General features: G+C 55.3%; 49 protein-coding genes, 2 tRNA genes and 1 pseudogene. 34 read left to right on the plus strand and 18 right to left on the minus strand.

The window, feature by feature from the left end; all coding sequences use genetic code 11:
- Positions 1-773: 773 nt before the first annotated feature.
- Positions 774-1496, minus strand: coding sequence for a YagK/YfjJ domain-containing protein (locus tag ACOTXI_RS22080; RefSeq protein ID WP_058673545.1), 723 nt, complete (start codon positions 1494-1496; stop codon positions 774-776).
- Between the two features lie 418 nt (positions 1497-1914).
- Between ACOTXI_RS22080 and ACOTXI_RS22085 the strand changes: the two are divergent.
- The 3 genes and pseudogenes from ACOTXI_RS22085 to add all read left to right on the plus strand — a co-directional run.
- Positions 1915-2382, plus strand: a pseudogene (locus tag ACOTXI_RS22085) (glucose PTS transporter subunit EIIB); the annotation flags it as partial.
- A 48-nt stretch (positions 2383-2430) separates the two neighbouring features.
- The gene (locus tag ACOTXI_RS22090) at positions 2431-3603 is read left to right on the plus strand and encodes a MalY/PatB family protein (protein WP_421633967.1); all 1173 of its coding nucleotides are present in this window, start codon (positions 2431-2433) and stop codon (positions 3601-3603) included.
- 96 nt (positions 3604-3699) lie between these two features.
- A complete protein-coding gene (add, locus tag ACOTXI_RS22095; protein WP_008500561.1) occupies positions 3700-4701 on the plus strand; it encodes an adenosine deaminase in 1002 nt (333 codons plus the stop codon).
- Between the two features lie 55 nt (positions 4702-4756).
- Here add and ACOTXI_RS22100 read toward each other — a convergent pair whose 3' ends face one another.
- The gene (locus ACOTXI_RS22100; protein WP_058653690.1) at positions 4757-5797 is read right to left on the minus strand and encodes an oxidoreductase; all 1041 of its coding nucleotides are present in this window, start codon (positions 5795-5797) and stop codon (positions 4757-4759) included.
- Between the two features lie 243 nt (positions 5798-6040).
- On the opposite strand from ACOTXI_RS22100, the gene blr reads away from it, so the two are divergent.
- The 12 genes from blr (at position 6041) to gstA (ending at position 16207) form a co-directional block, all read left to right on the plus strand.
- Entirely contained in the window at positions 6041-6166 is a 126-nt protein-coding gene (blr, locus tag ACOTXI_RS22105) for a division septum protein Blr (protein ID WP_168112406.1), read from the plus strand.
- A 231-nt stretch (positions 6167-6397) separates the two neighbouring features.
- The gene (ydgT, locus tag ACOTXI_RS22110) at positions 6398-6613 is read left to right on the plus strand and encodes a transcription modulator YdgT (RefSeq protein ID WP_006174966.1); all 216 of its coding nucleotides are present in this window, start codon (positions 6398-6400) and stop codon (positions 6611-6613) included.
- A gap of 86 nt (positions 6614-6699) precedes the next feature.
- Positions 6700-7140 carry a DUF2569 domain-containing protein gene (locus tag ACOTXI_RS22115; protein WP_021241142.1) on the plus strand — a complete coding sequence of 147 codons (441 nt, stop codon included), beginning with the start codon at positions 6700-6702 and terminating at the stop codon, positions 7138-7140.
- 76 nt (positions 7141-7216) lie between these two features.
- Positions 7217-7798, plus strand: coding sequence for an electron transport complex subunit RsxA (rsxA, locus tag ACOTXI_RS22120; protein WP_008500564.1), 582 nt, complete (start codon positions 7217-7219; stop codon positions 7796-7798).
- Entirely contained in the window at positions 7798-8376 is a 579-nt protein-coding gene (gene rsxB, locus ACOTXI_RS22125) for an electron transport complex subunit RsxB (protein ID WP_032651615.1), read from the plus strand. Before rsxA ends, rsxB begins: the two co-directional genes overlap by 1 nt.
- Positions 8369-10390: an electron transport complex subunit RsxC gene (gene rsxC, locus ACOTXI_RS22130; protein WP_058653691.1), complete on the plus strand. Its 2022-nt coding sequence runs from the start codon at positions 8369-8371 to the stop codon at positions 10388-10390. Before rsxB ends, rsxC begins: the two co-directional genes overlap by 8 nt.
- Positions 10391-11443, plus strand: a complete 1053-nt coding sequence (gene rsxD, locus ACOTXI_RS22135) for an electron transport complex subunit RsxD (protein WP_058653692.1) — start codon at positions 10391-10393, stop codon at positions 11441-11443.
- A gap of 10 nt (positions 11444-11453) precedes the next feature.
- Positions 11454-12074: an electron transport complex subunit RsxG gene (gene rsxG / locus ACOTXI_RS22140; RefSeq protein WP_023292623.1), complete on the plus strand. Its 621-nt coding sequence runs from the start codon at positions 11454-11456 to the stop codon at positions 12072-12074.
- Between the two features lie 2 nt (positions 12075-12076).
- Positions 12077-12763, plus strand: a complete 687-nt coding sequence (locus tag ACOTXI_RS22145; RefSeq protein ID WP_008500569.1) for an electron transport complex subunit E — start codon at positions 12077-12079, stop codon at positions 12761-12763.
- Positions 12760-13395 carry an endonuclease III gene (gene nth / locus ACOTXI_RS22150; protein WP_008500570.1) on the plus strand — a complete coding sequence of 212 codons (636 nt, stop codon included), beginning with the start codon at positions 12760-12762 and terminating at the stop codon, positions 13393-13395. The genes ACOTXI_RS22145 and nth overlap by 4 nt, the downstream gene beginning before the upstream one ends.
- Positions 13396-13987: 592 nt before the next feature.
- Positions 13988-15496 (plus strand): dipeptide/tripeptide permease DtpA, encoded by a 1509-nt coding sequence (gene dtpA, locus ACOTXI_RS22155; protein ID WP_008500571.1) that lies wholly within the window; start codon positions 13988-13990, stop codon positions 15494-15496.
- Between the two features lie 105 nt (positions 15497-15601).
- Entirely contained in the window at positions 15602-16207 is a 606-nt protein-coding gene (gene gstA / locus ACOTXI_RS22160; RefSeq protein WP_008500572.1) for a glutathione transferase GstA, read from the plus strand.
- 90 nt (positions 16208-16297) lie between these two features.
- Here the strand turns inward: gstA and pdxY are convergent, their stop codons facing one another.
- The 5 genes from pdxY to anmK all read right to left on the minus strand — a co-directional run bounded on the left by pdxY (position 16298) and on the right by anmK (position 20880).
- Positions 16298-17158 (minus strand): pyridoxal kinase PdxY, encoded by an 861-nt coding sequence (gene pdxY, locus ACOTXI_RS22165; protein ID WP_058653693.1) that lies wholly within the window; start codon positions 17156-17158, stop codon positions 16298-16300.
- 66 nt (positions 17159-17224) lie between these two features.
- Positions 17225-18499: a tyrosine--tRNA ligase gene (gene tyrS / locus ACOTXI_RS22170; RefSeq protein WP_008500574.1), complete on the minus strand. Its 1275-nt coding sequence runs from the start codon at positions 18497-18499 to the stop codon at positions 17225-17227.
- Between the two features lie 125 nt (positions 18500-18624).
- Entirely contained in the window at positions 18625-19281 is a 657-nt protein-coding gene (gene pdxH / locus ACOTXI_RS22175) for a pyridoxamine 5'-phosphate oxidase (protein WP_008500575.1), read from the minus strand.
- 57 nt (positions 19282-19338) lie between these two features.
- Positions 19339-19668 (minus strand): C-type lysozyme inhibitor, encoded by a 330-nt coding sequence (gene mliC, locus ACOTXI_RS22180; RefSeq protein WP_085930290.1) that lies wholly within the window; start codon positions 19666-19668, stop codon positions 19339-19341.
- A gap of 87 nt (positions 19669-19755) precedes the next feature.
- The gene (anmK, locus tag ACOTXI_RS22185) at positions 19756-20880 is read right to left on the minus strand and encodes an anhydro-N-acetylmuramic acid kinase (protein WP_023343975.1); all 1125 of its coding nucleotides are present in this window, start codon (positions 20878-20880) and stop codon (positions 19756-19758) included.
- 255 nt (positions 20881-21135) lie between these two features.
- Here anmK and slyB point away from each other — a divergent pair, with 255 nt between their 5' ends.
- Both slyB and ACOTXI_RS22195 read left to right on the plus strand, forming a co-directional pair.
- Positions 21136-21603 (plus strand): outer membrane lipoprotein SlyB, encoded by a 468-nt coding sequence (gene slyB, locus ACOTXI_RS22190; RefSeq protein WP_008500578.1) that lies wholly within the window; start codon positions 21136-21138, stop codon positions 21601-21603.
- Between the two features lie 199 nt (positions 21604-21802).
- The gene (locus ACOTXI_RS22195) at positions 21803-23164 is read left to right on the plus strand and encodes a sensor domain-containing diguanylate cyclase (protein ID WP_039266200.1); all 1362 of its coding nucleotides are present in this window, start codon (positions 21803-21805) and stop codon (positions 23162-23164) included.
- A gap of 35 nt (positions 23165-23199) precedes the next feature.
- Here ACOTXI_RS22195 and slyA read toward each other — a convergent pair whose 3' ends face one another.
- Positions 23200-23640 (minus strand): transcriptional regulator SlyA, encoded by a 441-nt coding sequence (slyA, locus tag ACOTXI_RS22200; protein ID WP_021241135.1) that lies wholly within the window; start codon positions 23638-23640, stop codon positions 23200-23202.
- A gap of 186 nt (positions 23641-23826) precedes the next feature.
- On the opposite strand from slyA, the gene ACOTXI_RS22205 reads away from it, so the two are divergent.
- From ACOTXI_RS22205 to ACOTXI_RS22215, 3 genes are read left to right on the plus strand one after another with little or no spacing between them, the layout of a single operon-like run.
- Positions 23827-24063 (plus strand): DUF1656 domain-containing protein, encoded by a 237-nt coding sequence (locus ACOTXI_RS22205; protein WP_039266199.1) that lies wholly within the window; start codon positions 23827-23829, stop codon positions 24061-24063.
- 2 nt (positions 24064-24065) lie between these two features.
- Positions 24066-24926 (plus strand): HlyD family secretion protein, encoded by an 861-nt coding sequence (locus ACOTXI_RS22210; protein ID WP_058653694.1) that lies wholly within the window; start codon positions 24066-24068, stop codon positions 24924-24926.
- Positions 24926-26959 (plus strand): FUSC family protein, encoded by a 2034-nt coding sequence (locus ACOTXI_RS22215; RefSeq protein ID WP_023292628.1) that lies wholly within the window; start codon positions 24926-24928, stop codon positions 26957-26959. Before ACOTXI_RS22210 ends, ACOTXI_RS22215 begins: the two co-directional genes overlap by 1 nt.
- On the opposite strand, the gene sodC is transcribed toward ACOTXI_RS22215, so the two are convergent.
- From sodC to ACOTXI_RS22230, 3 genes are all read right to left on the minus strand, one after another.
- Positions 26938-27456 carry a superoxide dismutase [Cu-Zn] SodC gene (gene sodC, locus ACOTXI_RS22220; RefSeq protein WP_008500584.1) on the minus strand — a complete coding sequence of 173 codons (519 nt, stop codon included), beginning with the start codon at positions 27454-27456 and terminating at the stop codon, positions 26938-26940. The two genes, ACOTXI_RS22215 and sodC, sit on opposite strands and share 22 nt — an antisense overlap.
- 80 nt (positions 27457-27536) lie before the next feature.
- Positions 27537-28433 carry an aldo/keto reductase gene (locus tag ACOTXI_RS22225; protein ID WP_008500585.1) on the minus strand — a complete coding sequence of 299 codons (897 nt, stop codon included), beginning with the start codon at positions 28431-28433 and terminating at the stop codon, positions 27537-27539.
- A 48-nt stretch (positions 28434-28481) separates the two neighbouring features.
- Positions 28482-28721: a DUF1289 domain-containing protein gene (locus tag ACOTXI_RS22230; protein WP_008500587.1), complete on the minus strand. Its 240-nt coding sequence runs from the start codon at positions 28719-28721 to the stop codon at positions 28482-28484.
- 149 nt (positions 28722-28870) lie between these two features.
- Here ACOTXI_RS22230 and eptA point away from each other — a divergent pair, with 149 nt between their 5' ends.
- The 5 genes from eptA to rnt all read left to right on the plus strand — a co-directional run bounded on the left by eptA (position 28871) and on the right by rnt (position 33552).
- A complete protein-coding gene (gene eptA / locus ACOTXI_RS22235; protein ID WP_058653696.1) occupies positions 28871-30496 on the plus strand; it encodes a phosphoethanolamine transferase EptA in 1626 nt (541 codons plus the stop codon).
- Positions 30497-30537: 41 nt separating this feature from the next.
- The gene (locus ACOTXI_RS22240; RefSeq protein WP_058653697.1) at positions 30538-31137 is read left to right on the plus strand and encodes a TetR/AcrR family transcriptional regulator; all 600 of its coding nucleotides are present in this window, start codon (positions 30538-30540) and stop codon (positions 31135-31137) included.
- Between the two features lie 54 nt (positions 31138-31191).
- Complete coding sequence (locus tag ACOTXI_RS22245) at positions 31192-32289, plus strand: alkene reductase (protein WP_058653698.1); 1098 nt, start codon at positions 31192-31194, stop codon at positions 32287-32289.
- Between the two features lie 100 nt (positions 32290-32389).
- Positions 32390-32797, plus strand: coding sequence for a lactoylglutathione lyase (gloA, locus tag ACOTXI_RS22250; protein WP_008500591.1), 408 nt, complete (start codon positions 32390-32392; stop codon positions 32795-32797).
- Positions 32798-32892: 95 nt separating this feature from the next.
- Positions 32893-33552 carry a ribonuclease T gene (gene rnt, locus ACOTXI_RS22255; protein WP_008500592.1) on the plus strand — a complete coding sequence of 220 codons (660 nt, stop codon included), beginning with the start codon at positions 32893-32895 and terminating at the stop codon, positions 33550-33552.
- Positions 33553-33626: 74 nt separating this feature from the next.
- On the opposite strand, the gene grxD is transcribed toward rnt, so the two are convergent.
- Positions 33627-33974 carry a monothiol glutaredoxin 4 gene (gene grxD / locus ACOTXI_RS22260; protein WP_003832760.1) on the minus strand — a complete coding sequence of 116 codons (348 nt, stop codon included), beginning with the start codon at positions 33972-33974 and terminating at the stop codon, positions 33627-33629.
- Between the two features lie 338 nt (positions 33975-34312).
- On the opposite strand from grxD, the gene ACOTXI_RS22265 reads away from it, so the two are divergent.
- Positions 34313-35086: a C40 family peptidase gene (locus ACOTXI_RS22265; RefSeq protein WP_058653699.1), complete on the plus strand. Its 774-nt coding sequence runs from the start codon at positions 34313-34315 to the stop codon at positions 35084-35086.
- A gap of 122 nt (positions 35087-35208) precedes the next feature.
- Positions 35209-35790 (plus strand): superoxide dismutase [Fe], encoded by a 582-nt coding sequence (gene sodB, locus ACOTXI_RS22270; RefSeq protein WP_021241127.1) that lies wholly within the window; start codon positions 35209-35211, stop codon positions 35788-35790.
- 38 nt (positions 35791-35828) lie between these two features.
- Here the strand turns inward: sodB and ACOTXI_RS22275 are convergent, their stop codons facing one another.
- Together ACOTXI_RS22275 and ACOTXI_RS22280 are read right to left on the minus strand one after the other, a co-directional pair.
- Positions 35829-36995: an MFS transporter gene (locus ACOTXI_RS22275; RefSeq protein WP_023327203.1), complete on the minus strand. Its 1167-nt coding sequence runs from the start codon at positions 36993-36995 to the stop codon at positions 35829-35831.
- A gap of 163 nt (positions 36996-37158) precedes the next feature.
- Complete coding sequence (locus tag ACOTXI_RS22280; RefSeq protein ID WP_008500596.1) at positions 37159-37248, minus strand: YnhF family membrane protein; 90 nt, start codon at positions 37246-37248, stop codon at positions 37159-37161.
- A gap of 297 nt (positions 37249-37545) precedes the next feature.
- Here ACOTXI_RS22280 and purR point away from each other — a divergent pair, with 297 nt between their 5' ends.
- A complete protein-coding gene (gene purR / locus ACOTXI_RS22285; RefSeq protein WP_008500597.1) occupies positions 37546-38571 on the plus strand; it encodes an HTH-type transcriptional repressor PurR in 1026 nt (341 codons plus the stop codon).
- 17 nt (positions 38572-38588) lie between these two features.
- On the opposite strand, the gene punR is transcribed toward purR, so the two are convergent.
- Positions 38589-39500: a DNA-binding transcriptional activator PunR gene (gene punR, locus ACOTXI_RS22290; RefSeq protein ID WP_103786907.1), complete on the minus strand. Its 912-nt coding sequence runs from the start codon at positions 39498-39500 to the stop codon at positions 38589-38591.
- A 114-nt stretch (positions 39501-39614) separates the two neighbouring features.
- Here punR and punC point away from each other — a divergent pair, with 114 nt between their 5' ends.
- Both punC and cfa read left to right on the plus strand, forming a co-directional pair.
- Complete coding sequence (punC, locus tag ACOTXI_RS22295; RefSeq protein WP_058653701.1) at positions 39615-40814, plus strand: purine nucleoside transporter PunC; 1200 nt, start codon at positions 39615-39617, stop codon at positions 40812-40814.
- Between the two features lie 298 nt (positions 40815-41112).
- Positions 41113-42261: a cyclopropane fatty acyl phospholipid synthase gene (cfa, locus tag ACOTXI_RS22300; protein WP_008500601.1), complete on the plus strand. Its 1149-nt coding sequence runs from the start codon at positions 41113-41115 to the stop codon at positions 42259-42261.
- Between the two features lie 31 nt (positions 42262-42292).
- Here the strand turns inward: cfa and ACOTXI_RS22305 are convergent, their stop codons facing one another.
- On the minus strand, positions 42293-42934 hold the full coding sequence (locus ACOTXI_RS22305) for a riboflavin synthase (protein ID WP_008500602.1): 642 nt from the start codon (positions 42932-42934) through the stop codon (positions 42293-42295).
- Between the two features lie 225 nt (positions 42935-43159).
- On the opposite strand from ACOTXI_RS22305, the gene mdtK reads away from it, so the two are divergent.
- From mdtK to ACOTXI_RS22325, 4 genes are all read left to right on the plus strand, one after another.
- Positions 43160-44533: an MdtK family multidrug efflux MATE transporter gene (gene mdtK / locus ACOTXI_RS22310; protein ID WP_058653702.1), complete on the plus strand. Its 1374-nt coding sequence runs from the start codon at positions 43160-43162 to the stop codon at positions 44531-44533.
- Positions 44534-44686: 153 nt separating this feature from the next.
- Positions 44687-44763: transfer RNA gene (locus tag ACOTXI_RS22315), tRNA-Val, on the plus strand.
- 4 nt (positions 44764-44767) lie between these two features.
- Positions 44768-44844: transfer RNA gene (locus ACOTXI_RS22320), tRNA-Val, on the plus strand.
- Between the two features lie 119 nt (positions 44845-44963).
- Entirely contained in the window at positions 44964-46559 is a 1596-nt protein-coding gene (locus tag ACOTXI_RS22325) for an FAD-NAD(P)-binding protein (protein WP_058653703.1), read from the plus strand.
- Between the two features lie 28 nt (positions 46560-46587).
- On the opposite strand, the gene ACOTXI_RS22330 is transcribed toward ACOTXI_RS22325, so the two are convergent.
- The gene (locus tag ACOTXI_RS22330) at positions 46588-47223 is read right to left on the minus strand and encodes a carbonic anhydrase (RefSeq protein ID WP_023292639.1); all 636 of its coding nucleotides are present in this window, start codon (positions 47221-47223) and stop codon (positions 46588-46590) included.
- Between the two features lie 72 nt (positions 47224-47295).
- On the minus strand, positions 47296-48078 hold the full coding sequence (locus ACOTXI_RS22335; protein ID WP_008500606.1) for an MBL fold metallo-hydrolase: 783 nt from the start codon (positions 48076-48078) through the stop codon (positions 47296-47298).
- Positions 48079-48257: the final 179 nt, after the last annotated feature.

Below are 48257 nucleotides of genomic sequence, written 5' to 3' on the forward strand. Positions count from 1 at the left end.
TGATGATCTGTTCGTCGGAAAAACGCTTCTTCATGGGGATGTCCTCATGTGGCTTATGAAGACATTACTAACATCGGGGTGTACTAATCAACGGGGAGCAGGTCAACGGAGGCTAATGCTAATACAAAAAGTGTGTTTTTCATCCTTTTTCACACAATTACATAATCTCGAATAAAATACTAATTATATCAATAGACTACACATTGCATAGAGAACTAAAGAAGGTCTTGACCGAGCAAGGAAGGTAGGTAAAAGTTAGGCGGTTGCAACAGATATTCGTAAGCGACTTCTGGAAGCCAATATGAAGAGGTCTCAGCCAAGCAAAAAGTGGGATTAAGTCTTCCTACGATTAAAGGGAACTGGAACATGCATCAAGAATGACGGGCACGTTCCAACAACCCAAAAACAAGACCGCGAGCGAAGCGAGTTCCGTCAAGCGAAGCGAAGACGGATAGTTAGCGTTGATTAAAAAACATACGGAAATGTACTGTTTTTTCTATATATAAAATATAAATATTATAAACAGTACATAGTACACAGACACTCACTACGTTCGTGTCCCTCGCTGCGCTCGGAATTTTGAAGTAATGTATGAATGTATCAGCATAGCAACTATAGTTGAACTATCATGCATCTGACCGAAGCATAAAGTTAACCAGGAACAAATCATGCCTTAAAACGCTCTGAGCGAGGCTGTAAGCGATTTTCATGATATGGGTAATGGATTGCATACCTTGGAAAGAAAAACGCGCTACGGGCTTCCTGTGCGATATTTACGAATTCAGTACTTTGCTACTCAATTTTGATGTTGAGTACATGCGCGTTCCCTTCCCTGTTTGCGCTTTACCGCGTTCTTTTGCCAGGTAAGAAAGCCAGAATACCGGACCTTCGAGTGATGAAGGATGTTCACGATGAATGACGTAGTGATCGGGATAGTCTTTAGTGGCTTTAGCCAAGTTTACCAGCGTTGCTTTACCACCTGTCAGTTTCATCCAGATTTCCGTAATAATACCAGCGATCCCTCTTTCTGGCGTTCCAAACCATCTTACCGAACGATGTGGAAGTGCAATCCAGCAATGGTAATGGGGTTGTGAAGCCTTTTCCTGTTCGCAAACCCAACCGTAAGCAAAATCGATAATAGGTTCCGATAAACCGTTATTCCCAGACCCTAGGAGGTCACGTAATCGTTTGAACAAGTTGCGTATGTATTTGTTACCTGCTTCAACAGAAGTGAACTCAGGGAGGTGGAGATCAAAACGGGTAAGGAACACTCGACTGTAGAGCTTCAGGATTGCGTTCAGTTCGTTGATTGTTGAAATAAGTATGTCATGACGAACACCAGAGCCGATTCTTGTGTTAATCCGGTATGCATGACCATCATGAACAAAGGAGTTGCCATTAATTGTTTTGTAACGTCCGTGTTCATGGTAGACGGTACGAAAACTTGTTGCCGATAAAACCGACGATTCGAATAGGGTTTGTGATTGTTGCATCATTGTTAAATTAACCTTTTTGTACTCAGAAAGAGATCACACCCCCTACATAGTTACTACCTAAAACCACGGTAAAACGATGGCATTTGCGATAGCGCAAAGCCGCCTTGCATCTGACGTTGGGGATGTTTTCGAGGAGAGAAATACTACGGAACAAAGTTTACGGAAATATTTATAATAACTCATTATTATATCAGAAGGAGTGAAAGGGGGCAACGGAAATCATGCCTTGATAAAAGAGGGATGATGATTGTGTGGGGTGTTGGTAACAACGGAGAAATTCAAAGGGATTTACAATCTTGTCTTTGGCTTCCTTCCGGCATACACAGTTGAGTGGGAGCTGTAATTTTCAACATTGCAGTAACCTGATTGTTCACAGTGTACATCGGCAAATATCAATTATACCCATTACACTTCAGTGAACACTGACGGCAACGTGATCGACTTCGTGGTGTTCGGGATCCTGCACGGCCTGTCGACTAAGTGGTATCTGGTCCCTGTCGTGGCGGCAATCTGGTTTGCGGTGTACTACGGGATCTTCCGCTTCGCCATCACCCGCTTTAACCTGAAAACGCCAGGACGCGATATTGATACGGCCACCAGCGTTGAACAGGCGGTTGCCGGTACCGTGGGCAAATCCGGCTATAACACCCCTGCCATTCTGGCGGCGCTGGGCGGTGCGGATAACATCACCTCGCTGGATAACTGCATTACCCGCCTGCGTTTGTCGGTGGCGGATATGTCAAAAGTGGATACCAACGCCCTCAAGGCCAACCGGGCCATCGGCGTGGTACAGTTAAACCAGCACAATTTGCAGGTGGTTATCGGCCCGCAGGTACAGTCAGTGAAAGATGAGCTGGCGACCCTGATGCGAACAGTAGAAGCCTGATGCCTCAGCCCCCTCACCATGAGGGGGTTTTACGTTAAGGATTAAAGCATGTTTGATTTCTCAACCGTCGTGGATCGACACGGCACCTGGTGTACGCAGTGGGACTATGTCGCCGACCGCTTTGGCGCGGCGGATCTGCTGCCCTTCACCATCTCGGATATGGATTTCGCCACCGCCCCCTGCATAACCGACGCGCTGCAACAGCGCATTCATCACGGCGTGTTTGGCTATAGCCGCTGGAAAAACGACGAGTTTCTCGCCGCCGTCGCACACTGGTTCCAGCAGCGCTTTAACACCCGAATTGATACCGAAAGCGTGGTTTATGGCCCCTCCGTCATCTACATGGTCTCGGAACTGATTCGCCTCTGGTCAAAACCCGACGACGGCGTGGTGGTTCACACCCCGGCATACGATGCCTTTTACAAAGCCATAGAGGGAAACGGGCGTCGTGTTGTGGCGGTTGAAATGGAAAAACAGGCCGCTGGCTGGCAGAGCAATATGGCAACCCTGGAAGCGGCGCTGGCGAAACCGGAAAACAAAATTTTGATGCTGTGCAGCCCGCAGAATCCGACCGGCAAGGTCTGGACGCGGGATGAATTGACGCAGATGGCGGAACTCTGCGAGCGCTATGACGTGGCGGTTATCAGCGATGAAATCCATATGGACATGGTGTGGGGAGAACATCGTCACACGCCGTGGACCGCAGTGGCGCGGAGCAAATGGGCGCTTCTGACCTCCGGTTCGAAAAGCTTTAACATTCCGGCGCTGACGGGGGCTTATGGCCTGATCGGCGATGAAGAGAGCCGTAACGGCTATCTCAGCGCGTTAAAAGGTCGGGACGGGCTCTCTTCCCCTTCCGTGCTGGCGCTAACGGCGCATATCGCCGCCTATCAGCAAGGGGGGCCGTGGCTGGATGCCCTGCGGGGTTATCTGGAAGAGAATCTGTTGTATATCGCTCAGGAAGTAAACCGCGCTTTTCCGAAACTCAACTGGCAGCCGCCGGAAGCGACCTATCTGGCCTGGATCGATCTGCGTCCGCTGAACATTGACGATCGGGCGCTGCAAAAAGTGCTGATCGAGCAGCAAAAGGTCGCCATCATGCCGGGATATACCTATGGAAAAGAGGGAAATGGCTTCGTACGCCTGAATGCGGGCTGCCCGCGCAGCAAGCTGGAGCAAGGGGTTCAACGCCTGATTGCCGGCATTAATACGCTTCTGTAATCAATTTGCGCAACGGAATATTCCCTTGCGCAAATAGCTTTTTACCCCGTTTTGTTTTTATAATATGGCGCACTTTAACCAGAAAAGAGTGCGACCATGATTGATACACGCCTGCCTTTAACTGATATTCATCGTCACCTTGACGGTAACATTCGTGCCCAAACCATCCTCGATCTTGGCCGCCAGTTCAATTTAACGCTTCCTGCTCAGACCCTTGAGTCCCTGATCCCTCACGTACAGGTGACCTCTAATGAACCGGACCTGGTCAGCTTCCTGAGCAAACTCGACTGGGGCGTGAAAATGCTGGCGTCGCTGGATGCCTGCCGCCGCGTGGCGTTTGAGAACATCGAAGATGCCGCCCGCAACGGCCTGCACTACGTCGAGCTGCGCTTCTCGCCGGGCTACATGGCGATGACCCACAACCTGCCCGTTGCAGGCGTCGTGGAAGCCGTCATTGAAGGCGTCCGAGAAGGGTGTAAAACCTTCGACGTCCAGGCTCGCCTGATCGGCATCATGAGCCGTACCTTCGGTGAAGCCGCCTGCCTGCGGGAGCTGGAAGCGCTGCTGGCCCATCGTGATGCCATCACCGCCGTCGATCTCGCCGGTGACGAGCTGGGCTTCCCGGGCAGCCTGTTCCTCTCCCACTTCAACCGCGCGCGCGATGCCGGCTGGCACATTACCGTGCACGCGGGTGAAGCGGCTGGCCCGGAAAGCATCTGGCAGGCCATCCGCGAGCTGGGCGCCGAACGTATCGGTCACGGCGTGAAGGCGGTAGAAGACCGCGCCCTGATGGATTTCCTGGCGGAGCAGCGTATCGGGATTGAGTCGTGCCTGACGTCTAACATTCAGACCAGCACCGTAGCATCGCTGTCGCAGCACCCGCTGAAAACCTTCCTCGAGCACGGCGTGCTGGCCTCGCTGAATACGGACGATCCGGCGGTTCAGGGCGTGGATATCATTCACGAGTACAACATCGCCGCACCGCAGGCGGGTCTGAGCCGCGAGCAGATCCGTCAGGCGCAGATCAACGGGCTGGAGATCGCCTTCCTGACGCCTGCAGAGAAGCAGGCGCTGCGGGATAAGGTGGCAACCGCGTAACCCCCTTTGCCGGGTGGCGGCTACGCCTTACCCGGCCTACAGCAACGTCAAAAACTTATGCCAGACAGAGCGTCGCGCGATGTTTGGCAGATTCGATCCCCAGCTCAATCAGCTCCATAATCTGTATCGCCTGGCTTGCCGGAACCGGATTCTCTCCCGTGCCGTTCAGCGCATCGCGAATAGCGGCATAATACGCCGGATAGTTACCCGGTATCGTCAGCAAGGTCTCTTCGACCAGCTCCTCGCCTTCCACCCGCGTGACGACGCCGTCGCGCATATCATAGCCCCAGTCTTCCTGCGGCAGACGCTCACCGTTTTTCAGCCTGTCTTCCTGCGGATCGAGACCAAACTTCACGTAGCTGCCGCGCGTGCCGTGAATAATATAGCGGGCAGATTCTGCCGCCGCGACCATCGTCCCGTGCAGCACAATTCGCCGCTGCGGGTAACTGAGCACCGCGTGAAAGTAATCAATCGTCTGCGCACCGGGCCTGAGCTGGGCCAGATCGACCGTCATGCTCACCGGCAGGCCAAAGAGATTGACGGCCTGATCCAGCAGATGCGGGGCTAAATCATACCAGATACCGCTGCCAGGACCGGCCTGCTCGCGCCAGCGGTTTCGTACCTGCGGGCGAAAGCGGTCAAAGTGCGACTCAAAAAAGAGGATCTCCCCTAACGTACCTTCACTGAGAAGCCGTTTTACCGTCAGAAAATCGCTGTCCCAGCGTCGGTTATGGAACACCGACAGCAGCCTGCCCAGACTCTTTGCCAGCGCATCCAGCTCGCGAGCCTGTGACAGTGTCACGGTAAAGGGCTTATCGACAACCACATGCTTCCCGGCTTCCAGCGCGGCCTTTGCCAGCGGAAAGTGGGTATCGTTCGGCGTGGGAATGACGATTAAATCAATGTTTGGATCGTTGAAAAGATGTTTTGGCTCGGAGACAACCGGCACAGAAGGCCAGTCTGCATGGACTTTAGCAGCGTCGCTGCTGGATACCGCCGCCAGCGTCATCCCCGGCGTCCCGGCTATCAGAGGCGCATGAAACGTTTTGCTCGCGTACCCGTAACCAATAAGCCCAACGCGGATATTATCACTCATAGTGTCATCCTCTTTTAAGTCGTTCTTATTTCACACTGGCTAGTCTGGCATTACCACGGATTAATAATGTGCCGTATGACGTAAAATAGCAGGTTATACGGATTGTTTTTGTTACATAGTATTAACCTACTGATTTTGTTTAAGGGAACCGTTCCCAAAGCCCTTGCCGTCAGAGAAACGTCGCTGTAACATTTGCGCCCTGTCTTTATGGATAAAGTACAATTACACATCATGACGTCAATTATTAATCGAATCATTGAATTAGCGGGATGGATTGTCCTTGGAGTGTCGGTCATTTTGCTGGGCGTTGCCAGCCATATCGATAACTACCAGCCGCCGGAGCCTGTCACCGTCGCTCAACCTAAGTAACCGGTTACTGCAATAAAGAGTGACATAATATGTCAGTTACTTATTGCCAGCCCTGGTGAACACGGTTAACCTTCTCTTCCAGGCATCGTCTGATGCCTGAATTTCAGCAAAGAAAACTCCTAATTTCGTCGCGTTACCTGAGTGGGCTGTTTACGTCTTTATTAATCCGTTTATTATTCGAACGAATTACCTTAACTGGTATTACTCACTTTTATATGGAAACTTATTAACATGACAGTTCAGGACTATTTATTAAAATTTCGCAAGATCAATTCGCTTGAGAGCCTGGAAAAACTGTTTGACCATCTGAACTACACCCTGTCGGATAATCAGGAAATCATTAATATGTATCGCGCCGCTGACCATCGCCGTGCGGAGCTGGTCTCCGGTGGCCGTTTGTTCAACGTCGGCGAAGTGCCAAAGTCCGTGTGGCGTTACGTTTTATAAGAAAGTAGCCATCCGCGCGAAATGTTATATACTCTCCGCCCTGCCAACTGGCTGTACAACATTTCGCGCAGATTATGGGAGAGTTCATGACCGCAACGCCTGGAGAACGCATTGGAGGCTGGTTAATCGCCCCACTGGCATGGCTGCTGGTTGCCTTATTAAGCGCATCACTTGCGCTGCTGCTTTATACCACCGCACTGATTACCCCTCACGCCATTCAGACCCTGTTGTCGCAAAGCGTGCTTAATATTGCTTTGTGGTTTGTGTCGTTCGTTTTCGCGATCGGGATGTGGTACTACACGCTGTGGCTGACCATCGCCTTCTTTAAGCGCCGTAAGAATGTGCCTAAGCACTACATTATCTGGCTGCTGGTTTCGGTCCTGCTGGCGGTGAAGGCGTTTGCTTTTTCGCCCGTTTCAGACGCGCTGGCCGTTCGTCAGCTGCTTTTCCCGTTGCTGGCCGCGGCGCTGCTGGTGCCCTACTTCAAGCGTTCGACGCGGGTGAAAAACACCTTCGTGAACCCGTAATAACCCTACAGATAACCTGTTGTCGCCTGCCTGGGTTTGTCCGATAATAGGCGGCTTTTTTATTTCAGGCTAAATAATGACCGATTACTTACTGCTCTTTGTCGGCACCGTGCTGGTTAACAACTTCGTTCTGGTGAAGTTCCTTGGCCTGTGCCCGTTTATGGGCGTTTCCAAAAAGCTGGAAACGGCAATGGGTATGGGGCTGGCGACGACCTTCGTCATGACGCTGGCGTCCATCTGCGCGTGGTGGATTGATACCTGGATCCTCATCCCGCTGGGGTTAACCTATCTCCGTACGCTGGCCTTTATTCTGGTTATCGCGGTGGTGGTGCAGTTTACCGAAATGGTGGTGCGCAAAACCAGCCCGGCGCTCTATCGCCTGCTGGGCATCTTCCTGCCGCTGATCACCACTAACTGCGCCGTTCTCGGCGTGGCGCTGCTGAACATCAACCTGGGTCATAACTTTATGCAATCGGCGCTGTATGGTTTTTCTGCGGCTGTCGGTTTCTCTTTGGTCATGGTGCTGTTTGCCTCTATTCGCGAGCGCCTGGCAGCAGCGGATATTCCTGCGCCCTTCCGCGGTAACGCGATTGCGCTGGTCACCGCCGGTTTAATGTCTCTGGCCTTTATGGGCTTTAGTGGTCTGGTGAAGTTGTAATGAATGCTATCTGGATTGCCATCGCCTCTATCAGCGTCCTGGGGTTGGTGTTTGGCCTTATCCTGGGTTACGCCTCCCGCCGTTTCGCGGTAGAGGACGATCCCGTTGTTGAGAAAATTGATGAGCTTCTGCCGCAAAGCCAGTGCGGGCAGTGTGGCTACCCGGGCTGCCGCCCCTATGCCGAAGCGGTAGGGGTTCAGGGTGAAAAAATTAACCGCTGTGCGCCCGGTGGCGAAGCGGTGATGTTGAAAATTGCGGCCCTGCTTAACGTTGATCCGCAGCCTGTTGACGGCGATGCGGATGTGCAGGAGCCGGTCCGCGCGCTGGCCGTGATCGACGAAGCGAACTGCATCGGCTGCACCAAATGTATTCAGGCCTGCCCGGTCGACGCCATTGTTGGCGCAACCCGCGCCATGCACACCGTCGTGGCGGACCTGTGCACCGGCTGTAACCTCTGCGTAGCCCCCTGCCCGACACAATGTATCGAGCTGCGCCCGGTTGAAACGACTACCGAAAGCTGGAAGTGGGATCTTCAAACCATTCCGGTTCGCAATATTCCTGTGGAACAACATGCTTAAGTTATTTTCTGCTTTCAGAAAAGAGAAGATTTGGGACTTTGACGGGGGTATTCACCCACCAGAGATGAAAACCCAGTCTAACGGCACGCCGCTGCGTCAAATTCCGCTGGCAACCCGTTTCGTTATGCCGCTCAAGCAGCACATCGGCGCGGAGGGTGAGCTGTGCGTGAAAGAAGGCGATACCGTCCTTCGCGGCCAGCCGCTGACCTTTGGTCGCGGACGTATGCTGCCGGTGCACGCCCCCACTTCCGGTAAGGTGGTCGCCATCGCGCCCCATACGGTGGCCCATCCATCAGCGCTCTCAGAGCTGAGCGTGATGATTGAAGCCGACGGCGAAGACCGCTGGATCGACCGCGATGGCTGGAGCGACTACCGCTCCCGCAGCCGCGAGGCGCTTATCGAACGCATTCATCAGTTCGGCGTTGCTGGCCTGGGTGGCGCAGGCTTCCCGACCGGCGTCAAGCTGCGCGGCGGTGGCGATAACATTCAGACGCTGATTATCAACGCCGCCGAATGCGAACCGTACATCACCGCCGACGATCGTCTGATGCAGGACTGCGCCGCCCAGGTGGTGGAAGGCATCCGCATCCTCGCGCACATTCTGCAGCCGCGAGAAGTGCTGATTGGTATCGAAGACAATAAACCGCAGGCTATCTCAATGCTGCGCGCCGTGCTGGCGGGCAGTCACGATATTAGCCTGCGCGTTATCCCGACCAAATACCCCTCTGGCGGTGCTAAACAGCTGACGCAAATTCTCACCGGTAAGCAGGTTCCGCACGGCGGACGCTCTTCAGATATCGGCGTGCTGATGCAGAACGTCGGGACCGCGTACGCCGTGAAGCGCGCGGTGATCGACGGCGAGCCGCTGACCGAACGCGTGGTAACGCTGACCGGGGAAGCGGTCTCTCGTCCGGGCAACGTCTGGGCGCGACTGGGTACGCCGGTGCGTCACCTGCTGGAGCAGGCTGAGTTTTGCCCGTCCAGCGACCAGATGGTGATCATGGGCGGCCCGCTGATGGGCTTTACTCTGCCGTGGCTCGATGTGCCGGTAGTCAAAATCACCAACTGCCTGCTCGCCCCTTCCCCGACCGAGATGGGTGAAGAGCAGGAAGAAAAAGGCTGTATTCGCTGCAGCGCCTGTGCCGACGCCTGCCCGGCGGATCTGCTCCCGCAGCAGCTGTACTGGTACAGCAAAGGCCAGCTGCACGACAAGGCGACAGCCCATAACCTGGCCGACTGCATCGAATGCGGCGCCTGCGCCTGGGTCTGCCCTAGCAACATTCCTCTGGTGCAGTATTTCCGCCAGGAGAAGGCGGAAATTTATGCCATCTCCATGGAAGAAAAACGCGCGGCGGAAGCCAAAGCACGCTTTGAAGCACGCCAGGCGCGACTGGAGCGTGAAAAAATCGCCCGTCAGGAGCGCCATAAGCAGGCCGCCGTTCAGCCCGGCGAGAAAGATCAGGATGCGATTAATGCCGCACTGGCTCGCGTTCGCGAGAAAAAAGCGACCGCGGCGCAGCCTGTGGTGATCCCGGCAGGCGAGAAGCCGGACAACAGCGAAGCCATTGCGGCGCGTGAAGCGCGTAAAGCTCAGGCTCGCGCCCGTCAGGCTGAAAAAGCGCAAACGGGCCAGGCAGAGACGGAGATCGACCCGCGTAAAGCCGCCGTTGAGGCGGCGATAGCCCGCGCTAAAGCCCGCAAAGCCGGTGAGCAAAGCGTGGTGGTTGAGCAGGAAGCGGTCGACCCTCGCAAAGCGGCCGTTGAGGCAGCGATTGCCCGTGCCAAAGCCCGCAAAGCGGCGCAGCAGACGCCAACCGCAGAACCCGACGCGCCGGTCGATCCGCGTAAAGCCGCCGTCGAAGCGGCGATTGCCCGCGCTAAAGCCCGTAAAGCAGCGCAGCAGGATGAGCAACCGCAGGCCGCCAACGATGACCCGCGCAAAGCCGCCGTCGCCGCCGCCATTGCGCGCGTTCAGGCAAAGAAAGCCGCACAGCAAGCAGTTAACGAGGATTAAATGGTTTTCAGAATCGCAAGCTCCCCTTACACCCACAATCAGCGCCAGACATCGCGCATTATGATGCTGGTCTGCCTGGCGGCGCTGCCGGGCATTGCCGTTCAGTGCTGGTTTTTCGGCTGGGGAACCCTGTTCCAGATAATCCTGGGCTGTGCCAGCGCCTTAGCGGCGGAAGCCCTTGTCCTTAAGCTGCGCAAGGCGGCGGTCTCCCGCATTCTGGCCGATAACTCCGCGCTGCTGACCGGGCTGCTGCTGGCGATCAGTATCCCGCCGTTTGCTCCATGGTGGATGGTGGTCCTCGGCACCGTGTTTGCGGTGATCATTGCCAAACAGCTGTATGGTGGACTGGGCCATAACCCGTTTAACCCGGCGATGATTGGCTACGTGGTGCTGCTGATCTCCTTCCCGGTACAGATGACCAGCTGGCTGCCACCGCACGAGATTGCGGCCACGGTTCCGGACTTCATGGATGCTCTGCACGTGATCTTTACCGGCCATACGGCGCTCGGTGCCGATATGAACGCGCTGCGCATGGGCGTGGACGGGATCAGCCAGGCGACGCCGCTTGATACCTTTAAAACGTCCCTGCATGCCGGACACAGCGTTGAGCAGATCATGAAATCCGCCATCTACAGCGGCGTACTGGCGGGTGCCGGCTGGCAGTGGGTCAACCTGGCGTATCTGCTGGGCGGCCTGTTCCTGCTGAAGCAGAAAGCCATCCGCTGGCATATTCCGGTCAGCTTCCTCGTGACGCTGGCGGTCTGCGCCACGCTGGGCTGGGTATTCTCTCCTGAATCACTGGCCAGCCCGCAGCTGCACCTGCTCTCCGGGGCAACCATGCTGGGTGCCTTCTTTATCCTGACGGATCCGGTGACGGCCTCAACGACTAACCGCGGGCGCCTGATCTTCGGCGCGCTGGCAGGCCTGCTGGTCTGGCTCATCCGCAGCTTTGGCGGGTACCCGGACGGCGTGGCTTTTGCCGTCCTGCTTGCCAACATTACCGTTCCGCTCATCGACTATTACACGCGTCCGCGCGTGTACGGTCATCGCTAAGGGTCTCGCCATGTTCAAAACGATGCAAAAACACGGCGTCACGCTGGCTGTCTTCGCCGCGGTCCTGACAGGGCTGACGGCGCTGGTAAATGCGCTGACCAAAACGACCATCGAAGAGCAGGCCTCGAAGCAGCAAAAGGCGCTGTTCGATCAGGTGATCCCGGCGGAATTCTACGATAACGACCTGCAAAAAAGCTGCTTCGTGGTAGACGCGCCGCAGCTTGGGAAAGGCCCGCACCGCCTCTTCATTGCCCGCAAAGGGGATAAACCGGTCGGCGCGGTGATGGAAGCGACGGCGCCTGACGGCTATTCCGGTGCCATTCAGCTGCTTGTGGGCAGCGATTTCTCCGGCACCATACTGGGCACCCGCGTGACGGAACACCATGAAACGCCGGGTCTTGGCGATAAAATTGAAACCCGTCTGAGCGACTGGATTTTGCACTTTGCCGGTAAAGTGATCCATGGCGAAGGTGATACCGCGTTTGCGGTGAAGAAAGATGGCGGCGAGTTCGACCAGTTCACCGGGGCGACCATCACCCCACGTGCGGTGGTGAATGCCGTAAAACGAGCCGGGCTGTACGCTGAAACGCTGCCCGCGCAAATCAACAATCTTCCGGCCTGTGAGGAGTAATCATGAGCCAGGTTAAAGAGGTTATTGTCCAGGGGTTGTGGAAGAACAACTCCGCGCTGGTACAGCTTCTGGGGATGTGCCCACTGCTGGCGGTGACATCCACCGCCACCAACGCGCTCGGTCTGGGTCTGGCAACCACGCTGGTATTGACCCTGACCAACCTCTCCATCTCTGCCCTGCGCCGCTGGACGCCGTCGGAAATTCGTATTCCTATTTACGTCATGATCATTGCGTCGGTGGTCAGTATTGTTCAGATGCTGATTAACGCCTACGCGTTCGGTCTGTACCAGTCGCTCGGGATCTTCATTCCCCTTATCGTCACCAACTGTATCGTGGTCGGGCGTGCGGAAGCCTTTGCGGTGAAAAACAGTCCGGCCATGTCGGCGCTGGACGGTTTTTCTATTGGCATGGGTGCCACCTGCGCCATGTTCGTGCTGGGCTCGCTGCGCGAGATCCTCGGCAACGGTACGCTGTTCGACGGCGCTGATGCGCTGCTGGGCGGCTGGGCCAAAGCGCTGCGTATTGAAGTGTTCCACACCGATACGCCATTCCTGCTGGCGATGCTGCCGCCTGGCGCGTTTATTGGTCTTGGCATGATGCTGGCGATAAAATACCTGATTGACGAGAAACGTAAGCGCCGCGCGGCTGAGCGCAGCGTTCTGGAAGGGACACCCGAGAAGGCCTCATGAATAAAGAAAAGCGCATTGCGATCCTGACCCGTCTGCGGGACGAGAACCCGCACCCGACGACGGAGCTGAATTTTACCTCCCCGTTTGAGCTGCTGATCGCCGTGTTGCTCTCTGCGCAGGCGACCGACGTGAGCGTCAATAAAGCCACCGCCCTGCTCTATCCGGTCGCCAATACGCCGAAGGCCATGCTGGAGCTGGGCGTGGAAGGCGTGAAGTCCTATATCAAAACCATCGGCCTGTTTAACAGCAAAGCCGAGAACGTCATCAAGACCTGCCGGATCCTGCTGGAGCAGCACGGAGGCGAAGTGCCGGAAGACCGCGCTGCGCTGGAAGCCTTGCCGGGCGTGGGGCGTAAAACGGCGAACGTGGTGCTCAATACCGCGTTTGGCTGGCCCACTATCGCCGTCGATACGCATATCTTTCGCGTGTCTAACCGGACCAACTTCGCGCCGGGCAAAAATGTCGAGCAGGTCGAAGAGAAGCTGCTGAAAGTGGTTCCGGCGGAATTTAAGGTTGACTGCCATCACTGGCTGATTCTGCACGGTCGTTACACGTGTATTGCCCGTAAGCCTCGCTGCGGCTCCTGCATTATTGAAGATCTCTGCGAATACAAAGAAAAAGTATATCCCTGAGGCATCTCAATCCCCTGATTAAAGAAGGGCTTTCAAACGCTCTTCTTTTAACCGTTATTTGTTCGCCTTTCGTTTCGCCTCACCTGTCACTTATTCGGCCCTTTAACGCTGAAACAGGTTAATAGTTTTTTCATAGCCGAAAATTTCTATACATCTGTGATCGCGATCACCCTGATAACTTCATGTTGTATTTTTGTTGTCAAAATCGACCTAAACCCTTTATCTGACAAGACACTCCTCTTTCTTTGCCGACGATAAGACCAGCTATTTTTCAGAATATGGGCTATACCACTGCCACAAGCGGCAAATAGCAGAACATATCGCCAACAGCCCGTACTGACCGGTGATTACCAGTCGAAAAAGCTACCTTTACTCAGCGTATGAAATTTAACTCTGAATAACATTTGCATGAACCGACGATTATACCACTCAGGATATATGTAACAGATTATTACAAACGTATTGCCAGATGGGGCAGGATAGTGAACATTACCCGCCGTTTCTCCTCCCAATATAACTATAAGGCGTATGGACTACGGCCATCACGCTATGAACACCCCCGTTAATATGGGATGTAAAAAAAGAGGTATATGTGTCGACTGCAAACAATAAACCAACAGATGAAAGCGTGAGTCTGAACGCTTTTAAACAACCTAAAGCGTTCTATCTCATCTTCTCTATCGAGTTATGGGAGCGTTTTGGTTACTACGGCCTGCAAGGGATCATGGCGGTTTACCTGGTGAAACAGCTGGGTATGTCCGAAGCCGATTCCATCACGCTGTTCTCCTCCTTCAGTGCTCTGGTGTACGGTCTGGTCGCTATCGGCGGCTGGCTGGGCGATAAAGTCCTCGGAACTAAACGTGTCATCATGCTGGGCGCCATTGTTCTGGCGATTGGCTATGGACTGGTCGCATGGTCAGGGCATGATGCCGCTGTCGTGTATATGGGCATGGCCACGATCGCCGTGGGTAACGGTCTGTTCAAAGCGAACCCGTCTTCCCTGCTCTCTACCTGCTACAGCAAAGATGACCCGCGTCTGGACGGTGCATTTACCATGTACTACATGTCCATCAACATCGGTTCGTTCTTCTCGATGCTGGCAACCCCATGGCTCGCAGCGAAATTCGGCTGGAGCGTGGCGTTTGCACTGAGCTTCGTCGGTATGCTGATCACCGTGGTGAACTTCCTGTTCTGCCGCAGCTGGGTTAAAAACTACGGTTCAAAACCAGACTTCGAGCCTGTGCATATGGGCAAACTGCTGGCGACCATCGTAGGCGTTGTGGTCCTGGCGGCCATCGCTACCTGGCTGCTGCACAACCAGGGTATCGCACGTGCCGTTCTGGGCGTTGTGGCGCTGGGTATCGTGGTTATCTTCGCTAAAGAAGCATTCGCTATGCAGGGTGCTGCCCGTCGTAAGATGATCGTGGCCTTCATTCTGATGCTGGAAGCGATTATCTTCTTCGTGCTGTACAGCCAGATGCCAACCTCTCTGAACTTCTTCGCCATTCGTAACGTTGAGCACTCTATTCTGGGCATCGCGTTCGAACCGGAGCAGTATCAGGCACTGAACCCGTTCTGGATCATGATTGGTAGCCCGATTCTGGCCGCGATCTATAACAAGATGGGCGACCGTCTGCCAATGCCGCACAAGTTTGCTATCGGTATGGTGCTGTGTTCCGGCGCGTTCCTGGTGCTGCCGCTGGGTACCAAATTTGCTACCGACGCCGGTATCGTATCCGTTAACTGGCTGATCCTGAGCTACGCGCTGCAGTCTATCGGCGAACTGATGATCTCTGGTCTGGGTCTGGCAATGGTTGCACAGCTGGTTCCGCAGCGTCTGATGGGCTTCATTATGGGTAGCTGGTTCCTGACCACTGCCGGTGCAGCAATTATCGCCGGTAAGATTGCGAACCTGATGGCCGTGCCGGAAAACGTCACTGACCCACTGGTTTCCCTGAACGTCTACGGTACCGTGTTCATGCAGATTGGTATCGCGACTGCCGTTATTGCCGCTCTGATGCTGCTGACCGCACCGAAACTGAATCGCATGACTCAGGACGACGACAAGACCGCTAAGGCGACCAAAACCGCTACTGCGTGAAATCCGTGAGAAACGACTGACCAGAAGCCGCTAATTGATTAGCGGCTTTTTTTTTATCCGTTTGCGCACTAACATAGCTGAAACCTCAGCGAAAAGGAGTTACCGATGAAACTGTTCTACAAACCGGGCGCGTGCTCTCTTGCTTCCCATATCACCCTGCGCGAGAGCGGCAAAGATTTCACGCTGGATGGCGTTGATCTGATGAAAAAACGTCTGGAAAACGGCGATGACTTTCTTGCCATTAACCCGAAAGGACAGGTTCCGGCGCTCCTGCTGGATGACGGTACCCTGCTGACCGAAGGCGTGGCGATTATGCAGTTCCTGGCCGATAGCGTGCCCGATCGCCAGCTGCTGGCCCCGGTCAGTACCATTTCTCGCTATAAAACGCTGGAATGGCTGAACTACATTGCCACCGAGCTGCACAAAGGCTTTACGCCGCTGTTCCGCCCGGATACGCCGGAAGAGTTTAAGCCGACCCTGCGCGCCCTGCTGGAGAAAAAGCTGCAGTACGTTAACGAATCGCTGAAAGACGAACAGTGGATTGGCGGCTCGCGCTTCACGATCGCTGATGCGTACCTGTTCACCGTGCTGCGCTGGGCACGTGCGGTTAAGCTGAATCTGGAAGGGTTAGACCACATTGCATCGTATATGAAACGCGTGGCTGAACGTCCTGCGGTGGCTGCAGCGCTGAAAGCGGAAGGGTTGAATTAACCGAGCAGACTGTGTTCCCGGGTGGCGCTGACGCTTACCCGGCCTACGAATTCCGTAGACCCGTGCCAGCGCAGCGCCACCCGGCATCGTTTAAAGCTGGGTTGCGCTGAAATAGTGCTCCGGCTTCGCGATACGATCCTGTGCCGCGACCACCTGCAGTTCATATTCCTGCATCTCTTTCGTCGCAATCATAATTTCGTACACCGCTGCCGTAACGTGCTCCAGCGCGTCCCTCACCGTTGCACCCTGAAGCAGTTTCACCAGCAGCAGCCCGCTGGTCACATCGCCCACGCCCACCGGCTGACGCGGGCCAAAATCCACCAGCGGACGGCTGATATGCCAGGCATCCTCTTTCGTCACCAGCAGCATCTCAAAGCGATCCTGGCTTAGCCCTGCGCGCGCGAGGTGTTTTACCAGCACAACCTCAGGCCCCTGCGCGATCAGCTCGCGTGACGCGCTTACGGCCTCTTCTTCGCTGTTAACCGGATGCTCGCAGAGAATTTCCAGTTCGACCAGGTTTGGCGCAATGATATCGCTGGCGGGCAGCGCATGGCGAACGTGGAATTCTGCTACGCCTGGCGCCACGATACAGCCTTTCTCCGGATGGCCCATAACGGGGTCGCAAAAGTATTTTGCCGACGGGTTGGCAGCCTTTACCTGACGCACGATGCCGAGGATATGTTCCCCCTGCTCCGCTGAACCAAGATAACCGCTCAATACGGCGTCACAGCGCTTGAGCTGGTCGATATCGGCAATGCCCTGCACCACCTCGGTGAGGTGTGAAGGCGGCATTACGCAGCCGGTCCATTTTCCATACTGCGTGTGGTTAGAGAACTGAACGGTATTGAGGGGCCAGACGTTGACGCCGAGGCGGCGCATCGGGAATTCCGCAGCGCTGTTGCCAGCATGTCCAAAAACAACGTGGGACTGAATGGCGAGGATGTTCTTCATTTTATGCTTACCAAACCCTGAAAAAACAAAAGGGGCGTGGTTTCCCACGCCCCTCGAGACTGTTAATTATTTCCAGCAGACAAGGCAGTAGTTTTTCTTACCGCGACGCAGCAGGGTGTAGCGGCCATACAGACGGTCGCCATCAACAAAGGTGTATTCCGGGTCAGCCTGCTTTTCACCGTTGATGGTGATCGCGTTTGAGGCGATGGTTTTACGCGCCTGACCGCGGGAAGGCTGCAGCTCAGAATCCACCAGCGCCTGCATCAGGTCAGCCCCTTTCTCCATCTCAACCATTGGCACGCCGTCCTGCGCCAGCTGTTCGAAGTCCGCTTCGCTCAGATCGCTCAGGGTACCGTTGAACAGGCTTGCAGTAATGCGTTTTGCCGCGGCCAGACCTTCTTCACCGTGAACCAGTTTGGTCACTTCATCTGCCAGCACGTACTGCGCGCGTGGCGCTTTACCGCTGTTCTTGTCTTCTTCTTCCAGCGCATTGATGTCTTCAATATCCATAAAGGTGAAGAACTTCAGGAAGCGATAAACATCGGCATCCGCCGTGTTGATCCAGAACTGGTAGAATTTGTACGGGCTGGTTTTCTTCGGATCGAGCCATACCGCGCCGCCTTCGGTTTTACCAAATTTGGTACCGTCAGCTTTGGTAATCAGCGGAACGGTCAGACCAAAGACCTGATTCTGGTGCAGGCGACGGGTCAGGTCGATACCGGAGGTGATATTACCCCACTGGTCAGAACCGCCAATCTGCAGGGAAACACCGTGCAGCTTGTTCAGGCAGGCAAAGTCATACCCCTGCAGCAGGTTGTAGGAGAACTCGGTAAAGGAGATACCCTGGTCGTCACGGTTCAGACGCTGCTTCACGGCCTCTTTGTTAATCATCTGGTTAACAGAGAAGTGCTTGCCGATGTCGCGCAGGAAGGTCAGCACGTTCATGCTGCCAAACCAGTCGTAGTTGTTCGCGGCAATCGCGGCGTTATCGCCACAGTTGAAGTCGAGGAACGGTGCAACCTGTTTGCGGATCTTATCGACCCACTCCTGCACGGTATCTTCGGTGTTCAGTTTACGCTCAGCGGCTTTAAAGCTTGGGTCACCAATCAGACCGGTCGCGCCGCCCACCAGGGCAACAGGCTTATGGCCCGCCATCTGGAAGCGTTTCAGGCATAACAATGGAACAAGATGCCCCAAATGCAAGCTGTCAGCGGTGGGATCGAAGCCGCAATAGAGCGCGATCGGGCCTTGCGCCAGTCGCTCTGCTAACGCTTCCTCGTCCGTCACCTGGGCCACGAGGCCCCGCTCTTGCAATTGTTTAATCAAGTTACTGCTTGCCATCAAATTCTCCATGTATAAACGACTGCACCTTTGCCGGTACACGACTTTTCGCCTGATGCGAAAGGACCATAGAATAAAGCGCAAGCACGGTGTGCGCTAGCGCTTAAATCAACAAATTTCGGGGATTACGGCGCCAGTCTGTCGATTTTCCAGCCGCCATTCTCGCGCTGGTATAAAAAGCGGTCGTGCAGGCGATGTTCGCCCCCCTGCCAGAATTCGATTTGCTCAATCGGGATGCGGAAACCACCCCAGAAGCTCGGCAGCGGGATTTCACCCTGCTGGAACTTCTGCTTCAGCTCGAGAAATTTACTTTCCAGCACGCCGCGGGCGGAAATGCGGCTGGACTGTTTTGATACCCAGGCGCCAATCTGGCTGTCACGCGGACGACTGTGGAAATACTTCACCACTTCCAGCGTCGAGAGACGTTCCGCTTTGCCGGTCACCATGACCTGACGTTCCAGCATGTGCCACGGGAACAGCAGGCTGATACGCGGATTGTTTTCCAGATGATGCGCTTTGCGGCTGCCAAGGTTGGTATAGAACACCAGCCCTTTCTCGTCATAATGCTTGAGCAATACGATACGCTGATACGGTTGACCGTTTTCATCTACCGTTGCGACAACCATCGCCGTTGGGTCGGCAAGTTTCGCTTCGCAGGCCTGTTTTAGCCAGCGTTCAAAAAGCACGAGGGGTTCAGCGGGAAGATCCTGGCGACGCAGGCCGCCTTTGGTGTATTCACGGCGCAGATGCGCAATTTGCTGCAGTTCGTCGTTATCTGACATGGCGTTAGCTGACATTGAGAGTGGGTGGCGCTATTGTGCGCCGCCCCTGTAAAAATCTCAACGCTTCGGATTTTCGAGCTGGCAATTGTTCAGCACAATACGGTCGCGTTTGTAGACCGTGGCGCTGTCGCCTTTCGACCAGAAGACATAGATACCGTCGGTGTAGCGTGCGCCCGAGGCCGAAATGCCCTGCTTCAGCGTCAGCAATTTATTGTCGTAAACAAAACTGGCTTCCTGGCGCGGATTGTTCAGCTTCACGGTCAACGGTTTTTCGTCGCAGCGATACTCCAGGGTATCGGTCTGCATGCGCTCAACGAGCTGGTTGTAGACGCTGCATCCTGACAGCAGCAAAGGGGCGGCAATAAGAAGAAGTTTTTTCATGGGCATATTCCGAAGACTATCCTGGTCCTGGAGGGCATGGCTGCCCCCCTGTTTCGTTCCATTCTAACGACGACGCGCCGCGCTGAATTTCAGTTAACTCTGATTATGACGCGGATTTGCCGGGAAAATCGCCCCTAGCACGCTCGCCTCGCGCGCACCGGTTACCGACGGTAAATTGCCCGGCAGCCCGGCAACGGTGCGCCAGGCAAGCCAGGCAAAGGCCAGCGCCTCCATATCATCCCCGCTGATGCCGGCCTCATCGGTCGTCGACACTTCGGTACCCGGCAGCAGCCCGGCAAGACGCGCCATCACCAGCGGGTTACGGCTTCCCCCGCCGCACACCAGCAGGCGTTCACATCCGCCGCTAAGCAGCACCTGTTCAGAAATCGACACGGCCGTAAGCTCGGCAAGCGTCGCCTGAACATCCTGCGGCGCGAGCGCCGGGAATGACGCCAGCTGGCGCTCAAGCCAGCCAAAGTTGAAGTATTCACGCCCCGTGCTTTTCGGTGCCGGTAAGGCAAAATAAGGATCGCTCAGCATGGACTGCAGCAGCGGGAGAATCACCTTACCCTCACTCGCCCACTCCGCATTTTTATCATACGGTTGACCGCACTGACGCCAGATCCAGGCATCCATTAACATATTGCCCGGGCCGGTATCGTAGCCGCGGACCGGCTGCCCCGGAATAAGCATCGACAGATTGGCGATCCCACCAATGTTGAGCACCATACGCCGTTCTGAAGGGTGCGCCAGTAGTGCCTGATGAAACGCGGGCACCAGCGGTGCGCCCTGTCCGCCAAGAGCAATATCGCGACGACGGAAATCGCCGACCACCGTGACGCCCGTCTTCGCCACAATCTGGTTGTTATCGCCGATCTGCAGGGTGTGCGGGGCATCGCCGATGGGTTCATGCCAGACCGTTTGTCCGTGACACCCGATGGCCACCACATCCTGCGGTCGAAGATGTTCTTTTTGCATCAAAGCCTGCACCGCATCCGCAAACAGCGCCCCCAGGCGGACATCCAGCTGTCCAAGCTGCGAAAGGGTCAGCTGCTGCCCCTGACAGATACTGAGAATATCCTCTTTCAGTGAAATGGGGATTGGCCAGGTCAGGCTCGCCTGCTGCGCCACCATGTTCTCATCAATGGCAGCCAGAACGACATCTACCCCATCCAGACTGGTACCTGACATCACACCAATGTAGCGACCCGATTTCATGCGCTTTCCTTACGTTGCGTGGGCTAAGGATATCCACTCAACCATAAACGGCGTCGCTTTGCCATCCGTCAATAATATTTTTTAACAATGTCAGACGGGTAGCGTGGGCGGATCCTGTTTATGTCTCGTTAAGTCAAATTCAAGTACAATTTTCCTATTGTTAGTGCAAAGATATGAACGATGGCCCCTTATGCCATATAATTTAGCCATAACGGATGCCCCCCATCGGGCGTTTTTGGTGAACAGGAGATTCAAATGATTTTACGTGTACTGGGCGTTTCGCTGATTGGTTTAACTCTGGCTGGCTGTGTGAATGACAGTTCACTTTCTGGCGACGTGTATAGCGCTTCTGAAGCGAAACAGGTTCAGAACGTGACTTACGGTACCGTTGTTAACGCACGCCCTGTACAGATTCAGGGTGGTGATGAAAACAACGTGATGGGCGCCATCGGCGGTGCCGTTCTGGGTGGTTTCCTGGGTAATACCGTCGGCGGCGGTACGGGCCGTTCTCTGGCAACAGCCGCAGGCGCAGTGGCCGGTGGTGTAGCAGGCCAGGGTGTTCAGGGTGCGATGAACAAAACCCAGGGCGTTGAGCTGGAAATTCGTAAAGACGACGGCAGCACCATTATGGTTGTTCAGAAACAAGGCAGCACCCGCTTCTCCGCAGGTCAGCGCGTTGTGCTGGCAAGCAACGGAAGCCAGGTGACCGTTTCTCCACGTTAATTAAAAATGGATGTGGCCATTGGGCCACATCCATTTACAATATACATCACTTATACGAATATTTTTACAAAATATATTCGCCCCACAAATATTTAATCTCATCGTATATTGTCTCCGCGCAAAGTATTTATTGCATTACTTGCTTAGACTCTTCGCAATTACCTCTTCATAATTTATTTCTCATTTTGTAAAAACTTATATGCTTGCGAATAGTCGTTGTCTAAAAGGTCGTTATATCTCGTTCTGTTTCGGTTGCCTTGTCGTCATCGGAATATTACAAGCTCTCTTTTCAAAAGTGGTTGAATGGGTTCCCTCCTTCTCGCCTCTTTTGTTCCCTACGCTCACCATTTTTTTACTCGTGTTTCACCTGTTTATTGCCTGCTTTATGGCAATGAAATACTGGTGTGATAAGCGGCGGCTCTATCTGATTGCGATCGCCTTTGCCTTTGCCGGTTCGGCACTGTTGATGGTCGGAACGCTGTCCAGCTTTCCAGCGTGGCTGAACCTCTATCAGTTCAACGTCGTGAACTACAACGATGCGATGATCTACTTTATGTTCCGCCACTTTTTAATGGCGGTGTTGTTCATCGTTGCGGCAATACTCTATCCTACGCGCGATTACCCCTTTTCACGGTTGGCACATATCTCAATTGTGAGCGGGGCGTTTCTCTTTACCGCCTGCGTTGTGGGACTGGCCTGGATATATTCCAGTCACTCGCCCTTGTTATCCATTGACCTGGTTGATAACGAAACCCGTCAGTTTATGGTGCTCTGGAGCCAATGCATAAATATTTCTTTAATTGTCTTCTGGGTGGTTTCATTAGTAACGCTGATGTTTGTCACGCGCGTGCGCAATTTATTCTGGGTAGGCGGAAATTTCCTGTGCGTTTGCTATATCGTCACGCTCGCTATGCTGTTAGTAGGCGGACATGCTGAAGATATATCGTGGTATCGCGCCCGGCTATTTGAAACCGTCGCTACGCTGATGATTATTTTTGTACTGCTCTACGACGTCTTCATGCTGTACCGTGATTCCCATTTAAAATATCAGCAGTCATATCAAAATTCGATTCGCGATCCGCTTACGCGCCTGTATAACCGCAGCTATTTTTATGAATCGTTAAACCAGGCGCTGGACATGGCGAAACCCAGCCGCCCAGTTTCGGTTATCGTCAGCGATCTCGACCGCTTCAAGCGTATCAACGATAACTATGGCCACCTTCAGGGAGACAAAGTCTTACAGTTTGTCGCCAATCTGCTAATGGATTCCGTACGCCCGCAGGACATCGCGGCTCGAATCGGCGGTGAGGAGTTTGTGCTGATGCTGGCCAACACCTCTTCAGATGCAGCCCACCAGGTGGCGGAACGTATTCGGTTGAAGCTAAGCAGCTTTGATAAAACCAGCAGCGGAGGGCAGCTACCTGAGCCGATTACCATCAGCATGGGAGTATTTACGGCGACGTCATCGTCCGTGACCGCAGAAGCGTGCGTGGAGAGTGCCGACAAGGCGATGTATGAAGCGAAGGAGACAGGCCGTAATCGAGTGGTGGTCTTTAAGTAAAAAAAGGCCTTGCTGCTGCAAGGCCTTAGTGTTGATCAGTCGCGAGACTGTAGCTCATGGATGTTTTGCTCAAGGCGAGCAATGAGGCTAATGAGCATTTCCAGCTCCGCCGGTGAAACGCCTGAAAGGATTTCACCGCGCGTTTTGGTAATCACAGCTTCCATTTCAGTAATGATAGGCGCCGCTTTCTCAGTGAGTTTAATCCGCTTGGCGCGACGATCGCTGGCGCAGGTTTGTCGGGAGATCAGCCCCTTCTCTTCCAGCTGGTCAAGCGTGCGCACCAGTGACGGTTGCTCAATGCCTATCGCTTTTGCCAGTTGAATTTGCGACTGGTCGGGCGGCAGCTGATGAATGTTGTGCAGCGTGACCCAATGCGTCTGCGTCAATTCCAGAGGTTTCAGGCGATGGTCAATCAGAGCACGCCAGACGCGTACCAACCTTGCCAGATCAGAACCTAATGGCGATTCCAATTTCATCTCCTTATAATTAGCTTGCTAAGTTATTATACTGATTTTAGAATAGTGTGCAGCATTTGTAATGGCAAAACAAATGCAATACTGCATTCATCTAACTCAAAAGTATGACTTACACTGAATTGTGATGCTTCTTCATACTCAGACAAGCCAACACGGCATTCTGTTCACTGCAAAGGATCTCTGCTCGTGACCTTTTTTCATCGCTCAGAGGGTTTACCCCTCCAGGACCTGATCTTCGGTGCGTCAGTCTACTTTCCCCCTCTGTTTAAAGCCGTGCTGGTGGGCTTTATTCTTTGGCTCATCGCGCATCGCCTGCTTCGCGACTGGATGTACTCCGGCGAAATCTGGCATCCCATGCTGATGGATCTCTCCCTGTTTGCCCTCTCCGTGTGCCTGGGCCTTGCTGTTCTGATCGTGTGGTGACTATGCCCCTGAAAACGCTGAAGTACTTTTCCACCCTGTTTGTCCTGGTCCTTGCGCTGTTCGCCGGATGGTGGCTCTGGAATTATTACATGCAGACGCCCTGGACGCGTGACGGTAAGATTCGCGCTGAGCAGGTCAGCATTACCCCGCAGGTATCGGGAAGCATTACGTCGCTGCTGGTTAAGGATAACCAGTACGTTAAAAAGGGAGAGGTTTTATTCCGAATCGACGACACGCCGTACCATATCGCGATTCTGAATGCCCAGGCGCAGCTGGCAAAAGCCCAGTCTGATCTGGCAAAGGCCAACAACGAGGCCAACCGCCGCCGTCACCTGTCGCAAAACTACATCTCCGCGGAAGATTTAGACACCGCCAACCTCAACGTTAAGGCGATGCAGGCGAGCGTCAACGTGGCTGAGGCGACGCTGAAGCAGGCGCAGTGGGAGCTGACCCAAACCGTGATTACCGCCCCTGTCGATGGATGGGTGACCAACCTTTCCGCCCGCGTGGGTAACTATGCCACCACGGGACAGCCCGTTTTCGCCCTGGTCGACAACCACTCCTTCTACGTAGTGGGCTACTTCGAAGAGACCAAGCTTCGGCATATTCGCGAGGGATCGCCAGCAGCGATTACGCTGTACAGCGGCTCGCAAAGGTTACAGGGTCACGTCTCCAGCATTGGTCGCGCCATTTACGATCAAAGCGTTGAAACAGATTCCAGCCTGGTGCCGGATATCAAGCCGAACGTCCCCTGGGTGCGTCTCGCTCAACGCGTGCCTGTTCGCGTGGAGTTTGACCATTTACCGCAGGGCATCACGCTGGTATCCGGCACCACCTGCACTGTCTCCATCGGAACCCCTTAATGAAGCTGCAGGCGCTCTCCTGGCAAAACTCGCCGTGGATGAAAGCGACGCGTCCTCAGTGGCGCTACGCGCTGCGTAACGGCATTGCCATGTGTCTGGCGCTGACCGTCGCCTATTACCTGAACCTGGATGAGCCATACTGGGCGATGACCTCTGCCGCAGTGGTGAGTTTTCCCACCGTTGGTGGGGTGATCAGTAAAAGCCTTGGGCGTATCGCCGGCAGCCTGCTGGGTGCCACGGCGGCGTTAATTATCGCCGGCCACACGCTGAACGACCCATGGCTGTTCCTCCTGAGCATGGCGGCATGGCTGGGATGCTGTACCTGGGCCTGCGCCCATTTCACCAACAACGTCGCCTACGCTTTCCAGCTGGCGGGCTATACCGCCGCCATTATTGCCTTCCCGGTGGTGAATGTGCTCGATACCACCGAGCTGTGGGATATTGCACAGGCGCGCGTCTGCGAAGTGATTGTCGGGATCCTCTGCGGCGGATTTATGATGATGATCCTCCCCAGCACTTCCGACGGCACCGCACTCATCACCGCCCTTAAAACCATGCACACCCGGCTGCTTGAGCACGCGAGCCTGCTGTGGCAACCGGATACCAGCGATGAGATCCGTCTCGCCCATGAAAAGGTGATAGGACAGATCCTGACAATGAATCTGCTGCGTATTCAGGCGTTCTGGAGCCACTACCGCTTTCGCCGTCAGAACACCCTGCTTAACTATTTGCTGCACCAGCAGCTGCGCATGACCAGCGCCATCTCCAGCCTGCGCCGGATGCTGCTCAACTGGCCAACGCCGCCGGAAAACACGCGCGCGGTGATTGAAACGCTGCTCGCAACCCTTGCGCGCCCGGATGCAGACATCTACACGGTCGCGCGAATAATCGCCCCGCTCGCCCCGGTGGATGAATATGATTATCGCCATCGCGCCTTCTGGCAGCGTCTGAATTACTTTTGCCGACTCTACCTGCGCAGCAGCCGCTGGATTAACGCGGTAGAGAACGCCACGCCGGTCACGGAGTTCAACGTTCCCGGGAGCCCGGCTCTCGCCCGCCATACCGACTACCTGGAAGCGCTGTGGAGCGGTTTTCGCACCTTTTGCGCGCTGATGCTGGTGGGCGCGTGGAGTATCACCACGCAGTGGGAGTCCGGTACGGCGGCCCTGACGCTCGCCGCCATCAGCTGCGTGCTTTACTCCGTCGCGGCCTCGCCGTTTAACTCGCTGACGCTCCTGCTGCGCACCCTGGTGCTGCTGTCGCTGTTCAGTTTCGTGGTGAAATTTGGCCTGATGGTGCAGATAAGCGATCTCTGGCAGTTCCTGCTGTTCCTCTTTCCGCTGTTGACCACCATGCAGCTACTCAAGCTGCAGATGCCGAAGCTGGCGGGACTGTGGGGACAGCTGATTGTCTTTATGGGCTCGTTTATCTCCGTGACGAATCCACCGGTGTACGATTACGCCGATTTTCTCAATGACAACCTGGCAAAGATCCTTGGCGTGGGGCTGGCGTGGCTGGCCTTCGCGGTGCTGCGTCCCGGCTCCGATGCCCGCAAAAGCCGCAGGCATATCCGGGAGTTACGCCGGGGGTTTGTCGACCAGCTCAGCCGCAAGCCGCATCTTCGTGAGAGTGAGTATGAATCGCTGGTTTATCATCACGTCAGCCAGCTCAATAACAGCCAGGACGCGCTTTCCCGGCGCTGGCTGCTGCGCTGGGGCGTGGTGCTGCTGAACTGCTCGCACGTGGTCTGGCAGCTTCGCGGGTGGGAAACGCGTTCCGACCCGCTGTCGCAGGTGCGTGACGTTTGCATCTCCCTGCTGCGTGATGTCATGAGCGAACGCGGGGTCCAGCAGCGGCCGCTGGAAGCCACGCTGAATGAACTGCAGCGGATCTGCGATACGCTTGCACGACATCATCTCCCCGCCGCCCGCGATTTGGCCTCGATAATCTGGCGGCTGCACTGCTCGCTGTCGCAGCTGGAACAGGCACCACCGCCGGGTACGATTGGAGATCAGATCACGCCGCAGGCATAACGCGCCCCGCCGCCGCCAAGCGGTTTAGGCTGATCGGACATATTGTCGCCGCCGACATGGATCATCAGCGCTTTGCCTTTCACCTCATCCAGCTTTTTCAGCCGCGGCGCGACAACGGGATCGGTGGCTTTACCGTCGTTATTGACCACCAGCACGGGCAGATCGCCCAGATGTCCCATGCCTTCCGGGCCCTCATGCTTGCCGGAGTGCTGCGGGTCAAGGTGACCGCCTGCCGCTTCCGCAGCCGACGGTTTCCCCTCTTTTAACGCGGGCTGACAGCTTCCTTTAGCGTGAACATGAAAACCATGCTCACCGGGAGGGAGTGCTTTGAGGTTGGGAGCGAACTCCAGTCCTTTATCGGTTTCCGTGATTTTCACTGTTCCGATGGACTGACCTACCCCCTGAGAGGTGACGAGATTCATTTCCACTTCGTCGCTGGCTGCCTGCGCCCCTGCGCAAACAACCAGCGCGACCATTGCCAGAGCAAAACGCTTCATATGACCTCCGCTGGTTATTTTTTGCCCCTTAAGTGTATACCAGGGGCAAAGATTTCACCGGAAAGTCATCTTCTGGCGGTTTATGGCACGTCGTAACCCAGCGCAGCCTTGCGGATGCGGAACCACTGCTGGCGGGTCATCTGCAGCTCTTCAGCGGCCAGTGCAGAACGCACGCGTTCAATTTTGCCAGAACCAATAATCGGCAGCGGTTTTGACGGCAGACGCAGGATCCAGGCGTAAACCACCTGTTCGATGCTCTCCGCGTTCAGCTCGCGGGCGATGGTGTCCAGCTCGTTACGCAGCGGCTGGAATTCATCATCATTGAACAGGCGTCCGCCTCCCAGGCATGACCAGGCCATCGGGCGAATGCGCAGCTGCTGCAGCTGGTCGAGAGTCCCGTCCAGCAGCAGCGGCTGATGTACCGGGGAGATCTCCACCTGGTTGGTAGCGAGGGTAAACGGCAGACGAGACTGAAGCAGCGCAAACTGCGCCGGGGTAAAGTTGGAAACGCCAAAGTGACGCACTTTGCCGCTCTGATGCAGGTTCAGGAAGGCTTCTGCCACCTCATCGGCATCCATGAGCGGGTCCGGACGATGGATTAACAGCAGGTCGATACGGTCGGTCGCCAGGTTGACCAGAGACTGCTCAGCGCTCCTGATGATATGCGCGCTGTCGGTGATGTAATGCCCAAGGGCGTGTTCCGGTTTTGCCGTGGTGGCAATCCCGCACTTCGTGACGATCTCCATGCGGTCGCGGAGTGCCGGAACCAGCTTGAGCGCCTCGCCGAATGCGGCTTCACACTGATAGCCACCGTAAATATCCGCATGGTCGACCGTGGTAACGCCCAGATCGATATGCTCTTCAATAAAGCTCGCCAGCTGGAGGGGGGACATATTCCAGTCCATCAGGCGCCAGTAGCCCATCACAAAACGGGAGAATTCTGGCCCCTGGGGGGCAAGGGTAATTCGCTGAACCATAACATTTTCCTCAAGGACGTGATGTCATGAGTATACGCAATTACCGTGTTAAAAAAGTGAAGGTTGCTGGGGTTCTTCGGTCTCACCGGCTTTGTTTGCGCGTATTTTGCGCAGAAGACGCTGACGGCAGAGGCGTAACACCTCCTGCTTTTGCGTGTCGCTAAAGTTTTGCCAGTTAAAACGCTCATCGCGGGTACGCATGCACCCGCGGCAATATCCGCGTTCATCCACCTGACAAATCCCCCGGCACGGGCTCTGGATGGGGAAAAACTCCAGCTGCTCTGCCACACTCACCTCCGGATAACCACTCTCACCTACAGTGAAGACGCTAAACGCGCCACGTGCAAGGCCCATACCACAGATTTGTGGCATTAAGGTTTCACTAATCTTCCTTCTTTATACTCGGCCCATCATGACAATGACAGGTTTACCGATCGATGTGGTTAATCAAAAAGTTACAATGTAACGATATTAAATTTACTCTGGGCTGTGCACTCTTCTTTACTCTAATCAACGGGCTGTTTATCCAGCGCAGCTGGGCCATTATTGCCCCTGCGCACCTGCACGACATCCTCTTTGCCGCGTCCGTACCGCTGGTGCTGTTTTGCGGCTGGGTGATTGTCTTTAGCCTGCTGAATATCCCCTATATCCGTAAGCCGCTGCTGATCGTCTTAACGGTCGGATGCGCCGCGGCTACCTACTTTATGTACACCTACGGCGCGGTGATCGATCAGAACATGATTGTGAACGTGTTCGAAACCAACTCTCAGGAAGCGACAGCCCTGGTGACCCCGCAGATGATTCTGTGGATTGTTATCGCAGGCCTCGTTCCCTCCGTGGTGCTGGCGTTGACCCGCATTCGTACCGGGAAATGGTGGTATGCCCTGCTGACGCGCGTCGCCGCGATGCTCGGTGCCCTGCTGGTGATTATCCTGATTGCGGCGCTGTTTTATAAAGATTACGCGTCGCTGTTTCGCAACAACAAAAGCATCGTCAAAATGGTGACCCCGGCCAACTATGTCAGCGCCGTGGTGAAGTACAGCAAAATGCGCTGGTTTGCCGGCGATCAAACGCTGGTGCGGATTGGCGAAGATGCCCATAAAGGACCGTTGATTTCCGGCCAGCAAAAGAAAACCGTTCTGGTGCTGGTCGTTGGGGAAGCCTCTCGCGCGGCGAACTACTCCCTGAATGGTTACGATCGTGAAACGAACCCGGAGCTGAAAAAGCAGGATGTGATTAACTTCCCGCAGGCCTCCTCTTGCGGCACCGAAACCGCCGTTTCCGTTCCGTGCATGTTCTCGGGCATGACGCGCAGCAAATACGATGCCGACCTGGCTCACCATCAGGAAGGCCTGCTCGATGTGCTCAAGCATGCAGGTATCAACCTGCTCTGGCGCGACAACGACGGCGGCTGTAAAGGCGCCTGCGATCGCGTACCGCATACCGATATGACGCAGTGGAATCTGGATCAGTTCTGCAAAGACAAATCCTGTATTGATGATGTGAATTTCTACCGTCTGGACAACGTGCTGGATGGTCTGAAGCAGGACACGGTGCTGGTTATCCACCTGATGGGGAGCCACGGTCCGGCATACTATCGCCGTTACCCGGACAATTTCCGTAAATTTACCCCAACCTGCAACACCAATGAAATTCAGGATTGCGACCATCAGGCGCTGATGAATACCTATGACAACACCATCCTGTATACCGACAGCATGGTCAGCAAAACCATTGATGCGCTGAAAGCGCGCCAGGCAAGCATGAACACCGCCCTGATTTATCTCTCGGATCACGGTGAGTCACTGGGTGAAAGCGGCATTTATCTGCACGGTACGCCGTACATGCTGGCGCCGGAGCAGCAAACGCACATTCCGTTTATGTTCTGGCTGTCACCCGACTACGCGAAAAACTTTGGCATCAATGAACAGTGTTTACGCGACCACGCTGCAAAAAATGCGGTTTCCCAGGACAATTTGTTCTCGACCGTACTGGGTATGATGGACGTGAAATCAAACGTTTATCAACAGCAGCTGGATATTCTGAGCACATGTCGGCAATAAACTCGCTTGCATTAGACCGAACGGTCTATTAGAGTGCGGCCATGAGCAGAAATACTGAACACGATACCCGCGAACATCTCCTGGCAACCGGCGAGCGTCTTTGCATGCATCGCGGGTTTACCGGTATGGGGTTGAGCGAGTTATTAAAAACCGCTGAGGTACCGAAGGGGTCGTTTTATCACTACTTCCGGTCCAAAGAGGCCTTTGGCGTGGCAATGCTGGAGCGTCATTACACGGGCTACCACCAGCGTCTGGCGACCCACTTTGCGTCGGGTGAAGGAAACTATCGGGATCGTGTTCTGAACTACTATCAGGAAACGCTGAACCAGTTCTGTCAGCAGGGCATTATCAGCGGATGCCTGACGGTCAAGCTGTCTGCCGAGGTGTGCGATCTTTCCGAAGATATGCGCTCGGCGATGGATAAGGGTGCCCGCGGCGTGATCGCCCTGCTGGCCCAGGCGCTGGAAAAAGGCCGCGACGAAAAAACGCTGGCCTTTACCGGCGACCCCTTAATGCAGTCTCAGGTGCTCTATTCCCTGTGGTTAGGGGCCAATCTGCAGGCAAAAATTTCGCGCAGTGCCTTGCCGCTGGAAAGCGCGCTGGCACATGTGCAAAACAGCATTACTGCGCCTGGCGTATAACGGGCGCTTTTTATTTACTTTATTACTAGTCGACTGGTCTACTCAGGAGTCTTTATGTCAGCTGAAAAACTGTTTACCCCATTGAAAGTGGGTGCCGTCACGGCGCCAAACCGCGTGTTCATGGCTCCGCTGACCCGTCTGCGCAGCATTGAGCCGGGTGACATCCCAACCCCGCTGATGGGCGAATACTACCGTCAACGCGCAAGCTCTGGCCTTATCATTACGGAAGCCACGCAGATCTCTGCTCAAGCGAAGGGTTACGCCGGTGCGCCGGGCCTCCATAGCCCGGAGCAGATTGCCGCATGGCAGAAAATTACCGCAGGCGTTCACGCTGAAGAGGGCCGCATTGCGGTTCAGCTGTGGCACACCGGTCGTATCTCTCACAGCAGTATCCAGCCTGGCGGTCAGGCACCGGTCTCCGCGTCGGCCCTGAGCGCCAATACCCGTACGTCCCTGCGCGATGAAAACGGCAATGCGATCCGCGTGGATACCTCTATGCCGCGCGCGCTGGAGCTGGACGAAATCCCGGGGATTGTTAACGACTTCCGTCAGGCCGTAGCCAACGCCCGTGAAGCCGGCTTTGACCTGATTGAGCTGCACTCCGCGCATGGCTATCTGCTGCACCAGTTCCTGTCACCGTCGTCAAACCATCGCACCGATCAGTACGGCGGCAGCGTCGAAAACCGCGCCCGTCTGGTGCTGGAAGTGGTGGATGCGGTATGCAATGAGTGGAGCCCGGACCGTATCGGGATCCGCGTCTCCCCAATTGGGTCTTTCCAGAACGTCGACAACGGCCCGAACGAGGAAGCGGACGCGCTCTATCTGATTGAAGAGCTGGCCAAGCGCGGTATTGCCTATCTGCACATGTCCGAGCCTGACTGGGCCGGCGGTAAGCCTTACACTGAAGCCTTCCGCCAGAAAGTGCGCGAGCGCTTCCACGGCGTGATCATCGGTGCAGGCGCCTATACCCCAGAGAAAGCCGAAGACCTGATCGGCAAAGGGCTGATTGATGCCGTCGCGTTTGGCCGCGACTACATCGCCAACCCGGATCTGGTTGCTCGTCTGCAGAAAAAAGCGGCGCTGAACCCGCAGCGTCCGGAAAGCTTCTACGGCGGCGGCACGGAAGGCTACACCGACTACCCTTCTCTGTAATCTCGCCATTGTTCATTGATAGCGGCGACACTTCGCCGCTATACTAAAACATCGTTTCTGTTCAAAAAGCTTTTTTATTCCATTGGTTAATGAGGAAATTATGCGCCTACTTCACACCATGCTGCGCGTTGGCGACCTGCAACGTTCAATCGATTTCTACACTAACGTCCTGGGCATGAAGCTGCTGCGCACCAGCGAAAACCCGGAATACAAATACTCGCTGGCGTTCGTGGGTTACGGCCCGGAAACGGATGAAGCGGTGATCGAGCTGACCTACAACTGGGGCGTTGACAGCTATGAGCTGGGCACGGCCTACGGCCATATCGCGCTGGAAGTGGACAACGCGGCCGACGCGTGCGAACGCATTCGCAAAAATGGCGGTAACGTTACGCGCGAAGCGGGCCCGGTAAAAGGCGGCACCACCGTGATTGCGTTTGTGGAAGATCCGGACGGTTACAAAATCGAGCTGATTGAAGCCAAAGACGCCGGTCGCGGTCTGGGCAACTGATCCCTCAGGGCGCAACGTGCGCCCGTAGTTTTACTGCATCACCCCGCAAAATTTGCCATAATGCGCTCTGCTTTTTCCCCATGTAAGAGACCCTGATGTCCGATAACGCTCAATTTAGCGGTCTGTGCGACCGTTTTCGTGGTTTTTATCCCGTTGTGATTGATGTAGAAACAGCCGGATTTAACGCTAAAACCGATGCGCTGCTCGAAATTGCCGCCATCACGCTGAAGATGGATGAACAGGGCTGGCTTACACCGGACACCACGCTGCATTTCCACGTTGAACCTTTCGAAGGGGCAAACTTACAGCCGGAAGCGCTGGCGTTTAACGGTATCGATCCGCATAACCCGCTGCGCGGTGCCGTCAGTGAATATGACGCGCTGCACGCCATTTTTAAAATGGTGCGTAAAGGCATGAAAGAGAGCAACTGCAGCCGCGCCATTATGGTGGCCCATAACGCCACCTTCGATCACAGCTTTACCATGGCTGCCGCCGAGCGGGCCGCGCTCAAGCGCAACCCCTTCCACCCGTTTGTGACCTTCGATACCGCCGCGCTGAGCGGCCTGGCGCTGGGACAAACGGTGTTATCAAAGGCCTGTATTACGGCTGGCATTCCGTTCGACGGCACGCAGGCGCACTCCGCGCTGTATGACACGGAGCGTACCGCAGAGCTGTTCTGTGAGATCGTCAACCGCTGGAAGCGTCTGGGCGGCTGGCCGCTGCCGATGGATGATGAGGCCGAGCGCCAATCGTAGGTCGGGTAAGCGCAGCGGCACCCGACAAAAAAAAGCGACCACATAGCAGGTCGCTTTTTTATTTCCGCAGAAAGTTACTCTGCGTCCGGCTCTTCCGTTTTGTACTTCGCCGCGGTTTCTTTGATCAGCTGCTGCAGTTCGCCGCGCTGATACATTTCAATCAGGATATCGCAGCCGCCAACCAGTTCACCGTCTACCCACAGCTGTGGGAAGGTCGGCCAGTTCGCGTACTTAGGCAGCTCAGCGCGGATGTCCGGGTTCTGCAGGATATCAACGTAAGCAAAACGCTCACCACAGGCAGACAGCGCCTGAACCGCTTGCGCGGAGAAGCCGCAGCTTGGCAGCTTTGGAGAACCTTTCATATACAGCAGAATCGGGTTTTCAGCGATCTGGCGCTGGATTTTTTCAATAGTGGTGCTCATGTCTTGCTTCCTTTAACTTCTGTTACGGCATTCGTCTGACATTGTAGCGGTTCAGACTGGCATCGGAAAATAACATTTTTGTCACGTATAGACATTCTACCCCGAGTCACGAAAAGTTGCATTGCAAATGGTGTTTACCCCTGCGGCGGCCAGGGTTTTGCTTAGGGAATAGGCAAATGTACGACAGAACGATGAATTTTTTTGCACTTGCTAACGAAACAGGATTAGAGATTGAAAAATGGTATTAACTTTCTGGCTTTTTATGGATTAGAATCGACGGGCTTTGTAAATCACACGCGGGTATTATTGATGACCTGCATTTATCAGGGGACTGCCCAGTGGCGCGGATAAATAAAATCTCGATCACGCTCTGTGCTTTACTGTTTACTTCACTCACCTTCACGCCAGTGGCAAACGCCTCTCAGCAGGCGCGGCATTCTGCTGTACAAAAAAACCATCTGGTGAAAGCCACAGAACGTAAGAAAAAAACCACCGCTAAGAACGACAAGAAAAAGACAACCACACAGACTAAAAAAACCGCTTCCAGCAAGACGAAAACCACCTCTTCCCGCACTGCCCACACCGCCAAAAGTAAAGCTTCGCAAACCGCCGCTAACCTCGTGACTGAAAAATGCATCGCGCGTAAAGGCCATAAGGCGAAATGCACCAAGGTCACAAAAATAGCGGAAGTGCATAAAGTACGCGTGCAGAAAGCGCAAAAAACCGCAATGAACAAGCTGATGGGGCAGATTGGCAAACCGTATCACTGGGGCGGGACTTCGCCACGTACCGGTTTTGACTGCAGCGGCCTCGTCTATTACGCCTATAAAGATCTGGTCAAGTTCCGCATTCCGCGCACCGCCAACGAGATGTACCACCTGCGCGACGCGTCCCCGGTCAACCGAGGAGAGCTGGAGAACGGCGATCTGGTCTTCTTCCGCACGCAGGGCCGCGGGACGGCTGACCACGTTGGCGTCTATGTCGGCAACGGAAAATTCATCCAGTCACCGCGTAGCGGCCAGGATATTCAGATCACCTCGCTCAGGGAAGACTACTGGGTGCGTCATTACGTTGGCGCGCGTCGCGTGATGACGCCGAAAACCATTCGCTAACCCCTGCCCTGCCACACCCGTGGCAGGGTAAGTTCCTCTTTTGCATACCCTTTCAATTTGCTATCCTGTCCCTGTTGTCTGTGTGGTTATTGGCAACACAAAATACAATAAGGAGAGAAGCAATGTCGTTCGAATTACCTGCACTACCGTATGCAAAAGACGCCCTGGCCCCGCACATTTCTGCGGAAACCCTGGAATATCACTACGGCAAGCATCACCAGACGTACGTCACCAACCTGAATAACCTGATCAAGGGCACCGATTTTGAAGGCAAAACGCTGGAAGAGATCGTGCGCAGCGCTGAGGGTGGCGTATTCAACAACGCCGCTCAGGTGTGGAACCACACCTTCTACTGGCACTGCCTGGCGCCAAACGCCGGTGGCGAACCTGTCGGTGAACTGGCTACCGCCATCAACGCCGCCTTTGGCAGCTTCGCGGAATTCAAAGCGAAGTTCACCGATGCCGCCATCAAGAACTTCGGTTCAGGCTGGACGTGGCTGGTCAAAGAGGCGGATGGCAAACTGGCTATCGTGTCTACCTCTAACGCAGGCACCCCGCTGACCACCAGCGCGAAGCCGCTGATGACCGTGGACGTATGGGAACACGCTTACTACATCGATTACCGTAACGCGCGCCCTAACTACCTGGAGCACTTCTGGGCACTGGTCAACTGGGACTTTGTGGCGAAGAACTTCGCCGCGTAAGAGACACGCAGAAGGGCTCGCCCTTCTGCGTTTTTGGTTTATTCCGCAGCGCAGGCTGCTTCTGGCTGTTTACGACCCGACATCATCACCAGCAGCAGACCGAGCGCGGCAATAATCGCCCCCATCACCGGCACAAAACTGTATCCCATCCCACCGGAAATCACGGCCCCACCGGCCGCCGCACCGAGCGCATTGCCCAGGTTAAAGGCGCCAATATTGACCGAGGATGAGAGGCCCGGCGCTTCATGCGCGACACGCATCACGCGCATCTGCAGCGGTGGCACCACCGCGAACGTTGCAGCCCCCCAGACGACCATTGCGATCGCGGCACCAAACTCGTTACGCGCCAGCCACGGAATGGCGATCATGATAACAATCAGCAGGGTTAAGAAGCCCTTCAGCGTTCCGCTCACGGAACGGTCGGCAAATTTCCCGCCGAGATAGTTGCCAATCGAGAAGCCCACGCCAATCAGCACCAGCATCGCGGTCACAAAGAGAGGCGTTGCGTGGGTGATATCGTGCAACACCGGTGAAATATAGGTGTAGAGGGTAAACATCGCCCCTGCCCCCAGCACGGTGGTCAGCAGCGCGGAGAGCACCTGCGGGCGCATCAGCACTGCCAGCTCCTTACGCACTTCCGGACGTTCTCCGGCGCTGCCCTTTGGCAGGGAGAAGAACAAGGCCACCATCGCGACCACGCCCAGTCCGGCCGTCGCCAGGAAGGACATCCGCCAGCCAATGACCTCGCCCAGCCAGGTTGCCGCAGGAACGCCGCCGATGTTAGCGATGGTCAGGCCCATAAACATGGTGGCTACGGCGCTGGCCTGCTTGTGTTTCGGCACCACGCTTGCCGCCACAACCGACCCCAGCCCAAAGAACGCGCCGTGGTTAAGGCTGGTCAGAATACGCGAAAGCATCAACGTGGTGTAGTCCGGCGAAATGGCCGAAAGCACGTTGCCGAGGGTGAAAATCGCCATCAGGAAAATCAGCGCATTGCGGCGCGCGCGGTGTGAAAGAAGAAGCGTCATCAGCGGCGCCCCCACCATCACGCCAATGGCGTAGGCGCTGATTAACATGCCGGCCGCAGGGATCGAGACGTCCACGCCGCGGGCGATAACGGGCAGTAACCCCATCGGGGAAAATTCAGTGGTGCCAATCCCAAAAGCGCCAATCGCCAGGGCCAGCAGGGGAAAATTGATTTTCATGCGTCAACTCCGGATGCCGTGTCATGTGGTGACACAGAACAAAGAAGCGGAAAGCATGACATCAATCACAAAAAATGAGAAGTTAACAAAATGGCAAAAGATTTTTGCCTTAGGAGTAACAATCGGGGGGAGCGGGAGGGAGAAGGCTCTCCCTCCGCGTAAATCAGTGCAGCGCGGCCGTCAGACCCGCCGCGACAATCAGAGCCAGCACAACCACGGTGGTGAACAGCGAAAACTTCAGATCGGAACTCATCAATTTTTCTCCTTTTAATCCCCCCACGAAAAGTGAGCCTGCTCATTTTTGCATAATTTACGTCAAAAATCTTCCTGGATTTAGGCTGATAAACACTTTACCTCTTCCCCTTTTCATCAAGATAGGACAAAATTCCACGCTAAATTTATTAGCGTACCGGCCATTGACCCCCTCCTGACGTCCCGTGTCGTTTTCCCGGCGTGCCGCAATTCTAGATTGCGTGATAAGGGTGAGAGAAGGCAAACGTTTACCTTCAAGTTTTTCAGGAGTTTAGGATATGGTCTGGAGTGACATTTAATGGCAACAATTAAAGACGTAGCAAAACGCGCAAACGTTTCCACTACAACCGTATCACATGTAATTAACAAAACCCGCTTCGTGGCGGAAGAGACGCGCAACGCCGTCTGGGCAGCGATCAAAGAGCTGCACTATTCGCCAAGTGCGGTTGCGCGCAGCCTCAAGGTTAATCACACCAAATCTATTGGATTGCTGGCGACCAGCAGTGAAGCGGCCTATTTTGCCGAGATCATTGAAGCGGTAGAGAAGAACTGCTTCCAGAAAGGCTATACCCTGATTCTGGGCAACGCGTGGAACAGCATAGAAAAACAGCGCGCCTACCTGTCGATGATGGCGCAAAAGCGCGTCGATGGCCTGCTGGTCATGTGTTCCGAGTACCCGGAATCCGTGCTGTCGATGCTGGAAGAGTATCGCCATATCCCCATGGTGGTCATGGACTGGGGTGAAGCGCGCGCGGACTTCACCGACTCCGTTATCGACAACGCCTTCGAAGGCGGTTACATGGCGGGTCGTTACCTGATCGAACGCGGTCACCGCGAGATTGGCGTGATCCCCGGTCCGCTGGAGCGTAACACCGGCGCGGGCCGTCTGGCCGGTTTTATGAAAGCGATGGAAGAAGCGCTCATCACCGTGCCGGAAAACTGGATCGTGCAGGGCGACTTTGAGCCGGAATCAGGCTACCGCGCGATGCAGCAGATCGTTTCCCAGCCGCACCGCCCGACCGCCGTTTTCTGCGGCGGTGACATCATGGCCATGGGCGCACTCTGCGCCGCCGATGAGCTGGGTCTGCGCGTACCGCAGGATATTTCCGTGATCGGGTATGACAACGTGCGCAACGCGCGCTTCTTCACCCCGGCGCTGACAACCATTCACCAGCCAAAAGATTCGCTGGGCGAAACGGCCTTCAATATGCTGCTGGACAGAATCGTCAACAAGCGCGAAGAGTCGCAGTCCATTGAAGTTCACCCGCGCCTGATTGAACGCCGTTCCGTTGCGGACGGTCCGTTCCGCGACTACCGTCGTTAATCCCTTTACGGGGCCAGCTACCCTGGCTCCCGTAACCATTCCCGGTTTAGGGTTTCGCTGTCCCCCAGATAATCCAGCAGCCAGGCCATGGCGGGCGAGACATCATTTTGTTGCCAGGTCAGGCAGCAGGCCGCGTCCGGGAACGGATTCTCCAGCGTCAGTTCAACCCATTCTCCGGTATCGATGCGCGGACGCGCAAAATGAGCGGGCACCATCGCGACGCACAGCCCGGCGCTGAGGCACGTCGCCGATGATTCCCAGTCAGGAGCCACCACCCGCCGCTGGTTGTCCAGAAGCCAGGTGATACGCTTGGGCAGTGAACGGGACGTATCCTCCAGCACCAGCGAGGGCCAGTTACGCAGCGTATCGTCGCTCAGCGGCCCGTCCATCGCCGCCAGGGGATGATCGCGTGCCACCACGCATTTCCAGCTCAGCATCCCCATGTCGCGAAAGGCGTAACGTCCCCCAACCGGGATCGCCTGCGTAGCGCCAATCGCCATCTCCGCCCTGCCGTCCGCCAGCGCATCCCACACCCCGTTGAACACCTCCTGCGAGACCCGCAGCTCAACGTCAGAGAAATGACGATAGAAATCCACGATCATCTGCCGGGTGCGTTCCGGCTTCACGATGTTATCCACAGCGATGGAGATATGTCCCCGCCAGCCGTTGGCGATCTGCTGGCACTGTTCGCGGGTGATCTGCATTTTTTTGATAACAGAACGCCCTTCCTTCAAAAACCACGCGCCTGCGGGCGTTAATTCCACGTCGCGATGCCGCCGTTCAAACAGCGGAACCGCCAGCCACTCCTCAAGCTGACGCACCGTGTAGCTGATGGCCGAAGGGACGCGGTGCAACTCCTGCGCTGCACCGCTAAAGCTGCCGTTACGCGCAACAGCATCGACCACTTCAAGAGAATAAGCTGACCACATTTTCTGCCTGCAAAAAATTTGAATGCACCCGCCAAATATTAGCGTTTCACAAGCCGCTTTGCACTCCCTACACTCTGCGCCAACGTACACCTGCCTCCTCAGGAGAATAAGAGAATGCAACCCAGGAAAGGATTTTTAGTCTGGCTCGGCGGCTTAAGCGTGCTGGGCTTTTTGGCCACCGACATGTACCTGCCCGCGTTTGCCGCGATGCAGGAAGACCTGCAAACCCCTGCGGCGGCCATCAGCGCCAGCCTGAGTCTGTTCCTTGCCGGTTTTGCTTTCGCGCAGCTCCTGTGGGGACCGCTCTCGGATCGCTTTGGCCGTAAACCGGTACTGCTGCTGGGTCTGGCCATTTTTGCCGTGGGCTGCCTGGGGATGCTGTGGGTGCGCGATGCTACCTGGCTGCTGGTGCTGCGCTTTATTCAGGCCGTGGGCGTCTGTGCTGCGGCGGTGACCTGGCAGGCGCTGGTGACCGACTACTACCCGGCTAACCGCACAAACCGTATTTTCGCCACCATTATGCCGCTGGTGGGTCTTTCCCCTGCCCTGGCTCCGCTGCTGGGCAGCTGGATCCTCGCGCACTTTGACTGGCAGGCCATTTTTGCCACGCTGTTTGCCATCACGCTGGTGCTGATGCTGCCGGCGTTTGCCCTTAAGCCCGCGCATAAAAAAGAGGCGCATGCCGACGCGAAGCCGATTACCTTCACCTCCCTGCTGAGCGCCAAAGCGTATCGCGGGAATGTCCTGATTTATGCCGCCTGTTCGGCCAGCTTCTTCGCGTGGCTCACCGGCTCGCCGTTTATTCTGCACGATATGGGCTACAGCCCGGCGGCCATCGGTCTGAGCTATGTTCCGCAGACCATCGCGTTCCTGGTGGGCGGGTACGGCTGCCGCGCGGCGCTGCAAAAATGGGAAGGTCAGCAGATGCTGCCTTGGCTGCTGGTGCTCTATGCGCTGAGCGTCATCGGCACCTGGGCCGTCGGGTTTATTCCGGGCGCGGGTCTGGCTGAAATTTTGGTCCCCTTCTGCGTGATGGCCGTGGCAAACGGAGCGATCTACCCGATCGTGGTGGCACAGGCATTACGTCCATTCCCGCAGGCGACAGGCCGCGCCGCCGCGCTGCAAAATACCCTGCAGCTGGGTCTGTGCTTCCTCGCAAGTCTGGTGGTCTCAGCGCTGATTGCCACGCCGCTGTTGACCACCACCAGCGTGATGCTGTTCACCGTAGCGCTGGCGGTATTGGGTTACCGCATGCAGGCGTCCGCGCAGCGCGAGCAGGATAACGGCGCGCAGGTGGAAACTTCGCATGCCTGATTGCGCCAGAAATCATGTTACATTTCAGTGATTAGGTTGCTAACAATTTTCTATTGAATCACCAAATTTTGAGGCCTATACTAAATCTGGTTCGATTAAATACGATAAATATTAAGTGTTAACGGGAGCCGGAGTGCTCCCGTTTTACCATGGAAGGCATTTCGGCAAGGGTTATCTCCCTTCCTCTGTTCTACGTCGGATACTAGCCTCGCGGTATTTACCGTGAGATTTCTCACAAACCAAAAAAAGCGTCTACGCTGTTTGAAGGTTCTGATCACATCAGGGTGATGGAGAAGCTATGAGTTCATCGTGTATAGAAGAAGTCAGCGTTCCGGACGACAACTGGTCCCGGATCGTCAGTGAACTGTTAGGTCGAGCAGGCATCACTATCAACGGATCTTCGCCATCCGATCCCCAGGTTAAGCATCCCGACTTTTTTAAACGCGTGTTGCGGGAAGGATCGTTAGGCCTGGGAGAAAGTTATATGGACGGTTGGTGGGAGTGCGAACGTCTGGATATCTTTTTTGCCAGCGTGTTGCGTGCCGGTCTGGAAAATCAACTCCCCCGCAATCTGAAAGACACCCTGCGTGTCGCCTCTGCCCGACTGTTTAACTTGCAAAGTAAAAAACGCGCCTGGATCGTCGGCAAAGAACATTACGATCTCGGCAACGACCTGTTCAGCCGCATGCTGGACCCTTTCATGCAATACTCCTGCGCCTACTGGAAAGACGCGTCGACGCTTGAGGAAGCACAGCAGGCCAAGCTGCGCCTGATCAGCGAGAAGCTGCAGCTACAGCCCGGCATGCGCGTGCTGGATATCGGCTGCGGCTGGGGCGGGCTGGCGTATTTTATGGCGAAGCACTACGGCGTCAGCGTGGTCGGCGTGACGATCTCAGCGGAACAGCAAAAAATGGCGCGGGAGCGCTGTCAGGGTCTTGACGTGGATATCCGGCTGCAGGACTACCGTGACCTGAACGAGCAGTTCGACCGGATCGTTTCCGTCGGCATGTTCGAGCACGTGGGGCCAAAAAACTACGACACCTACTTTGAGGTGGTGGATCGTAATTTGAAACCGGACGGCCTCTTCCTGCTGCACACCATCGGCTCTAAGCGGACCGACAACAACGTTGACCCGTGGATCAATAAATATATCTTTCCGAATGGTTGTTTACCGTCCGTTCGCCAGATTGCCAACGCCAGTGAATCCCATTTCGTGATGGAAGACTGGCATAACTTTGGCGCGGACTACGACACCACCTTAATGGCATGGCATGAACGTTTCCAGAAAGCCTGGCCCGAGATTGCGGACAACTATTCAGAACGATTTAAACGGATGTTTAGCTATTATCTGAATGCCTGCGCGGGGGCGTTTCGCGCACGGGATATTCAGCTCTGGCAGGTGGTATTCAGCCGGGGGATTGAACACGGACTGCGTGTCGCACGCTAAAAAAATAACCCCGGATAGCCGGGGTTATTTTTTATTCTTCTTCTGCGGTCTTTATTATTGCGGCTTCTTTTGCTGCCAGCACGCGCTCCACCGTATCGACTACCGCCTGGGTTTGCGGATCGATTTCGATATTCACGCGATGCCCCAATTTTTTCGCGCCCAGCGTGGTGCGCTGCAGCGTTTCAGGAATTAAATGCACGCAAAAACGCGTTGGCGTCACTTCTCCCACCGTCAGGCTAATCCCGTCAATGCCAATAAATCCTTTATAGAGGATGTATTTCATTAATGACGGGTCCTGCATTTTAAACCAGATTTGACGGTTATTTTCCGAGGTCACGATTTTCGCCACTTCGGCAGTGGTCATGATGTGCCCGGACATCAAATGGCCGCCAATCTCATCGCTGAACTTCGCCGCGCGCTCAACGTTGACGGTATCGCCTACCACCAGCTCGCCCAGGTTAGTGATCCGCAGCGTCTCTTTCATTAAATCAAAGCTAATCTGGTTGCCGTTAATTTCGGTCACGGTCAGGCAGCAGCCGTTATGGGCAATCGAGGCACCGGTTTCGATGCCCTCAAGCATATATTCCGGCAGCTCAACAACATGAGTACGGAAATTAGGTTTTTCATCAATGGACACTACTTTGGCAGTGCCCTGCACAATACCAGTAAACATGCTTACAACTCCTGTTTTTTCCGAACGGTGATGACACCGTTTAATCCCTCCACAATAACAGTTGGAAAAACAGGTTGCCAGCGGAGCGCATTTTCTGGCGATTTTTTCACTAGATAAATAGCTAAAGCCCGCTACAATAGCTGGCACCCCCCTGCATTATCTTCTTGCTGCCCGTTTCGGCGGCTTTTTTAGTCTCTCAAATAACTACAAAATAAAGGTGTTCACGTGCAGAAGTACATGAATGAAGCGCGCCAGTTATTGGCACTGGCTATACCAGTGATCATCGCGCAAGTGGCCCAGACCGCAATGGGATTTGTGGATACGGTAATGGCAGGTGGCTACAGCGCCACCGACATGGCGGCCGTGGCTATCGGCACGTCAATCTGGCTTCCGGCCATCCTGTTCGGTCACGGTCTGCTGCTCGCGCTCACGCCTGTTATCGCTCAGCTCAATGGCTCAGGCCGTCGCGAGCGCATCGCCCATCAGGTTCGCCAGGGTTTCTGGCTGGCAGGGTTTGTCTCCGTGCTGATCATGGTGGTGCTCTGGAACGCGGGCCATATCATTCGCGCTATGCATAATATTGACCCGGCGCTGGCGGACAAAGCCGTGGGCTATCTGCGCGCGCTGCTCTGGGGCGCGCCGGGCTATCTCTTTTTCCAGGTGGCGCGTAACCAGTGTGAAGGCCTGGCGAAAACCAAGCCCGGCATGGTGATGGGTTTTATCGGGCTGCTGGTCAACATCCCGGTTAACTATGTCTTTATTTACGGTCATTTCGGGATGCCGGAGCTGGGCGGCGTCGGCTGCGGCGTGGCAACGGCAGCCGTTTACTGGGTCATGTTCTTCTCGATGCTTACCTTCGTGAAGCGCGCCCGCTCCATGCGCGATATTCGTAACGAGAACAGATTCAGCACGCCGGACTGGAACATCATGACGCGCCTGGTGCAGCTAGGGCTGCCGATTGCCCTTGCGCTGTTCTTTGAGGTGACCCTGTTTGCCGTGGTCGCCCTGCTGGTCTCCCCGCTGGGCATTGTGGACGTCGCCGGGCACCAGATTGCGCTCAACTTCAGCTCCCTGATGTTTGTCCTGCCGATGTCGCTGGCCGCAGCAGTGACGATTCGCGTAGGCTTCCGCCTGGGGCAAGGCTCGACGCTCGATGCGCAAACCGCCGCGCGCACCGGACTGGGCGTCGGCGTCTGCATGGCCATTTGCACGGCGCTTTTTACCGTGGCGCTGCGCGAGCAGATTGCCCTGCTCTACAACGACAATCCGGAAGTCGTCGCGCTGGCCTCGCACCTGATGCTGCTGGCCGCGATTTACCAGATTTCGGACTCCATCCAGGTGATTGGCAGCGGGGTGCTGCGCGGCTATAAAGACACGCGTTCCATTTTCTTTATCACCTTCATCGCCTACTGGGTGCTGGGTCTGCCGTGTGGGTATATTCTGGCCCTGACCGACCTGGTGGTTGACCGCATGGGACCGGCGGGGTTCTGGATGGGCTTTATCATCGGCCTGACGTCGGCGGCAATTATGATGATGTTGCGCATGCGCTTCCTGCAGCGCCAGCCATCCACGATCATTTTGCAACGCGCTGCACGTTAAATACGCAGTAGCCGCCCCCCGGCGGCTACTTTCTCTTCACTTTGCGCGGTAATACAGCAATCGCGTGAAATCAGAGAGAAAATTGCATTTTCCCTCTTGCCACCTCGGTGCTGTGCCGCTAATATTCGTCCCCGTTGTCACCGACAACACGTTGCGTTCATAGCTCAGTTGGTTAGAGCACCACCTTGACATGGTGGGGGTCGTTGGTTCGAGTCCAATTGAACGCACCATTCTGCGTCCGTAGCTCAGTTGGTTAGAGCACCACCTTGACATGGTGGGGGTCGGTGGTTCGAGTCCACTCGGACGCACCATTTCAGTCCTGAAATGGTGCAAATTCTCCTCAATTACCCTGAATTTTCTTAATCCCTTATTTTCATCATTATTCTCCTGCTACGCTTTTCCTATGGAAAAAAACACAGGAAACGTGTTGATGAAGAAGATCGCGATTATCGGCTCCGGCCCCACGGGAATTTACACCTTTTATCATCTGCTTAATAACAATACCCCACTCTCCGTTTCCGTCTTTGAACAGGCCGATGAAGCTGGCGTGGGCATGCCCTATAACGATGACGATAATTCCCGGCTGATGCTGGCGAACATTGCGAGCATTGAAATCCCGCCCATTTTTATGACCTACCTCGACTGGCTTAAGGAGCAAAGCGACGACCATCTGGCGCGCTTTAAAGTTGATAAAGCCAGCCTGCACGATCGGCAGTTCCTGCCCAGGCTCCTGTTGGGAGAGTATTTTCGCGACAGCTTTCGTTCAATCGTAAAAGAGGCGAAAAAGCTGGGGTTCCAGGTTGAGGTCCATGAATCCGCGAAGATAACGGACATCAACCCTTCGACAACCGGCGTGACGATTTCGGTCAATGACCGCACATTAGCGGATAAATTCGACCTGGCGGTTATTGCCACCGGCCACGTCTGGCCAGAGGAGGATGAAGCCACGCGCACGTTCTTCCCAAGCCCGTGGTCCGGCCTGATGGACGCCCGCATTCCCCCTTGCCGCGTGGGCATTATGGGCACCTCGTTGAGCGGTCTGGACGCGGCTATGGCGGTGGTGATGCAGCACGGCGAGTTTCGTGACGGTAAATTCATCCTCGACAGCGGCAGCGAAGGGTTAAACATTACGCTGATGTCCCGGACGGGCATTCTGCCGGAAGCCGATTTTTACTGCCCCATCCCTTATGAACCGCTGTCGGTATTGACCGAATTCGTAGTGGAAAGCGAGATAGCCAAAGGACCGGATGGCCTGCTTGACCGAGTCTTTGCCCTGATGGTGAAAGAGCTTGAACTCGCCGACCCGGCGTGGTGCGAGAAAATGTCTCTGTATACGCTGAATGCGGACACCATTCGTGAGGCCTGGTTTGAGGATCGTAAGCGCCACGGGCCCTTTACCTGGGCGGAAGAAAATCTCAACGAGGTTGAACGCAATAAACGCGAGCGCCGTACCGTGGCGTGGCGCTACACCGTGCTTCGGCTGCATGAGGTCGTTCAGGAGATCGTTCCCCATCTTAGCGAGCAGGACAGAAAACGCTTTAAGCAGGGCCTGGCTCGCGTGTTTATCGACAATTATGCTGCCATCCCGCCGCAGTCTATTCGCAGGCTGCTTGCGCTTCGCGAGGCCGGCATCATTAGCGTGGCGGCGCTCGGCGATGATTACACGCTTGATGCCGGCAGCAATCGGACAGTCATCACCACACAAGAGACCGTTTATCGTTTCGACGTCTTTATTGATGCGCGCGGGCAAAAGCCGCTTAAAACAAACGATTTGCCTTTCCCATCGCTGCGCAGACAGCTTGAGGAGACGGGCGATGAGATCCCCGACATCGGCGAGGATTACACGTTACAAGCGCCAGAAACGGTTCGTGGGCGCATCGCCTTCGGCGCAATACCGTGGCTGATGCACGATCGTCCCTTCGTTCAGGGGCTGGCAGAGTGTGCGGAGATTGCAGAAGCGATGGCGAAGGCGGCTGAAAAACCGGCCTCAGGTATACGGCGTCGGTTACCGTACGTGGAGAACTGACAGGGCTTCCATGCCCTGCAACGCGAGATTATTCGAAGAACACTTCCGGGTTTTCAGACAGCGAGACGAAGGTTTTCGTCGCTTTATCCAGGGCGAGAATTTTGCCGCTTTCAATGTCGTATACCCAGCCGTGCAGGCGAAGCGAGTTATTACGCAGGCCCACCGCGACGGACGGGTGGGTCTTGATGTTGCTGAGCTGCGCAAAGACGTTTTCCTGCACCATCGCATTCACTTTATCGATCGGCTTATCCCAGCTTTTTTTCTCTACCACGGCTTTTGCCGCGTCGGAATAGCGCAGCCAGTGCGATACAGCAGGCATCGGCTCCAGGTTCGCGTTATCGGCAATCGCCTTCATCGCGCCGCAGTTGGAGTGGCCGCAGATCACGATGTCGGTCACGCCCAGCGCCACTACCGCGTACTCGATAGTTGCAGAGACGCCGCCTGGCTCCGGCCCGAACGGTGGAACAATGTTGCCAGCATTACGAATAACAAAGAGTTGTCCCGGCTCTTGCTGGGTGACCAGTTCAGGGACCAGACGGCTGTCGGAGCAGGAGATAAACAGCGCTTTGGGATTCTGGCTGGACGCTAAACTGCGAAAGAGCTCTTTACGTTGCGGGAAAATCTCTTTTTGAAAGCTGAGAAAACCTTCAATGATATGTTGCATAGCAATTTCTCTTTTATCTGTTTTCGTTTAGGCATGATCGAGATCACACTCGCAAAGTTTACCCACCGTGCTTCACTTGAGACAAGCAATATATTTCTGGCCCGACCGCTGCACGATGTCATCGGCGTTTGCCGGAATGTTCTGCCCTTCGAACGCGCCGTAAAGACGGGCGAACGATTTTCCCGCCAGGCGCCGGGTAACGTCCTCAACCGTACGGGCAGGCAGCGGTAGCATATTCGGGTAGCTCCACATGAACGACACGGCCTCTTTCCCTGGGGTCACCTGCAAAATGTCTCCCGCCAGTAAAACGCCCTCGCCCTCCTGCCAGTGCAGTACCGTTCCGCCCGCAAAATGCCCGCCGAGACGCAGCAGCGTAACCGACGGTACTATCTCCAGCGCATCGCCATCCCAGAAATGAATCGCCGGGCTGTCGCGCATCACCCACTCGCTATCGCTTACGTGCAGATAGACCGGCGCGTCGAAAGCCGCGGCCCACTCCTGCATCGTGGTGTAATAGTGCGGATGCGAAATCGCAATCGCGCGAAGGCCGCCGAGTGCGGCGATGAGCGTTTGGGTTGCAGGATCAAGGTTGGCGATGCAGTCCCAGAGAATGTTACCGTGGGGGGTACGCAGGAGGAGTGCCCGCTGGTTAATGGCAAAAGCGGGTACCGTCTTGATACTGAATAACTGCGGCTCCAGCTGCTGCCATTTGTTGGCGTGTGTCGCCGTTACCGTCGCGTAATCGATCCACGCCTGGCCGCTGGCCGGAACATACTGACGTTCATCCTCGCAAATGGCACATCTCTCCGGCGTTCCCTCATAAGAAGTACCGCAGGTTCTACAGAGTGTAATCATGAGCGCTCCTCAGTGATAAAGCACTGAGTATGGCAGGGATTATCCTTATGTGCTGCGAGGTACATTGCTGGCGTGACCTGCTCCCCGTTGATTAGTACACCCCGATGTTAGTAATGTCTTCATAAGCCACATGAGGACATCCCCATGAAGAAGCGTTTTTCCGACGAACAGATCATCAG

Origin of the sequence: Enterobacter cloacae complex sp. BZL2005 (genome assembly GCF_049238885.1) — a bacterium.
GTDB classification, from domain to species: domain Bacteria; phylum Pseudomonadota; class Gammaproteobacteria; order Enterobacterales; family Enterobacteriaceae; genus Enterobacter; species Enterobacter roggenkampii.

Excerpts from the sequence above, each read along its gene's own strand:
- ACOTXI_RS22080 (WP_058673545.1), bottom strand. The coding sequence starts at position 1,496 with ATGATGCAACAATCACAAACCCTATTCGAATCGTCGGTTTTATCGGCA.
- sodC (WP_008500584.1), bottom strand. The coding sequence starts at position 27,456 with ATGAAGCGTTTTGCTCTGGCAATGGTCGCGCTGGTTGTTTGCGCAGGG.
- ACOTXI_RS22335 (WP_008500606.1), bottom strand. The coding sequence starts at position 48,078 with ATGATTACACTCTGTAGAACCTGCGGTACTTCTTATGAGGGAACGCCG.
- pdxH (WP_008500575.1), bottom strand. The coding sequence starts at position 19,281 with ATGTCAGATAACGACGAACTGCAGCAAATTGCGCATCTGCGCCGTGAA.
- eptA (WP_058653696.1), top strand. The coding sequence starts at position 28,871 with ATGTGGTTAATCAAAAAGTTACAATGTAACGATATTAAATTTACTCTG.
- mliC (WP_085930290.1), bottom strand. The coding sequence starts at position 19,668 with ATGCCCATGAAAAAACTTCTTCTTATTGCCGCCCCTTTGCTGCTGTCA.
- ACOTXI_RS22240 (WP_058653697.1), top strand. The coding sequence starts at position 30,538 with ATGAGCAGAAATACTGAACACGATACCCGCGAACATCTCCTGGCAACC.
- rsxC (WP_058653691.1), top strand. The coding sequence starts at position 8,369 with ATGCTTAAGTTATTTTCTGCTTTCAGAAAAGAGAAGATTTGGGACTTT.
- punC (WP_058653701.1), top strand. The coding sequence starts at position 39,615 with ATGCAACCCAGGAAAGGATTTTTAGTCTGGCTCGGCGGCTTAAGCGTG.
- ACOTXI_RS22280 (WP_008500596.1), bottom strand. The coding sequence starts at position 37,248 with ATGAGTTCCGATCTGAAGTTTTCGCTGTTCACCACCGTGGTTGTGCTG.
- add (WP_008500561.1), top strand. The coding sequence starts at position 3,700 with ATGATTGATACACGCCTGCCTTTAACTGATATTCATCGTCACCTTGAC.
- pdxY (WP_058653693.1), bottom strand. The coding sequence starts at position 17,158 with ATGAAGAACATCCTCGCCATTCAGTCCCACGTTGTTTTTGGACATGCT.
- ACOTXI_RS22145 (WP_008500569.1), top strand. The coding sequence starts at position 12,077 with ATGAGCCAGGTTAAAGAGGTTATTGTCCAGGGGTTGTGGAAGAACAAC.
- slyB (WP_008500578.1), top strand. The coding sequence starts at position 21,136 with ATGATTTTACGTGTACTGGGCGTTTCGCTGATTGGTTTAACTCTGGCT.
- rsxA (WP_008500564.1), top strand. The coding sequence starts at position 7,217 with ATGACCGATTACTTACTGCTCTTTGTCGGCACCGTGCTGGTTAACAAC.
- rsxD (WP_058653692.1), top strand. The coding sequence starts at position 10,391 with ATGGTTTTCAGAATCGCAAGCTCCCCTTACACCCACAATCAGCGCCAG.
- ydgT (WP_006174966.1), top strand. The coding sequence starts at position 6,398 with ATGACAGTTCAGGACTATTTATTAAAATTTCGCAAGATCAATTCGCTT.
- rnt (WP_008500592.1), top strand. The coding sequence starts at position 32,893 with ATGTCCGATAACGCTCAATTTAGCGGTCTGTGCGACCGTTTTCGTGGT.
- punR (WP_103786907.1), bottom strand. The coding sequence starts at position 39,500 with ATGTGGTCAGCTTATTCTCTTGAAGTGGTCGATGCTGTTGCGCGTAAC.
- purR (WP_008500597.1), top strand. The coding sequence starts at position 37,546 with ATGGCAACAATTAAAGACGTAGCAAAACGCGCAAACGTTTCCACTACA.
- ACOTXI_RS22195 (WP_039266200.1), top strand. The coding sequence starts at position 21,803 with ATGCTTGCGAATAGTCGTTGTCTAAAAGGTCGTTATATCTCGTTCTGT.
- gstA (WP_008500572.1), top strand. The coding sequence starts at position 15,602 with ATGAAACTGTTCTACAAACCGGGCGCGTGCTCTCTTGCTTCCCATATC.
- ACOTXI_RS22305 (WP_008500602.1), bottom strand. The coding sequence starts at position 42,934 with ATGTTTACTGGTATTGTGCAGGGCACTGCCAAAGTAGTGTCCATTGAT.
- cfa (WP_008500601.1), top strand. The coding sequence starts at position 41,113 with ATGAGTTCATCGTGTATAGAAGAAGTCAGCGTTCCGGACGACAACTGG.
- ACOTXI_RS22210 (WP_058653694.1), top strand. The coding sequence starts at position 24,066 with ATGCCCCTGAAAACGCTGAAGTACTTTTCCACCCTGTTTGTCCTGGTC.
- anmK (WP_023343975.1), bottom strand. The coding sequence starts at position 20,880 with ATGAAATCGGGTCGCTACATTGGTGTGATGTCAGGTACCAGTCTGGAT.
- ACOTXI_RS22245 (WP_058653698.1), top strand. The coding sequence starts at position 31,192 with ATGTCAGCTGAAAAACTGTTTACCCCATTGAAAGTGGGTGCCGTCACG.
- ACOTXI_RS22330 (WP_023292639.1), bottom strand. The coding sequence starts at position 47,223 with ATGCAACATATCATTGAAGGTTTTCTCAGCTTTCAAAAAGAGATTTTC.
- nth (WP_008500570.1), top strand. The coding sequence starts at position 12,760 with ATGAATAAAGAAAAGCGCATTGCGATCCTGACCCGTCTGCGGGACGAG.
- gloA (WP_008500591.1), top strand. The coding sequence starts at position 32,390 with ATGCGCCTACTTCACACCATGCTGCGCGTTGGCGACCTGCAACGTTCA.
- grxD (WP_003832760.1), bottom strand. The coding sequence starts at position 33,974 with ATGAGCACCACTATTGAAAAAATCCAGCGCCAGATCGCTGAAAACCCG.
- rsxB (WP_032651615.1), top strand. The coding sequence starts at position 7,798 with ATGAATGCTATCTGGATTGCCATCGCCTCTATCAGCGTCCTGGGGTTG.
- rsxG (WP_023292623.1), top strand. The coding sequence starts at position 11,454 with ATGTTCAAAACGATGCAAAAACACGGCGTCACGCTGGCTGTCTTCGCC.
- slyA (WP_021241135.1), bottom strand. The coding sequence starts at position 23,640 with ATGAAATTGGAATCGCCATTAGGTTCTGATCTGGCAAGGTTGGTACGC.
- ACOTXI_RS22325 (WP_058653703.1), top strand. The coding sequence starts at position 44,964 with ATGAAGAAGATCGCGATTATCGGCTCCGGCCCCACGGGAATTTACACC.
- ACOTXI_RS22215 (WP_023292628.1), top strand. The coding sequence starts at position 24,926 with ATGAAGCTGCAGGCGCTCTCCTGGCAAAACTCGCCGTGGATGAAAGCG.
- tyrS (WP_008500574.1), bottom strand. The coding sequence starts at position 18,499 with ATGGCAAGCAGTAACTTGATTAAACAATTGCAAGAGCGGGGCCTCGTG.
- ACOTXI_RS22275 (WP_023327203.1), bottom strand. The coding sequence starts at position 36,995 with ATGAAAATCAATTTTCCCCTGCTGGCCCTGGCGATTGGCGCTTTTGGG.
- ACOTXI_RS22115 (WP_021241142.1), top strand. The coding sequence starts at position 6,700 with ATGACCGCAACGCCTGGAGAACGCATTGGAGGCTGGTTAATCGCCCCA.
- ACOTXI_RS22100 (WP_058653690.1), bottom strand. The coding sequence starts at position 5,797 with ATGAGTGATAATATCCGCGTTGGGCTTATTGGTTACGGGTACGCGAGC.
- sodB (WP_021241127.1), top strand. The coding sequence starts at position 35,209 with ATGTCGTTCGAATTACCTGCACTACCGTATGCAAAAGACGCCCTGGCC.
- ACOTXI_RS22225 (WP_008500585.1), bottom strand. The coding sequence starts at position 28,433 with ATGGTTCAGCGAATTACCCTTGCCCCCCAGGGGCCAGAATTCTCCCGT.
- ACOTXI_RS22090 (WP_421633967.1), top strand. The coding sequence starts at position 2,431 with ATGTTTGATTTCTCAACCGTCGTGGATCGACACGGCACCTGGTGTACG.